Source organism: Prauserella muralis, from assembly GCF_003202285.1.
In the GTDB taxonomy this organism is placed as follows: domain Bacteria; phylum Actinomycetota; class Actinomycetes; order Mycobacteriales; family Pseudonocardiaceae; genus Prauserella_B; species Prauserella_B muralis.
Genome location: NZ_MASW01000002.1, coordinates 1,637,603 through 1,691,551, shown reverse-complemented (window position 1 = coordinate 1,691,551; position 53,949 = coordinate 1,637,603). Strand labels below are relative to the sequence as shown.

Annotated in this window: 64 protein-coding genes and 1 tRNA gene (2 of these 65 only partly in view); 36 read left to right on the top strand and 29 right to left on the bottom strand. The window is 69.2% G+C overall.

Annotation, left to right across the window (positions count from 1 at the left end):
- From BAY60_RS36790 to BAY60_RS19240, 4 genes are all read right to left on the bottom strand, one after another.
- On the bottom strand, positions 1 to 124 hold the 5' portion of the coding sequence (locus BAY60_RS36790; RefSeq protein WP_146771037.1) for a phosphoribosyltransferase. 638 nt of this gene lie to the left of the window's left edge; only the first 124 of its 762 coding nucleotides appear in the window; its start codon is at positions 122 to 124; its stop codon lies beyond the left edge, outside the window.
- Entirely contained in the window at positions 121 to 1,005 is an 885-nt protein-coding gene (locus BAY60_RS19250; RefSeq protein WP_112282270.1) for a DNA-processing protein DprA, read from the bottom strand. Before BAY60_RS19250 ends, BAY60_RS36790 begins: the two co-directional genes overlap by 4 nt.
- Positions 1,006 to 1,235: 230 nt before the next feature.
- The gene (locus BAY60_RS19245; RefSeq protein ID WP_211330360.1) at positions 1,236 to 1,568 is read right to left on the bottom strand and encodes a VanZ family protein; all 333 of its coding nucleotides are present in this window, start codon (positions 1,566 to 1,568) and stop codon (positions 1,236 to 1,238) included.
- Between the two features lie 355 nt (positions 1,569 to 1,923).
- A complete protein-coding gene (locus BAY60_RS19240) occupies positions 1,924 to 3,156 on the bottom strand; it encodes an MFS transporter (RefSeq protein WP_211330359.1) in 1,233 nt (410 codons plus the stop codon).
- A 442-nt stretch (positions 3,157 to 3,598) separates the two neighbouring features.
- On the opposite strand from BAY60_RS19240, the gene BAY60_RS19235 reads away from it, so the two are divergent.
- The gene (locus BAY60_RS19235; RefSeq protein ID WP_245992616.1) at positions 3,599 to 6,133 is read left to right on the top strand and encodes a heavy metal translocating P-type ATPase; all 2,535 of its coding nucleotides are present in this window, start codon (positions 3,599 to 3,601) and stop codon (positions 6,131 to 6,133) included.
- A gap of 337 nt (positions 6,134 to 6,470) precedes the next feature.
- On the opposite strand, the gene BAY60_RS19230 is transcribed toward BAY60_RS19235, so the two are convergent.
- The 7 genes from BAY60_RS19230 to BAY60_RS19200 form a co-directional block, all read right to left on the bottom strand.
- The gene (locus tag BAY60_RS19230) at positions 6,471 to 7,325 is read right to left on the bottom strand and encodes a class I SAM-dependent methyltransferase (protein ID WP_342769776.1); all 855 of its coding nucleotides are present in this window, start codon (positions 7,323 to 7,325) and stop codon (positions 6,471 to 6,473) included.
- 272 nt (positions 7,326 to 7,597) lie between these two features.
- On the bottom strand, positions 7,598 to 7,876 hold the full coding sequence (locus tag BAY60_RS19225) for a hypothetical protein (protein ID WP_112282268.1): 279 nt from the start codon (positions 7,874 to 7,876) through the stop codon (positions 7,598 to 7,600).
- A gap of 250 nt (positions 7,877 to 8,126) precedes the next feature.
- Positions 8,127 to 8,486 (bottom strand): hypothetical protein, encoded by a 360-nt coding sequence (locus BAY60_RS19220; RefSeq protein ID WP_112282267.1) that lies wholly within the window; start codon positions 8,484 to 8,486, stop codon positions 8,127 to 8,129.
- Positions 8,487 to 8,510: 24 nt separating this feature from the next.
- A complete protein-coding gene (gene pspAB, locus BAY60_RS19215; RefSeq protein WP_112282266.1) occupies positions 8,511 to 9,086 on the bottom strand; it encodes a PspA-associated protein PspAB in 576 nt (191 codons plus the stop codon).
- Positions 9,087 to 9,102: 16 nt separating this feature from the next.
- Positions 9,103 to 10,005, bottom strand: a complete 903-nt coding sequence (htpX, locus tag BAY60_RS19210) for a zinc metalloprotease HtpX (protein WP_112282265.1) — start codon at positions 10,003 to 10,005, stop codon at positions 9,103 to 9,105.
- A 5-nt stretch (positions 10,006 to 10,010) separates the two neighbouring features.
- Positions 10,011 to 10,295: a PspA-associated protein PspAA gene (pspAA, locus tag BAY60_RS19205; protein ID WP_245992615.1), complete on the bottom strand. Its 285-nt coding sequence runs from the start codon at positions 10,293 to 10,295 to the stop codon at positions 10,011 to 10,013.
- Positions 10,292 to 11,059 (bottom strand): PspA/IM30 family protein, encoded by a 768-nt coding sequence (locus tag BAY60_RS19200; RefSeq protein WP_112282487.1) that lies wholly within the window; start codon positions 11,057 to 11,059, stop codon positions 10,292 to 10,294. Before BAY60_RS19200 ends, pspAA begins: the two co-directional genes overlap by 4 nt.
- A 177-nt stretch (positions 11,060 to 11,236) precedes the next feature.
- Here BAY60_RS19200 and BAY60_RS19195 point away from each other — a divergent pair, with 177 nt between their 5' ends.
- From BAY60_RS19195 to BAY60_RS19180, 4 genes are all read left to right on the top strand, one after another.
- A complete protein-coding gene (locus BAY60_RS19195) occupies positions 11,237 to 11,788 on the top strand; it encodes a hypothetical protein (RefSeq protein WP_112282264.1) in 552 nt (183 codons plus the stop codon).
- Positions 11,789 to 11,795: 7 nt separating this feature from the next.
- Positions 11,796 to 12,872 carry a cytochrome b N-terminal domain-containing protein gene (locus BAY60_RS19190; RefSeq protein WP_112282263.1) on the top strand — a complete coding sequence of 359 codons (1,077 nt, stop codon included), beginning with the start codon at positions 11,796 to 11,798 and terminating at the stop codon, positions 12,870 to 12,872.
- A 13-nt stretch (positions 12,873 to 12,885) separates the two neighbouring features.
- Positions 12,886 to 13,086, top strand: coding sequence for a hypothetical protein (locus BAY60_RS19185; protein ID WP_112282262.1), 201 nt, complete (start codon positions 12,886 to 12,888; stop codon positions 13,084 to 13,086).
- 71 nt (positions 13,087 to 13,157) lie between these two features.
- Positions 13,158 to 13,430, top strand: a complete 273-nt coding sequence (locus BAY60_RS19180; protein ID WP_112282261.1) for an LPXTG cell wall anchor domain-containing protein — start codon at positions 13,158 to 13,160, stop codon at positions 13,428 to 13,430.
- Between the two features lie 49 nt (positions 13,431 to 13,479).
- On the opposite strand, the gene BAY60_RS19175 is transcribed toward BAY60_RS19180, so the two are convergent.
- From BAY60_RS19175 to BAY60_RS19155, 5 genes are all read right to left on the bottom strand, one after another.
- Complete coding sequence (locus tag BAY60_RS19175; RefSeq protein ID WP_112282486.1) at positions 13,480 to 13,680, bottom strand: hypothetical protein; 201 nt, start codon at positions 13,678 to 13,680, stop codon at positions 13,480 to 13,482.
- A gap of 341 nt (positions 13,681 to 14,021) precedes the next feature.
- Positions 14,022 to 16,349, bottom strand: a complete 2,328-nt coding sequence (locus BAY60_RS19170; RefSeq protein WP_112282260.1) for a heavy metal translocating P-type ATPase — start codon at positions 16,347 to 16,349, stop codon at positions 14,022 to 14,024.
- Between the two features lie 26 nt (positions 16,350 to 16,375).
- Complete coding sequence (locus BAY60_RS19165; protein ID WP_112282259.1) at positions 16,376 to 17,317, bottom strand: hypothetical protein; 942 nt, start codon at positions 17,315 to 17,317, stop codon at positions 16,376 to 16,378.
- Between the two features lie 29 nt (positions 17,318 to 17,346).
- Positions 17,347 to 17,553, bottom strand: coding sequence for a heavy-metal-associated domain-containing protein (locus tag BAY60_RS19160; protein ID WP_112282258.1), 207 nt, complete (start codon positions 17,551 to 17,553; stop codon positions 17,347 to 17,349).
- A gap of 18 nt (positions 17,554 to 17,571) precedes the next feature.
- On the bottom strand, positions 17,572 to 17,853 hold the full coding sequence (locus BAY60_RS19155) for a metal-sensitive transcriptional regulator (protein WP_112282257.1): 282 nt from the start codon (positions 17,851 to 17,853) through the stop codon (positions 17,572 to 17,574).
- Between the two features lie 22 nt (positions 17,854 to 17,875).
- On the opposite strand from BAY60_RS19155, the gene BAY60_RS19150 reads away from it, so the two are divergent.
- The 6 genes from BAY60_RS19150 (at position 17,876) to BAY60_RS19130 (ending at position 20,284) form a co-directional block, all read left to right on the top strand.
- The gene (locus BAY60_RS19150; RefSeq protein WP_342769775.1) at positions 17,876 to 18,184 is read left to right on the top strand and encodes a ferredoxin; all 309 of its coding nucleotides are present in this window, start codon (positions 17,876 to 17,878) and stop codon (positions 18,182 to 18,184) included.
- A complete protein-coding gene (locus BAY60_RS19145; RefSeq protein ID WP_245992613.1) occupies positions 18,171 to 18,605 on the top strand; it encodes an FAD-dependent oxidoreductase in 435 nt (144 codons plus the stop codon). Before BAY60_RS19150 ends, BAY60_RS19145 begins: the two co-directional genes overlap by 14 nt.
- On the top strand, positions 18,602 to 18,745 hold the full coding sequence (locus BAY60_RS37950; protein ID WP_245992612.1) for an NAD-binding protein: 144 nt from the start codon (positions 18,602 to 18,604) through the stop codon (positions 18,743 to 18,745). The genes BAY60_RS19145 and BAY60_RS37950 overlap by 4 nt, the downstream gene beginning before the upstream one ends.
- 103 nt (positions 18,746 to 18,848) lie before the next feature.
- Entirely contained in the window at positions 18,849 to 19,055 is a 207-nt protein-coding gene (locus BAY60_RS19140; protein ID WP_112282255.1) for a heavy-metal-associated domain-containing protein, read from the top strand.
- Positions 19,056 to 19,058: 3 nt separating this feature from the next.
- Positions 19,059 to 19,283, top strand: a complete 225-nt coding sequence (locus tag BAY60_RS19135) for a CDGSH iron-sulfur domain-containing protein (protein WP_112282254.1) — start codon at positions 19,059 to 19,061, stop codon at positions 19,281 to 19,283.
- Positions 19,284 to 19,423: 140 nt separating this feature from the next.
- Positions 19,424 to 20,284, top strand: a complete 861-nt coding sequence (locus BAY60_RS19130) for a F510_1955 family glycosylhydrolase (RefSeq protein ID WP_112282253.1) — start codon at positions 19,424 to 19,426, stop codon at positions 20,282 to 20,284.
- Between the two features lie 66 nt (positions 20,285 to 20,350).
- On the opposite strand, the gene BAY60_RS19125 is transcribed toward BAY60_RS19130, so the two are convergent.
- Together BAY60_RS19125 and merA are read right to left on the bottom strand one after the other, a co-directional pair.
- Entirely contained in the window at positions 20,351 to 20,680 is a 330-nt protein-coding gene (locus BAY60_RS19125) for an organomercurial lyase (protein WP_211330396.1), read from the bottom strand.
- A 71-nt stretch (positions 20,681 to 20,751) separates the two neighbouring features.
- Entirely contained in the window at positions 20,752 to 22,167 is a 1,416-nt protein-coding gene (merA, locus tag BAY60_RS19120; RefSeq protein WP_112282252.1) for a mercury(II) reductase, read from the bottom strand.
- Positions 22,168 to 22,293: 126 nt separating this feature from the next.
- On the opposite strand from merA, the gene BAY60_RS19115 reads away from it, so the two are divergent.
- On the top strand, positions 22,294 to 22,680 hold the full coding sequence (locus tag BAY60_RS19115; RefSeq protein WP_112282251.1) for an ArsR/SmtB family transcription factor: 387 nt from the start codon (positions 22,294 to 22,296) through the stop codon (positions 22,678 to 22,680).
- A 529-nt stretch (positions 22,681 to 23,209) separates the two neighbouring features.
- Here BAY60_RS19115 and BAY60_RS19110 read toward each other — a convergent pair.
- Positions 23,210 to 24,142: a DUF2637 domain-containing protein gene (locus BAY60_RS19110; protein ID WP_170160453.1), complete on the bottom strand. Its 933-nt coding sequence runs from the start codon at positions 24,140 to 24,142 to the stop codon at positions 23,210 to 23,212.
- Positions 24,143 to 25,182: 1,040 nt separating this feature from the next.
- Here BAY60_RS19110 and BAY60_RS19105 point away from each other — a divergent pair.
- Positions 25,183 to 25,773: a TetR/AcrR family transcriptional regulator gene (locus BAY60_RS19105; RefSeq protein WP_170160452.1), complete on the top strand. Its 591-nt coding sequence runs from the start codon at positions 25,183 to 25,185 to the stop codon at positions 25,771 to 25,773.
- A gap of 3 nt (positions 25,774 to 25,776) precedes the next feature.
- Here the strand turns inward: BAY60_RS19105 and BAY60_RS19100 are convergent, their stop codons facing one another.
- The gene (locus tag BAY60_RS19100) at positions 25,777 to 27,054 is read right to left on the bottom strand and encodes a cytochrome P450 (protein ID WP_112282248.1); all 1,278 of its coding nucleotides are present in this window, start codon (positions 27,052 to 27,054) and stop codon (positions 25,777 to 25,779) included.
- 68 nt (positions 27,055 to 27,122) lie between these two features.
- Between BAY60_RS19100 and BAY60_RS36785 the strand changes: the two genes are divergently transcribed.
- From BAY60_RS36785 to BAY60_RS19080, 4 genes are all read left to right on the top strand, one after another.
- Positions 27,123 to 27,515, top strand: coding sequence for a hypothetical protein (locus BAY60_RS36785; RefSeq protein WP_146771036.1), 393 nt, complete (start codon positions 27,123 to 27,125; stop codon positions 27,513 to 27,515).
- A 799-nt stretch (positions 27,516 to 28,314) separates the two neighbouring features.
- A complete protein-coding gene (locus tag BAY60_RS38340; protein WP_112282246.1) occupies positions 28,315 to 28,968 on the top strand; it encodes a TetR/AcrR family transcriptional regulator in 654 nt (217 codons plus the stop codon).
- Complete coding sequence (locus BAY60_RS19085) at positions 28,965 to 29,885, top strand: ABC transporter ATP-binding protein (RefSeq protein WP_112282245.1); 921 nt, start codon at positions 28,965 to 28,967, stop codon at positions 29,883 to 29,885. The genes BAY60_RS38340 and BAY60_RS19085 overlap by 4 nt, the downstream gene beginning before the upstream one ends.
- Entirely contained in the window at positions 29,882 to 31,492 is a 1,611-nt protein-coding gene (locus BAY60_RS19080) for an ABC transporter permease (protein WP_112282244.1), read from the top strand. Before BAY60_RS19085 ends, BAY60_RS19080 begins: the two co-directional genes overlap by 4 nt.
- A 522-nt stretch (positions 31,493 to 32,014) precedes the next feature.
- Here the strand turns inward: BAY60_RS19080 and BAY60_RS19075 are convergent.
- From BAY60_RS19075 to BAY60_RS19065, 3 genes are all read right to left on the bottom strand, one after another.
- Positions 32,015 to 33,019, bottom strand: coding sequence for a ParA family protein (locus tag BAY60_RS19075; RefSeq protein ID WP_112282243.1), 1,005 nt, complete (start codon positions 33,017 to 33,019; stop codon positions 32,015 to 32,017).
- Positions 33,020 to 33,613: 594 nt separating this feature from the next.
- Positions 33,614 to 34,291 carry a YdcF family protein gene (locus BAY60_RS19070; protein ID WP_112282242.1) on the bottom strand — a complete coding sequence of 226 codons (678 nt, stop codon included), beginning with the start codon at positions 34,289 to 34,291 and terminating at the stop codon, positions 33,614 to 33,616.
- A gap of 17 nt (positions 34,292 to 34,308) precedes the next feature.
- Positions 34,309 to 35,073 (bottom strand): GntR family transcriptional regulator, encoded by a 765-nt coding sequence (locus tag BAY60_RS19065; protein ID WP_112282241.1) that lies wholly within the window; start codon positions 35,071 to 35,073, stop codon positions 34,309 to 34,311.
- A 147-nt stretch (positions 35,074 to 35,220) separates the two neighbouring features.
- Between BAY60_RS19065 and BAY60_RS19060 the strand changes: the two genes are divergently transcribed.
- The 13 genes from BAY60_RS19060 (at position 35,221) to BAY60_RS19005 (ending at position 42,708) form a co-directional block, all read left to right on the top strand.
- Positions 35,221 to 35,601: a hypothetical protein gene (locus tag BAY60_RS19060; protein ID WP_112282240.1), complete on the top strand. Its 381-nt coding sequence runs from the start codon at positions 35,221 to 35,223 to the stop codon at positions 35,599 to 35,601.
- A gap of 680 nt (positions 35,602 to 36,281) precedes the next feature.
- Entirely contained in the window at positions 36,282 to 36,410 is a 129-nt protein-coding gene (locus BAY60_RS38335) for a hypothetical protein (RefSeq protein WP_281272728.1), read from the top strand.
- Positions 36,407 to 36,574: a hypothetical protein gene (locus BAY60_RS37185; RefSeq protein WP_170160450.1), complete on the top strand. Its 168-nt coding sequence runs from the start codon at positions 36,407 to 36,409 to the stop codon at positions 36,572 to 36,574. The genes BAY60_RS38335 and BAY60_RS37185 overlap by 4 nt, the downstream gene beginning before the upstream one ends.
- A gap of 3 nt (positions 36,575 to 36,577) precedes the next feature.
- Positions 36,578 to 36,754: a hypothetical protein gene (locus BAY60_RS37180; RefSeq protein ID WP_170160449.1), complete on the top strand. Its 177-nt coding sequence runs from the start codon at positions 36,578 to 36,580 to the stop codon at positions 36,752 to 36,754.
- A gap of 4 nt (positions 36,755 to 36,758) precedes the next feature.
- Positions 36,759 to 37,022, top strand: coding sequence for a hypothetical protein (locus tag BAY60_RS19045; RefSeq protein ID WP_112282237.1), 264 nt, complete (start codon positions 36,759 to 36,761; stop codon positions 37,020 to 37,022).
- Between the two features lie 2 nt (positions 37,023 to 37,024).
- Complete coding sequence (locus BAY60_RS19040) at positions 37,025 to 37,207, top strand: hypothetical protein (protein WP_146771035.1); 183 nt, start codon at positions 37,025 to 37,027, stop codon at positions 37,205 to 37,207.
- A gap of 118 nt (positions 37,208 to 37,325) precedes the next feature.
- Positions 37,326 to 38,693: an FtsK/SpoIIIE domain-containing protein gene (locus BAY60_RS19035; protein WP_112282235.1), complete on the top strand. Its 1,368-nt coding sequence runs from the start codon at positions 37,326 to 37,328 to the stop codon at positions 38,691 to 38,693.
- Positions 38,694 to 38,712: 19 nt separating this feature from the next.
- A complete protein-coding gene (locus tag BAY60_RS19030) occupies positions 38,713 to 38,940 on the top strand; it encodes a hypothetical protein (protein ID WP_112282234.1) in 228 nt (75 codons plus the stop codon).
- Positions 38,940 to 39,173, top strand: a complete 234-nt coding sequence (locus BAY60_RS19025; protein WP_112282233.1) for a hypothetical protein — start codon at positions 38,940 to 38,942, stop codon at positions 39,171 to 39,173. Before BAY60_RS19030 ends, BAY60_RS19025 begins: the two co-directional genes overlap by 1 nt.
- Positions 39,174 to 39,189: 16 nt before the next feature.
- Positions 39,190 to 39,888, top strand: a complete 699-nt coding sequence (locus BAY60_RS19020; RefSeq protein WP_112282232.1) for a DUF2637 domain-containing protein — start codon at positions 39,190 to 39,192, stop codon at positions 39,886 to 39,888.
- 96 nt (positions 39,889 to 39,984) lie between these two features.
- Entirely contained in the window at positions 39,985 to 41,352 is a 1,368-nt protein-coding gene (locus tag BAY60_RS19015) for a replication initiator (RefSeq protein ID WP_112282231.1), read from the top strand.
- A complete protein-coding gene (locus BAY60_RS19010; protein ID WP_112282230.1) occupies positions 41,327 to 41,500 on the top strand; it encodes a helix-turn-helix transcriptional regulator in 174 nt (57 codons plus the stop codon). Before BAY60_RS19015 ends, BAY60_RS19010 begins: the two co-directional genes overlap by 26 nt.
- Positions 41,500 to 42,708, top strand: a complete 1,209-nt coding sequence (locus BAY60_RS19005) for a tyrosine-type recombinase/integrase (protein ID WP_112282229.1) — start codon at positions 41,500 to 41,502, stop codon at positions 42,706 to 42,708. Before BAY60_RS19010 ends, BAY60_RS19005 begins: the two co-directional genes overlap by 1 nt.
- Positions 42,709 to 42,814: 106 nt before the next feature.
- On the opposite strand, the gene BAY60_RS19000 is transcribed toward BAY60_RS19005, so the two are convergent.
- The 3 genes from BAY60_RS19000 to BAY60_RS18990 all read right to left on the bottom strand — a co-directional run bounded on the left by BAY60_RS19000 (position 42,815) and on the right by BAY60_RS18990 (position 45,842).
- A tRNA-Pro gene (locus BAY60_RS19000) sits at positions 42,815 to 42,888 on the bottom strand.
- A 90-nt stretch (positions 42,889 to 42,978) separates the two neighbouring features.
- Complete coding sequence (locus BAY60_RS18995) at positions 42,979 to 43,677, bottom strand: DJ-1/PfpI family protein (RefSeq protein WP_112282228.1); 699 nt, start codon at positions 43,675 to 43,677, stop codon at positions 42,979 to 42,981.
- Between the two features lie 218 nt (positions 43,678 to 43,895).
- A complete protein-coding gene (locus BAY60_RS18990) occupies positions 43,896 to 45,842 on the bottom strand; it encodes an aconitate hydratase (RefSeq protein ID WP_112282227.1) in 1,947 nt (648 codons plus the stop codon).
- Positions 45,843 to 45,885: 43 nt separating this feature from the next.
- Here BAY60_RS18990 and BAY60_RS18985 point away from each other — a divergent pair, with 43 nt between their 5' ends.
- From BAY60_RS18985 to crcB, 3 genes are read left to right on the top strand one after another with little or no spacing between them, the layout of a single operon-like run.
- Positions 45,886 to 46,332, top strand: a complete 447-nt coding sequence (locus BAY60_RS18985; RefSeq protein WP_112282485.1) for a fluoride efflux transporter FluC — start codon at positions 45,886 to 45,888, stop codon at positions 46,330 to 46,332.
- A complete protein-coding gene (locus tag BAY60_RS18980) occupies positions 46,332 to 46,673 on the top strand; it encodes a DUF190 domain-containing protein (RefSeq protein ID WP_112282226.1) in 342 nt (113 codons plus the stop codon). Before BAY60_RS18985 ends, BAY60_RS18980 begins: the two co-directional genes overlap by 1 nt.
- Positions 46,670 to 47,044, top strand: coding sequence for a fluoride efflux transporter CrcB (crcB, locus tag BAY60_RS18975; protein ID WP_112282225.1), 375 nt, complete (start codon positions 46,670 to 46,672; stop codon positions 47,042 to 47,044). Before BAY60_RS18980 ends, crcB begins: the two co-directional genes overlap by 4 nt.
- A 1-nt stretch (position 47,045) precedes the next feature.
- Here the strand turns inward: crcB and BAY60_RS18970 are convergent, their stop codons facing one another.
- Both BAY60_RS18970 and BAY60_RS18965 read right to left on the bottom strand, forming a co-directional pair.
- The gene (locus BAY60_RS18970) at positions 47,046 to 47,996 is read right to left on the bottom strand and encodes an LLM class F420-dependent oxidoreductase (protein ID WP_112282224.1); all 951 of its coding nucleotides are present in this window, start codon (positions 47,994 to 47,996) and stop codon (positions 47,046 to 47,048) included.
- The gene (locus tag BAY60_RS18965) at positions 47,993 to 50,104 is read right to left on the bottom strand and encodes a S9 family peptidase (RefSeq protein WP_112282223.1); all 2,112 of its coding nucleotides are present in this window, start codon (positions 50,102 to 50,104) and stop codon (positions 47,993 to 47,995) included. Before BAY60_RS18965 ends, BAY60_RS18970 begins: the two co-directional genes overlap by 4 nt.
- Before the next feature lie 154 nt (positions 50,105 to 50,258).
- Here BAY60_RS18965 and rocD point away from each other — a divergent pair, with 154 nt between their 5' ends.
- From rocD to BAY60_RS18950, 3 genes are read left to right on the top strand one after another with little or no spacing between them, the layout of a single operon-like run.
- The gene (rocD, locus tag BAY60_RS18960) at positions 50,259 to 51,494 is read left to right on the top strand and encodes an ornithine--oxo-acid transaminase (RefSeq protein ID WP_112282222.1); all 1,236 of its coding nucleotides are present in this window, start codon (positions 50,259 to 50,261) and stop codon (positions 51,492 to 51,494) included.
- Between the two features lie 16 nt (positions 51,495 to 51,510).
- Entirely contained in the window at positions 51,511 to 52,890 is a 1,380-nt protein-coding gene (locus BAY60_RS18955; protein WP_112282221.1) for a DUF2252 domain-containing protein, read from the top strand.
- A 5-nt stretch (positions 52,891 to 52,895) separates the two neighbouring features.
- Positions 52,896 to 53,531: a phosphatase PAP2 family protein gene (locus BAY60_RS18950; RefSeq protein WP_112282220.1), complete on the top strand. Its 636-nt coding sequence runs from the start codon at positions 52,896 to 52,898 to the stop codon at positions 53,529 to 53,531.
- On the opposite strand, the gene zapE is transcribed toward BAY60_RS18950, so the two are convergent.
- Positions 53,482 to 53,949: the end of a cell division protein ZapE gene (gene zapE / locus BAY60_RS18945; RefSeq protein WP_112282219.1), read on the bottom strand. 585 nt of this gene lie beyond the right edge of the window; 468 of the gene's 1,053 nt are visible here — the last part of the coding sequence; its start codon lies off the right edge, out of view — the gene reads right to left on this strand; the stop codon is at positions 53,482 to 53,484. The genes BAY60_RS18950 and zapE overlap by 50 nt on opposite strands.

Genomic DNA, 53,949 nt, shown 5'->3' with positions numbered 1-53,949 from the left:
CGTCATAGACGGAACCGTGGCATACGGTGCAGACATCGGCGCCGCGTTGTGGCACTGGGATCAGGTAGTGTTCAAGCGGGGCCGAGGCCTCAGCGACCGTGCGGGCCCGCCGGGGAGACGTCATGTCCAGACAAGCTCCTGTGGCGGCGCGAGCACGTCGGCGAGCTGCTCCAGCACGTCCTCGGGCCCAGAGACGATCCGGGTGCCCGGCTGCTTGGCGTACTCGCGGGCCCAGTCGTGCTGCAGCAGGCTGTCGAGGAGGAAGACGGGCCGGCCGTGCTGTAGCGCGAGCCGAGCCTGCATCCGCGCGCCGCTGCGCCAGGCTGCTTCGATGACCACGGTCGCGGCCGCGTAGCCACTCATCACCGCATTGCGCATGGGGAAGCTGGTCTTCGATGGCGCGGAGTTCGGCCAAAACTGCGACAACACCAAGTGCGAGCGGCCCAGCTCGGCCTGCAGATCGGCATTCTCCGGTGGATATGTCCGGTGCAAGCCGGTCCCGATCACCGCGACCGTGCGGCCACCGACCTCGAGCGCCCCGCGGTGGGCCGCTGTATCGATCCCGGCCGCGAGGCCGCTGATGACCGGCACGCCGCGGCGGGCCAGCCCCCTGGCGATCTCGGCAGCCCTGCAGGCACCCTCCGCGGACGGCTGGCGGGTGCCCACCACGGCCACCCCGCCAACGTCCCTCTGATCCAGAGTTCCCCGGTAGAGAAGGAACGGGGGCCGCTGGTGGATAGTGAGCAGCTGCCCCGGGTAGTCCTCGTCGAGCAGCGTCACCAGACGTATTCCCTCGGCTGCCCACTCAGCGATCGCCAGCCGCGCGGCCTCCAGGGCCTCGGCAGGTTCCCGGCCGAACAACTCACCCTGCGTGCCCGGCTCACCGTTGGTGAGCACGTCATAGGCGCTCCCGCACGCCTCGACAGCATCCGCGGCCGCACTCCAACCGCTGCGGCGGTCCCATAGCAGCGCCAGCAGCGCTGCCTGCTCAGTCACGCGGTCCATGGTCCCTACCCTAAACTTGGCTAGCCCTTCGCGCGCGGGCCGCAGCCACGCGTCGCACGTCAGCTCCTGTGCGGGCCTGAGCCCACCTTCCCCTCACACCTCAACATCCGCCTGCCTTTCGAACGTATATTCGATCAGGGTTCGTGTCCAGCACCTAGGGCGCTTAACAGGCGCACAAAAGCCGCGGGATTTGCGCCGCCAGCCCTCACCGCCGCTGCCGATGCTGCGGATCATCGGCGAGTGAGCTGCTCCAGGGTGTTCGGCCCGCTGCCGGCTGGGACACGGTGTCCGAGGCGCCGGAGCCAGACATATCCGAGCAGGACGCCCAGCAGCGCGCCGCCGGTGTTGGCGGCCAGGTCGGACAGGCTGCAGTACCTGCCTGGGATCTGGGTCTGGACCGCCTCGATGGTCAGGGGCAGCAGGAATGCGAGGGCCACGGCGGGCAGGACGCGGCGGGTGGTCACCACGACGGCACCGGCCAGCGGAAGCAAGAGGAGGACGTTGAGCAGGTCACCGGCGACACCACCGCCGGAGTACAGGGTGTCGTGGACGAAGTCCGACACATCGTGGGGAAGGCAGGCTCGCAGACCGTTTCGGTGTGGCTCGTCGCCCGGTGTGAGAGTCACCGCCAGAGCTGCGGCCAAGAGCAGGAGCGTGACCAGGATGGCGCTCGCGCGCCAACTCGTGCGACGGGCCAGTGGTCGGGCAAGCAGCACGCCGAGTAGGGCCCCAGCCGTCAGGACGATCAAGGTCCAGCCGGAAACGGGCACGTGGGCTCCGAGAACCGTCACCGTTGCTCCATAAGGTCAGCCCCGCCGCCCGGATGTCGCCGCGAGATCGTGTCCGTGCACATCGATGCCACAGTCTACGATGACGCATAGTGGTTCATCGTCGGCGAGAGCGAGAAGACGGCCCGGCTCAGCTGGCGATCGGTCCAACCTCTGCTCGCGGTGCGTCCTCGACGGCACGCGTCCGGATCGTGGCGAAGGCCAGCCCGGCCGCGGCCACCGCGAGGCCAGCGTTGACGAGGAAGCCGATACTGATGCCCGTGGTGAACCCGCTGGGGTCGCCGTTGGCCTGCGCCAGGCCCCCGGGCCATTGGGTCGCGACGATCGCTCCCATGATCGCGACACCGAGCGAGAGCCCGACCATACGGAAAGCATTGTGCGCCGCGCCGGCCATACCGGCGCGCTCCTCCGGGACCTCGTCCATTGCGGCCGTGGTGATTGGCGTCGAGACCAGCCCGATGCCGGTGCCGGCCAGCAACAGGCCCGGCAGCAACTGCCACGGTCCCCATGCCGGGTCGATCCCGGCAAGCAGTACGAGACCCCCGGCAGTGAGCGTCATACCGGAGACGATCAGGAGCCGCGCGCCGACGCGGGGCACCAGCCATCCGGCCAACGGCGCCAAGACACCGCCGAGCAGCGTCAGCGGCAGCAACGCGATCCCGGCGGTCACGGGGGACGCCCCGGCGGCGACCTGCAGGTAAAGCGCCAGAAAGAAGAACAGGCTGCACATCACCGCGAGGTTCAGCAAGCCTACAACGTTACCGCCCAGGAAATTGGGCACGCGGAACAGCGCGGGATCCAGCAGCGGCGCCCGGGCACGCCGCTCCACCACGACGAAGCCGGTAAGGCCGACGGCCGCGAGGATGGTCCACAGCACCGGCGACGTCCACCCGAAGGTGCCGGCCTGGGTCAGGCCGAACACCAGCGCGGCCAGCCCGATCGCCGAGAAGACCATGCCCGCCGCGTCGACCCGGGCGTGGCGTCGCCGCGAGGCCGCGGCCCGGGGCAGGCCGATAAGCCCCACGACCAACATGAGCGCACCAAGCGGCACGTTGACCAGGAAGATCGCCTGCCAGCCGATGCCCCGGGTCAGGGCCGCACCCACCAGCGGACCTCCGGCCAGTGCCGTTGCCCCCACGCCCGACCAGACGCCCAGGGCCACACCGCGCGCCGACCCGGAGAACGCGGTCATCAGGATCGCCAGCGCGGACGGACCCATCAGCGCCGCACCGGCTCCCTGCGCCGCGCGCATCCCGATCAGCATCGCACCAGTGGCCGACAGCCCCGCCGCCAGAGACGACACGGTGAAGACCATCAGCCCGGCAAGGAACACCGGCCGCGCGCCGAAACGGTCGGTACACATGCCTCCCCCACAAGGTCAGCACGGCGAATGTGAGCGTGTAGACGTTGACCACCCACTCCAGCCCGGACAGGCCCAGCCCGAGATCACGCCCCAGCACCGGCAGCGCGATCGCCGCCGCGGTGTCATCGAGCAGCACCAGAAACCACGACAGCGCCACGATCCCCAGGGTCCACGACCGCGGGCCCGCTCGCCGCGGCGCTACGCCCGTTACTGGCATGCTCATCCACCCCCGGTTCAGTCCCACGTGGTGCCCATGCTTCTCGGCGCGGCTCCGACCAAGGAAGAGCACTACTATCCTGGATAGGAGGACTTTCGTCCCTGGCCGCACGCACACACGTGAACCTGGAATGGGAAGCGATGCGGCAAAGCCCGACAGGCCAAGTCATGCCCGCGCGGCGGGCGAGTAATCCCAGGGCGAGCACTAACGGAGGGAAAGCCAATAGTGGACACGGGCACGAACCGCAGCACCGCGGTGCTGGATGTCAGCGGGCTGCAGTGGGCTACGGAGCAGAACGTGGTCGCGGCCAGGCTCGGCCGCCGCCCGGGGGTGGTCGGTGTCGTGGTCAACCCGGTGTCGCAGACCGCGACGGTCGAATTCGACCCGGGTGAGACCTCCGTGGCCGAACTGCGCGGGTGGGTCGAAGACTGCGGCTACCACTGCGCCGGACAATCCGTGCCCTCGCATGTCTGTGACCCCATGGCTGAGTCTGATCCGCCCGAGCACCCCGCCGCGCACACCGTGGCCGCGGTCGTCGAGCACGATCACGAGCACGCGGTGGACGCGATGCCGGAAGCACCGGCCGGCGAGCCTGCCGCCCACGAACACCACGGCCAGCACGCCGAGGCGGAGGGGGCTCGGTCCCCGCATCAGGTGATGGGCCACGGCGGGCACGCGGGTATGTCGATGGAGGCGATGGTCGCCGACATGCGCAACCGCTTCCTGGTGGCGCTGCTGTTCTCGATTCCCATCGTCATCTGGTCGCCGATCGGCAGTGACGTGCTCGGGATCGACGCGCCGGTCCCGTTCGGGATGCGCCAGGACGTGTGGGCGCTGCTGCTGAGCCTCCCGGTGATCTTCTACTCGTCGTGGATCTTCTTCGACGGCGCCGTCCGCGCGCTACGCGCCCGCACGCTGGACATGATGGTGCTCGTCGCCGTCGCGGTGGGCTCGGGCTGGTTGTACTCCCTCGTCGTCACGCTGCGCGGAGGCGGCGAGGTCTTCTACGAAGCGGCCACCGTGCTCGCCGCGTTCGTGCTGCTCGGGCACTGGTTCGAGATGCGCGCCCGCGGCGGCGCCAACGACGCCATCCGCACCCTGCTTGACCTCGCCCCGCCCAAGGCGACGGTCATCCGGGATGGCGAAGCCGTCGATATCCCGACCGCTGAAGTGGTCGTCGGTGACCTGCTACTGGTGCGGCCCGGCGCCAAGATCGCCGTCGACGGCCTGGTTGAGGAGGGCGAGAGCGAGGTCGACGAATCGATGGTGACCGGCGAGAGCCTGCCGGTGCACAAACAACCGGGCTCGGCGGTCATCGGTGCGACCATCAACATCAATGGCACGCTGCGGGTGCGCGCGACCAAGGTCGGCGCCGACACCGCACTGGCGCAGATCGTCAAGCTGGTGCAGGAAGCACAGAACTCCAAGGCACCTGGACAGAAGCTCGCCGATCGGGCCGCGTTCTGGCTGGTGTTCGTCGCGCTGATCGGCGGCACCGCCACGCTGGCCACCTGGCTGCTGGCCACCGACCGCCCGTTCGCCGCCGCGATCCTGTTCGCCATCACCGTCGTCGTCATCACCTGCCCCGACGCGCTCGGGTTGGCCACCCCCACCGCGATCATGGTCGGCACCGGACTCGGCGCCAAACGCGGCGTCCTGTTCAAGAACGCCATCGCCCTGGAGACCTCCGCCCGCATCCAGGCCGTCGTCATGGACAAGACCGGCACCCTCACCAAGGGCGAACCCGAGGTCACCGACGTCATCACCCACGGCATCGGAGAGAACGACCTGCTGCGGCTCGTCGCCGCGGTCGAGCGGGAATCCGAACACCCCCTGGCCGAGGCCATCGTGCGGTATGCCGACGAGCATGGCGCCAGCATCGCCCACGCGGCGCGATTCGAGAACGTGCCCGGACACGGAGCCATCGCCGAGGTAGCCGGACGGCGCGTCCTCGTCGGCAACCGGCGCCTGGCCGAACGGGAGGGCATCGACCTCGGCGCGCTCGCCGAACGCCGTGACGAGCTGGCCGCCACAGGCCGCACCGCGGTGATCGCCGTCGTCGACGGACAGGTCGCGGGCATCATCGGGATCGCCGACGCACCGCGCGAGACCTCGGCCGCCGCGATCGCCGAACTACACGAGCTCGGGGTCGAGGTCGTCATGCTCACCGGTGACAACCACGCCACCGCACACCGGATCGCCGGTCAACTGGGCATCGACACCGTCATCGCCGAGGTGCTGCCCGGCGACAAAGCTGCCAAGATCGCCGAACTGCAACATGGAGGCCGCAAGGTGGCCATGGTCGGCGACGGCGTCAACGACGCCCCCGCCCTCGCCCAGGCCGACCTGGGCATCGCCATCGGCGCGGGCACCGACGTCGCCATCGAGACCGCCGATGTCGTGCTCATGCGCTCCGACCCGCTGGACGTGCCCACCGCGCTGCGCATCGGCCGCGGCACTCTGCGCAAGATGCGCCAGAACCTCGGTTGGGCCATCGGCTATAACGCCATCGCCCTGCCCATCGCCGCCGGTGTCTTCGAACCCTCGCTCGGGCTCATGCTGCGGCCCGAGATCGCCGCGCTCTCGATGTCCGGCTCCAGCGTGATCGTCGCGGTCAACGCCCTGGCACTCAAGCGGCTGCGACTGCCGGTGGCCGCCGCAACAACGCAAGACAGCGAGCGAACCGTGATCGGCACGCACCCCGGCGACCGACCGGCAACCCACCAAGGCTCGGCGACAGCTCACGCACGCCGAAGATAGACATGACCAGATACGACAGACCTACCTGCCAGCTCAGACTGGACCTCCGCGGAATCCCGTGGGCGGCCGATCGCGACACCGCCCTCGCCCGCCTGCGTGAGCTGCCCGGGCAAAACCCGTGCGGGATGTCGCCATCCCGCTGGCCGAGGTGCCGACCACGACACCGGACCAACCGCTCGCCGAACTGTTGGAACACCTGACCCGCGACACCGGCGGGGCGCGCCTTGGAGTTCGACGCCGGCCGACTCGTCGGCATCGTCACGCTCACCGACGTGGCCCGAACGCTCGAGATCAGGACGATCGAAGCTGAGCAGCGGCCCCGATGACGGGTCTCGGCTCACTGGCACAGGCGTCGAGCGGCCACCAGGTAGCCGGTTCCCATCCATCGGCGCGTCCCGCGGCTGACCGTCCGCTCGGGGTGGGCTCGCCAGTTTCGGGCCCACCGCCTCGCCACCCTGTCCAGTGGCGGCACGAGCGGCGTGAGGTCGTAGTGGACCATGTCCTCAGGCCGCAGTCCGACCTCGCGCAGCATCCGCCGCAGCCGTACCGGGGCCACGGCGCGGATGCCGGAGACCGCCGCTCCGTGGCGACGTCCTGTCCGGACATGCAGCAATCGTTCGAGACGGCCGAGCAGGCGAAGCGCCGGCCAGAAGACACCCCATTCGAACAGCCGGTAGGGGCCGTGCGGGTTGAGCATAGTGACCAGAACGAGGCCGCCGGGGCGGACGACACGGGCCAGCTCACGCAGCGCGCGGGCCGCGTCGGTGTATTCCAGGACGCCCATGGCGAGGACGACGTCGAAGCTTTCGTCGGGAAACGGCAGGTCCTCGATGCGCGCCACTGTCAGGTCGACGTCGTCCGCGCCCGCGACCCTGTCGGCGGCCGCCTTGATCATCGCCCGAGACTGATCACATGCGGTGATGTGGAAATCGCCCGGGCGCGTGTCGAGGAGCCGACGTACCAGCATGCCAGGTCCACATCCGACATCGAGAAGTTCCCCACCGGGGCAGGCTCGTAGCGAGTCCTGCACGACGTACAGCCGGGAGTAGAAGTATCGGGCGGATGGACCCCAACCATCGTGCGCGGCGGCATACCCGAGAGCCTCGGCCATATCCTGATACTGGACGGCAGCGGCGGCGGCGCGCGAGGAGTGTTCGGCCCGGCCACGGTGTTTTACGCCGACGAGTGACACAGCTACCTCCATCTGGGTCGAGTAGCACATCCGCTGGGATCATCGCGAACGCGGCGCGGCTTCCCGCGCCGCGCGTCCCGAGCCAACTTAACTACTACTACCTCACATAAGACTATTTGTGATAGTAGGTAGTCGGCTGACCGCATTGCCTTGTTACAGGAGTCCACGCCGATCGCCGGGCCGACCGGGCGACGATCAGGGTGTCCGGCTCGGGGCGCGGGATCCACTGGCGGCGGGTACCGCAGGGCTGGGGTCAGAGACGCCGAGCATGGTCATGGTGCCCTCGACGGCCGGGGTGATGACGTCGAGCAGCGGCTTGGGTAGACGCCGAAGGCGACGATCAGCATCAGCAGGGGCGCCACCGCCCACACCTCGCGGTGGTTGAGCTCGCGCATGCGCTGCACCGGACGGGGAGTCGGCCCGTGCATGGTGCGCTGGTACATCCACAGGATGTAGAACGCGGCGAGGATCGTGCCGAGCGTCGCGAGATCGCCACGGTTGCGGCGGAGGGCTTGTGCCGCCAGAAGCGAGCACCAACAGCAAGCCCACATCGACCCGGAGCCCGGCGACCGGAATCCACGAGAACAGCGGCACGCCCCGAGCTCGGTGGGTGGGTTCGTAGCCCAGCATCTGCACGAAGGCAAGCACGCCGAGGGCCAGGCTCGCCAGCGGTGCCGCGCAGCCGACCAGATGCGCCACACGGTCGGCGCGACGTCGCCCGCAGAGCAGGAAGGCCGCCCCAAGCAGTGGAAACACCAGCAGCAGCAAAGAGAAGGACCGCACCCTCCGCAGGCACGCCGATCACTGCTTCCGCCTGAGATGCCCGCGTCGTTGCGCCGGTTTCAGAGCGACCTCGCGCATCCGGGCGCGATACGCCGCGCGGTCGATCTCCCCGGCCAGCAGCTGGCGGACCGCGTCCGCCTCCGCGGACAGCGGGTCGACGTGCTCCCGTACGGGCGCGGTGGTATCCGCCGGTGCCGTGGCGTCAGCCGGTAAGAACCGGCGCAGCTCGGCACAGGAGGGGTCACTGTCTAGGCGCCGAGCGCGGCGCCGCATCGTCCAGACGATCGCCACGGCGACAAGCGCGATGACGAACATGCCACCGAGCAGGATCACGAGGGCCACGGAGGAACCGACCACCACTTGCCTGAGCTGTTCCATCACCGTCTCCTGCCGTGATCGCCGTCAGGGCACCGGCGCCGACCAGATCGGGAACCACCGTTCGAGCTCGGGCTCGACGGGCAATTCGCCCGCGATCTCCGCACGGGCACGCATCTCCAGCTCGGTGTCCCGCCGCTGCGCGCCGGTCGGGGCGAAGGGGTAGACGGTGCCGCGCTTGAACAGGTAGACGAGACCAAGCCGTCGTTCGTCACCGGTTGTACCTGCGAAGCCGACGATCGTGCACAGCAGCGAAGGCCCGAACCCGGCGTCGGCGAGGGTGGCGTTGACCGCATGCAGCTGCGTCATCAGCGCCGGAAGATCCACCGTGGACTGTTCGCAGGTGATCCAGGTGTAGCCGTACTCGTCCTCGCTGATGGTGACGCCCGTCGTGTGATCGAGGTCCAGCAGCGCCCGGATATCGGCCCGCGTTCGCGCGGCGGCCCCGCCTTCGGCCTCCTTGAAGCACACCGCGCCGGCGCCCGTCGGCGTCATTCCGAGCGCGGCTTCCAGCGTGTAGGCGGCACCCGGGATCGCGAACAGGACATCCAGGTTGGGTTTGACCGGTTTCGTCCGCCCGAGCAACGTGTCGAGGAATCCCATGGGTTCGCACCGCCTGTCACAGCTGGGCGGACAGGCTGGCGAGCTGGTCCAGCCGCTTCTGCAGGGTCGGGTGGGTGGACAGCAGACTGGACAGGCTCACACCCGATCCCAGAGCGGGCGCGAAGAAGAACGCGTTGAACGCCTCCGCCGCCCGCAGATCGCGGGTCGGAATAATCCGCATATCCCCACTGACCTTGGTCAGCGCCGAGGCCAGCGCGGAAGGCTGACCGGTGAGCATCGCGCCCGCACGGTCGGCGGCCAGCTCCCGGTAACGTGACAGCGCGCGGATGAGCAGGAAGCTGATCGCGTATACGGCCACGGAAACAGCCATCACGAGCAGGATCATCAGAAAGACCTGCCCGCTGTCGCGGCCACCCCGGCGGCCCCCGCCGACGAGGCTTGAGTAGAACGCGAACCGGGCGATGAGCCCGGCCAGGACACCGAGGAACGAGGCGACGGTCATCACGACGACGTCGCGGTGCGCGATGTGCGAGAGCTCGTGCGCGAGCACGCCCTCCAGTTCCTCGGTCTCCAGCCTCCGCGTCAACCCGGTAGTCACGCAGAGCACTGCCCGCGTGGTGCTGCGACCGGTGGCGAACGCGTTGGGCAGCTCGGTGTCGGCAACCGCCACCCTGGGCTTGGGCATGTTCGCGGTAGCGCACAACCGGTCGACGAGCGCGTGCAGCCGCGGCTCCTGCTCAGGGGTGACAATGCGGGCCCGCATGGCGAACAGGGCGATCCGGTCGGAGAACCACCACTGCGCGGCCAGCACCCCAGCCGCGATGAGCACCACCACGACCACCGAGTCGACAAGTACGACCAGCGCGGCGATGAACGCCACGTACACCAGCCCGAGCAGGAACATGGTCACCAGCATGCGTGCGGTGAGCTGGCGGTCGGGACGGAACCGGGTCCGCATCGTACTCACCCCGGGATCAGGCCGTCGTCGCTCAGCATCGCCCGGATCTCGGACAGGCTGGCGTCGGGGGCCGGAAGCACCAGCTCGGACGGGACGAGGACCTCGGCCGCAACCGGAGCACCGCGCTCGCGGACGGCGGTGAGCAGCGCGGCGAGCACCGGGCCCAGCAGATCGGCGTCGCCTTCCTCGACTGCCTCCTGAAGCTGGGTGTCCAGGACGTTGAGCTCGTCGACGCGGCTGTCGTCGACCTCGTATTGGCCCTCGCCGAGAATGCGGATGATCACGATCACGCCTCCTTCTCCTGCTGGGTGCCCTCGCCGGTTGCGAGCTGGGCCGGTGCCTGCGGGGCAGCGATCTGTGCCTTCAGCTGGGCGAGCTGGCCCTCGACAGTGGCTTCGCCGCCCTTGGCGGCCTCCAGCGCCGCCTGGATGTCGTCGCGCTGGCCGAGCGGCAGTGACGCGTCGTCCAAGGCACCAGATGCCATCAGCTCATCGAGCGCCTGGGCGCGCGACGCCATCTGGGCGGTCTTGTCCTCGGCGCGCTGCATCGCCAGGCCGACGTCGCCCATCTCCTCGGAGATCCCGGACACAGCCTCGCCGATCTTGCTCTGCGCCTCGGCGGCGGTGTAGGTGGCCTTGATGGTCTCCTTACGGGTGCGGAACGCCTCCACCTTCTCCTGCAGCCGCTGCGAGGCCACCGTGAGCTTGTCCTCTTCGGACTTTAGCGCGTCCGCCTGGGGTTGCAGCTGATCGATCTGCGCCAGCGCCGCCGAGCGCCGTGTCAACGCCTCGCGCGCCAGCTCGTCCTTGCCCAGCTCGACCGCGTGGCTCGCCTGCTGCTGGAGCCGGTCGGCGGCCTGCCGTGCCAGCCGAATCTGTAGCTCGACCCGTTTGCGGCTGGTGGCCACATCGGCCAGCCCCCGCCGTACCTTGGCCAGCATCTCCACCTGGCGCTCGTAGGAATAATCCAGCACCTCACGCGGATCCTCAGCGCGATCGAGTGCCTTGTTCGCCTTCACCCGGAACAGCAGGGCCAGCCGTCGAGCGATACCCATCGTCATCCACTTCCTTCCCAGGCGGGACTCTCGCGTTTCCTCGAGGTTCGTCCCGCGGACACTCACGGCACCAGGGAACAGTGTCCTACTAGGCAGGGTCGTAGGCCCCTAGTCGCAGGGCGCGCCGGTGAGCGAGGGTGCACGTCTGCAGAAGGTCGGACTCGACGGAGGAGCTGCATGACGTTCATTGACGTGCGCCGACTGCTGACGACGACCGGAGTGCTGGCGGCGTTGGCGCTGCTGCTGACCCCTCAAGTGGCCGCGGCGGACGGCGACGAGGGCACCGATCGCGCGTATGACTTCGTTCGCCAGGCGATCGCATTGATCGTCAACACTCCCGGAGACATGGAGGGCATCGAAGACAAGGTCGGCGACGCCCTCGAGGCTCCGGACGCCTCGCAGGTGCGGATGCCGCTGGTGGAGCGGGCCGAGCAGGCTCTGGAGGGCGGCGACCTGCACCAGGTGCGTGCCCTGCTCGAGCGCTCCCTCGGCGCGCGCGTGCACCTCGGCTCGGATGAGCCGGCGCCGATCGGCCAGCCCGCCCGGCCCACCGGAATGGACAGCGGCACCGTCGCCGCGCTCGACCCACGGCCTGGCCGGAACGGGTTCAACGGCGGCGACTGGATCATTCTGGCGCTCTCCGCGGCCGCCGGCCTTGGCGGCGTCGCGCTGTCGCTGCGACTGCGCCCCCGCCGCCTGCCCCACCCCGGCCCAGGCCCCGTGAGGTGATGCGACGATGAAGCCCAAGCTGAACACCCACGAGGCCCCGGCCGCGGTCGAGCGGCGCCGCTGGGGCCATCGCGCCCTGGACACCATCGACGACCGGCTCGGCATCAAAGCCGTCCAATACCCGGTGCCCGCCCACGCCAACACAATCAGCTACAGCCTCGGCGGCCTCACCGCCGTCGCGCTGCTGATCCTGACCGTCACCGGGATTGCGCTCGCCCAGTTCTACAACCCCGACCCCACAGCCGCCAACCAGTCCGTGCGCGACATCGTCGACAACATCTACTTGGGACGCTGGGTGCGTGGTCTGCACTTCTGGGCCGCCGAAGCCATGTACGTACTGGCGATCCTGCACCTGCTGCGGATCTACGTCACCGGCTCCTACAAACGACCCCGCGAGGCGAACTGGCTGGTCGGCGTGGCCATGTTCGCCCTGATCATCGGAGCACTGTTCACCGGAACCGTGCTCAAGTGGGATCAGGAAGGCTTCGAGGCACTCGCCCACAACCTGGAGCTGGGCCGGCTGCTCGGCGGGCTCGGATTCTGGTTCTCCGACTCCTTCTCCGAAGGGGTGCCGATCGTGGTGCGGCTCTACGTCGCGCACGTGGCCATCATCCCCGGCCTGATCCTCGCGTTGTTCGCCCTGCACGCCCTGCTGGTGAAATACCACAAGATCTCGCCACGCCCGGACAACCCGACCGAGAGCGGTGAACCGGCCGAGCCGTTCACCCACCACCTGCGCCACATCGGCGCGCTCGGCCTGGTCCTGCTCGGCGGCCTTGGCGTGCTCGCGGTCCTGTTCCCGCCAGGCATCGGCGCCACCCCTGTCGAGGGAATCGAGGTCACCCGCCCGCGGTGGATGTTCTGGTGGATGTTCACCTTGGAGAACTGGGTCGGTCTCTCCGGCATCCTCTGGGGCGCTGCCGCTCTGTTCGCGCTGCTGGTCGCGCTCCCCTTCCTCGACCACAACCGCCGCCGCTACTGGCGGCAACGACCGGTCGCCATGATCCTCGGAGCACTCGTCCTGGTGGCGATCATCGTGCTGACCGTCCTGGAAGCCGTCAGCACGCCAGCCCAGCACCTGTAGGCAGGTGAGTCGCATGGTGCGTGCACATCGCAGCCTGATCGGCCTGGCCGCAATCGCCGTCCTGGCGACGGGCATGGCCGCCCAAGCACTGGCAGCACCGGCCGGTGTCTGGGCCGACGTCCGCCTTGCCACGAGCCTGCTCCTGCTAACCGTGAGCCTGACGCTCGCCGGACGCGTCCTCCGCTACCTCGGCCGCCGCCCACCGCCCTCGTGAACTCCACCAGGTGGACTACTATGATGGATCGTACATAGAAGGCGTTGGCTACGGCGAGAGGAACCGGGAACGTGCCCAAGAAAGCCGCCAACCCCCGGCGTCGCCAGCCCCAGAAGGTGACCTACACCGCGGCATACCGGCGCCGGCTGGTCTGGCGGATTGCGGGTTTCATCATTATGGGAATCGGCGTGGTAATGACCCTGGTCCACATCGTCGTGCACCTTGGCCGTCTGCAATTCCTCCCCACCACAGGGCTGCAGGACCTGCTGACCGGCTATCCGATGGCTGGCTTGCTGTTCATCGCCGGTGTGCTTCTCGTCAGCCGCCGACATCGAACAAGCTGAGCTGCGGAGGCGCCTGTGCCAACCAAGAGCGGCTCGGCGAGGCGTGGGTTCAGGGGCAGGTATGGCCGTCCCATCCTGCGTAGCCGCTGTGCCTGCCTGGGTTGTGGTCGCCGTCGAGCCCCATCGTCCGCGCACAGGATGAGACATGGGCGCCGAAGTCACGACCGGTAGCCGCCTGCGTCGGCACCGCTGTCAGCAGCGCGACCGCGGCGGCGATGCTTGCGCCGAGAACCCCGATCCTTCGTGTCATGGTCAAACCCCTTCCGGGAGCAGTGTCAGCTGTTTGCGGGTACTGCCAGGAGACCGCACCATGCCTGGTTCAGCGCAGAGCCGAAGGACAGCGCGATTCGGGTCTTTCGGCCCGCGGACCCAGCCCCGGTACGCGGTCGATCACGTCGATGACGTGGGATGTTCGGTGCCCGGCTGCAAGCGCATCAGGTCGAAGAACGTCGACCACCCGGAGTGCGAGGTCCGGGGATGTGCTTGACAGCAGTTCGGACTCCTGCACGCGCAGCATGGCCGTCGGCGCTCACCGAGGACAGTGCGGTGAGCACCGACGGCACGGGTACCGTTTCTGTTGTGGTTCGTGCGTTACCGGGCGGCGACCGGCTCCTTGACCACCGCATCCGTCGCATCGGTCGCCGGCACGGTGGCGGTCGTCGCGCTGCGGAAGCTACGCAACCGCAAGCTGTTGCCGACCACGAACACCGAGCTGAACGCCATGGCGGCACCGGCGATGAGGGGGTTCAGCAGCCCGGCCGCGGCGAGAGGAAGCGCCGACACGTTGTAGGCGAAGGCCCAGAACAGGTTGCCCTTGATGGTGCGCAAGGTCTTGCGCGACAACCGGATCGCGTCAGCAGCTACCCGGAGATCGCCGCGCACCAGGGTGAGGTCGCTGGCCTCGATGGCGACGTCAGTGCCGGTCCCCATCGCCAGGCCGAGATCCGCCTGCGCGAGCGCGGCGGCGTCGTTGATGCCGTCGCCGACCATGGCCACGACCTTGCCCTCGGACTGCAGGCGCTTCACGACGTCCACTTTGTCCTTCGGCAGCACCTCGGCGATCACCTCGTCTATGCCGACATCGGCGGCCACTGTACGAGCCACTGCTTCGTTGTCACCGGTGAGCAGCACTGGCGTGAGCCCGAGCTCCCGCAGTTGCGTGATCGCCTCCGCCGAGGTGAGTTTGACGGTGTCGGCGACCACGAGCACGGCACGCGCCTGGCCGTCCCAGCCGACCGTCACCGCGGTCTTGCCCTGCTGCTCCGCCGAAGCCTTGGCCTCGGCCAACTCGGTTGTGAGACGCTGGCTCCACTCTTCGAGTAGCGCGGCGCGACCGACGAGCACAGCACGGCCCTCGACGATGCCCTGTACGCCGAGACCTTCGACGTTGGTGAACTCCGCCACGGCGGGCAGCTGCCCGACCCTGTCCGCTGCGCCGCGCGCAATGGCTTGCGCGATCGGGTGCTCTGAAGCGTTCTCCAACGCACCGGCCAGGCGCAGGACCTCGTCGGCGTCCACACCGTCGGCGACATGCACGTCGGCCAGCGCCATCTTGCCAGTGGTCACCGTGCCGGTCTTGTCCAGCACGATCGTGTCGATGCGCCGGGTGGACTCCAGCACCTCCGGCCCCTTGATCAGGATGCCCAGCTGGGCACCCCGGCCCGTGCCGACCAACAGCGCAGTGGGCGTGGCGAGGCCCAGCGCGCACGGGCAGGCGATGATCAGCACCGCGACCGCGGCGGTGAAAGCGGCGGCGACGGAGCCGCCGGTGCCGAGCCAGAAGGCCAGGGTGCCGACCGCAAGGGCGATGACGATGGGCACGAACACCGCGGAGATACGATCGGCCAGCCGCTGCACGGCTGCCTTGCCCGTCTGCGCTTCCTCGACGAGCTTGGCCATCTGCGCCAGCTGCGTGTCCGAACCGATTCGGGTCGCCCGGACCACCAGTCTTCCGCCCGAGTTCACGGTCGCGCCCACCACGGTGTCGCCAGGCCCGACCTCGACGGGCACCGACTCCCCGGTGAGCATGCTCGCGTCGACCGCGGAGTTACCTTCTTCGATGACGCCGTCGGTGGCGATCTTCTCGCCCGGCCGGACGACGAACTGATCGCCCACCGCCAGTTGATCGGTGGGGATGCGCTCTTCGCGACCGTTGCGGAGCACGGCCACGTCCTTCGCGCCGAGCTGGAGCAACGCCCGCAGGGCCGCGCCCGCACGTCGCTTGGACCGGGCCTCGAAATACCGGCCCGCCAGGATCGCCGTCGTCACCCCGGCGGCGACCTCGAGATAGATGTTGGCGTCGCCGCTGATGCGCTGGATGGTCAGCTCGAACGGGTGCGTCATGCCGGGCTCGCCGGCGCTGCCGAACAGCAGCGCGTACAGCGACCAGCCGAATGCGGCGAGCGTGCCCATCGAGATCAGCGTGTCCATCGTGGCCGCGCCGTGCCGCAGGTTCGCCCACGCCGCCTTGTGAAACGGCCACCCCGCCCACACGACCACGGGCGCGGCGAGGGTCAGCGAGATCCACTGCCAGTAGGTGAACTGCAGGGCAGGGATCATGGCCAATGCGATCACCGGCACCGAGAGCGCCAGCGATCCGAACAGCCGCTGCCGCAGCGACCGGGTGGGATCGTCCTCCTCGGCGCCCGACTCCATCTCTGGTTCGGTCTTCTTCGGTTGCGGCAGCGTGGCCGAGTAGCCGGCCGCCTCGACCTGTTCCACGAGCTGACTTGGGTCGAGGTCGCTGGGGAAGCTGACCTTGGCCTTCTCGGTGGCGTAGTTGACCGTGGCGGTGACGCCGTCGAGTTTGTTGAGCTTGCGTTCGATGCGCATCGCGCAGGAGGCGCAGGTCATGCCGCCGATCGCCAGTTCGATGTCGCGACCGGCGGCCTGCTGGGAATCGTGCAGGTCAGAAGTCATCGTGGTGCCCCTTCCTGGATCGCTGGTCAACCGTGGCCGCCATGGCCGTCACCGGTCACCGGTGCTTGCGCCTGCGTGGCCCCGGCAGCGGGCACGGTGAATGCGGCGGTGCGGACCTTGCCGTTGTGCTGGAAGTCCAGGAACAGCCGATATGTGCCGGCGGAGGGGACCTCCGCGTAGAAAGTGACGTCAGGTCCGGGCTTCGTGACTCCGTCACCGGGTTCGCCATCGGGGTGGACGTGCAGGTAGGCGAGGTCCCCGCCACGCAGCGCGACCAGGTGCCCGTAAGCACCGAGGTAGGGCTGCAGGTTGGTGACGTCCTTGCCGTCCTTGGTGACCGTCAGCGTCACCTTCGACGTGCGCCCCGGCACGAGCTCGCCGTCGAGGCGCACCCGGTACCCGTCGACCTCCGCCACCCGTGACGGCGCGTAGGTCTTGGGCTGGAAGTCGCCCGGCACGGCCAGGTCGACGCCGAGCGTGGTGGCCTCGCCTCCGGCCGGGGCGAAGTCGGCGAACACCCGGTAGCTGCCCGCCCGCGCGGCGTTCAGCGGCACCGTCCAGGTGCCATCGGCGCTCATCTCCGGGTGCACGTGCTGGAACCCGGCCGTGTCGCGGCGCACCACGATGAGGTGCATGCGCTTCTCGTGCTCGACGTCGAAGCGGGTGACCGGCTCGCCGTCGGGCCCGGTGATCTGGAAGGAGAACTGGTTGGTGGTCCCCGGGGTCAGCGTCGTACTGGTGGGCGCGAGGGTGTAACCGCCCCTGGACGACGCGAGCCCCGCAGGCTCATCGGGCTGCGTGGTCTCCGCGACGGTGTCGCTGTTGCTGTCCCTGTGCGCGGCGTCCTCGGTACCGTGCGTGCCAGCTTCGCTGGTGAGGGGACCGACAGCGGTGCCGACCGCCCACGCGCCACCGGCGACGAGGGCGAGGGCTACACCGTAGGCGGAGAGCTTCCCTGCAGTGTTCATGAGCTTCCTATCTGCCGTGCTGCGCCGCGTTATGCGGTCAGCTGGTATCCGGCCTCTTCCACGGCGGCGCGCATCTCGTCGGCGCCCAACTCCTGGTCGCTGGTCACGACGACCTCGCCCGTGGGCAGGTCCACGGCCACGTCGGTCACCCCGTCAATGGCGCCGACCTCCTCGGTCACCGAACGCACGCAGTGCTCGCACGTCATACCGGTCACGGTGTAGGTCTGCTGAGCCATCTGTCTTCCCTTTCTGCGTCAAGAACGGACGAGCCGGGCAATGGCATCGCTGGCCTCGCGCACCTTCGCGTCCGCGGTCTCGCCGCCCTCGGCGATCGCCTCTGCCACGCAGTGTTTGAGGTGCTCGTCCATCAGCCCGAGGGACACCGCCTGCAGCGCCTTGGTCGCGGCCGCGATCTGCGTGAGCACGTCGATGCAGTACTCGTCGTTCTCGACCATCCGCTGCAAGCCCCGGATCTGCCCCTCGATACGGCGCAGCCGCTTGAGGTAGGCGTCCTTGTCTCCGGTGTATCCCCGCATTGCCATCTCCTCGCCTGGGTCGATGAGCTCGACTTTACCCCTTACCCGTATTCAAGGAAGGAGCATCCGGACTCACCGACACGTCCATATATGCCATAGGGGGGTAAGGCAGTCAATGAGAGGACGAGCGGTGCGAGTCACCATCGACTTCGACAAGTGCGAGGGACACGGCCTGTGCGCGTTGACCGCTCCGGAGGTCTTCTGGATCGACGAGGACGGGTACACACAGTTCGTCTCCGAGCCTGGCGAATCTGAGCGGGACAACGTCATCCGCGCCGCTCAGGGGTGCCCAGCGCTAGCCATCCAGGTCCTCGAGGATGGCCAGGCATAAGTTGCGCGAGCCAGCGATCGTCATCGTCGGCGGCGGCGTCGCGGGCTTGCGGACCGCGGAGGCACTTCGCAGCCGTGGTTTCAGCGGCGAGCTGCTCGGTGTCAGTGCGGAACCGCACTATCCCTATGCCCGGCCGCCATTGTCGAAGGTCGCACTATACAGCATAGACGGGTCTGGAGTACCCCTGTCCACCACAGCAGACGTGCGCTGGCAACGCGGTGTCACGGCGACCAGCCTGGATGTGACGGGCGGGTACGTGGAGCTCGACGACGATCGACTGGTCGCCTTCGATGCTGCCGTCCTCGCCACAGGCGTCCGTGCCCGGCGCCTGCCGGGTCGGGTACCTGGCATGGAGCTGCGGACAGTTGAGGACGCCGAGCGGCTGCGCACCGTCCGCACGGCACGCCAGGTCACGTGGTGATCGTCGGAGCGGGCTTCATCGGATCAGAGGTCGCCGTCGCCGCCCGGTCGCGACAGTGGCACGCGACGGTCGTCGACGTCAGCCCGAGCCCGCTGGCTGCAGCGCTCGGGCAGCACGCCGCGCGGTGGCTGTGGGACTAGCACCGCGCGCACGGTATCGAGCTCCGCCCCGGCGAGCCTGCGACACTTGATACCCTACCCCCGTAGTGTTAAGTTCGGGATTGCCATCGCCGAAGGGAAATCAATGAGCGCGAGCACCTACACCGTCAAAGGCATGACCTGCTCGGGATGTATGAACAAGGTGACCACCGCGGTCACCGGCGTGGCCGGTGTCAACGACGTCGATGTCGACATCGCGACCGGTGAGGTCACGGTGATCAGCGACGCACCGATCGACAGCGAGCTCGTCCGGGCGGCGATCGCGGACGCCGGCTACGAAGTCGCCCAGTAAGCCATGAGCACCGAACCGAGCTCCGACCCCATCGTGGTTAAGACGGTGGACAACGGTCCCTATCAGATCAAAGGCCCGATCCGGCTCGTCGACCACGAGAACAACAGCTATGAATTGGGTCCCGGGCGCACGACGCTCCTGTGCCGCTGCGGAATGTCAGCAAAGAAGCCCTTCTGCGACGGGTCACACGCCAGAAACGGGTTCAGCGCCACCGAGCGATCGAAGTAGCAGAAGCGGTGGCGCCGGGCAGCTCCGGCGCCATCGCTTCGATACGCGCTGCTTTGCGTAGCCGCCACCGCTGCCGGGAACTACTAACCGATATAGTTCCACTGGCACGCGGAGGCAACGCACGAAGGAGCGACAGCACGGTGACGCAGCGCAACAGCATCAGTACCGGCGCAGTGGCCGTGATCGCCGCTGTCGCGCTTGCCGGGTGCGGTCAAACCGGCGAGCAGGCGGCGGACAATGAGGCCGACGCAGCACCCACGCTCGGACACGTGCACGGCCTCGGCGTCGACCCCGCCGACGGCACCCTCTACGCCGCGAGCCACTACGGCGTGTTCCGGCTTCCCGACCAGGGCGACCCCGAGCTGATCGCGGACCGGCAGCAGGACACGATGGGGTTCACCATCGTCGGCCCACGGCACTTCCTCGGCAGCGGCCACCCCGACCCGGACGAGGACCTCCCGCCACACCTCGGCCTGATCGAAAGCACCGACGCGGGCCAGACATGGAAGTCCCTGTCACTTTCCGGGGAAACCGACTTCCACGCTCTCGAAGCCAAGCACAAGCTGGTCTACGGCTACGACAGCCAGACCCAGCAACTCATGGTCACCGCCGACCGGCAGAACTGGGACCGGCGCGCACGCATCGCGCTCGCCGACTTCACCGTCCACCCGACAAACGCGGACACACTGCTGGCAACCACCGAGGAGGGCCCCGCACGCAGCACCGACGGCGGCCGCACCTTCGCCGCCATGGCAGAAGCCCCCGTCCTCCTGCTCCTCGGCTGGCCCGCAGAGGGCACGCTGATCGGTATCGATCCGGACGGCAGGGTCCATACCAGCAAGGACGGCGGCGCCTCGTGGTCTGCGGCGGGCCAGGTACCCGGCGCACCGCAAGCCCTGGCGACGAACGGAAACTCCGAGGTCTACGTCGCCACCGAGACGGGCATCCACGCATCCCGCGACGGCGGGCGCACCTTCACCCTGCGCCAGGCGCTCGGCTGAACACCCTGCCGGCTCCGCATGACGAGACGGTGAGGTTCCGCCGAGGTCACGTGCCTCAGCAAATCGCTAACCACGGCCGCGCGGCTGCTGGCTGGCGAAGAATTGCACGTGGTTGCAGAACGCCGTGCGTACCGATGTCAGATCGTCGGGAGTGACCAGCGAGACCACGGCTGTCGCTCGGACGATGCTGGGGACTCCGCTGGCGTCGATGGCGAGGCGTGGGCGTCCATGGCGCACCACGTGTTGAGCTGCCACCCGTCGATCGAAGCGATGCGGGGCGGGCCGCAGCGTCAGGCCGGCGCCGACGATCCGGCCCTGGTCGTCGTATTCGATGTCCGGCGAGGTCACCAGGGCGCGCCGAATCTCCTCCACCGGTTGGCCGTGAGCGGCGTCCACCGCGTCCTGTGTGGACCTTATCTGTTTCGCGTTCGGTCGCCACGATCGGCACCTTTCTGGTGCAGTGGCTTTCAGGCGGCGCAGCAGGAGAGCTTGGCCACGTCGCGGGTGAAGGTTTGGGCGGCGAGCTTCAATGCTTCGGCCATGGTCAGATAGGGGCACCACAGCTCGCCTATCTCGTCGACACTCATCTGGTTGTGCAGCGCGTACACGGCCGCGGCGATCACGTCACCGGCACCGTCGGCCAGCACGTGCGCGCCGAGCAGCCGCCCGGTGTCGCGTTCGGCGACCAGCTTGACCAGGCCGCGGGTGTCGCGGTCGACCAGGGCGCGGGGTACGTGTTCCAGCGGCAACACCCGGCATTCGACGTCGTAGCCCTGCGCCTGGGCCTCGGCGTCGGTGAGCCCGGCCGCGGCGATCTGGGGGTTGGTGAAGGTCACCCGCGGCAGGTGGTGGTAATCGGGTGTCCGGCCTGCCTGGTGGAAGGCGTTGTCGACTACGATCGCGCCGTGCGCGCCGGCGACGTAGACGAACTGGGGGTGCCCGGTCACATCGCCGGCGGCCCAGATGCTCGGGGTGTCGGTACGCAGCTGTTCGTCGGTGACGATCTGGCCGCGCTCGCCGATGGTCACCCCGACGGCGTCTAGACCGAGCCCGTCGGTGACGGGTTTGCGGCCGGTAGCCATGAGCAGCTCGTCGGCCCGCAGCTGGCGGGTGTGTCCGTGCGAGTCGCGCAGGTCGGCGACCACCTGCCCGTTCTCGAGGCGCACGCGGGTGAGGACCGTGCCGGCGTGCACGCAGATCCCGGTGCCGGCGAAGACGTGTACCAGAGCGTGAGAGATCTCGGGTTCCTCGGCCGGTGCGAGTCGATCTTCCATCTCCACGACGTCGATGCGCGCCCCCAGGCGGGAGAACAGTTGGGCTTGTTCCAGCCCAACGTAGTTCCCGCCGACCACGAGCATTGACTCGGGCAGGGTTTTGAGTTCCATGGCCGTGGTCGAGGTCAGGTAGCCCACCTCGGCTAGCCCGTCCACGGGTGGGGTCCACGGGGCCGAGCCGGTAGCGATGAGGTAGTGCTCGGCCTCGATGCGGCGCGTCCCGCCGTCAGCCACGCTGACTTCCAGCGCGGGGCCATCGATGAACCGGGCTTGGCCGGTGATGATCTCCCAGCCGTACTCGGCGGCCAGGCCGATATATTTGTCCTGCTGCATTCCGGCCACCAAGTCGGCTTTACCCTCGATCAGCTCGGCGAGGGCGACCTCATCGGCGCTGGCCCGCAACCCCGGGAATCGCTCGGCCGAGAGCGCCACGTGCCGGGCCTCCGCCGCGGCCAGCAGCGCCTTCGACGGTACGCAGCCGGTGTTCACACACGTGCCCCCGACGGTGCCGCGCTCGATCATCACGACCGCGCGGTCCTCCCGCCGGGCGGCGATTGCCGCCGCGAAGGCACCACCCCCGGAACCGATGATCGCCAGATCGAAGGCCATGTCGACCCTCCCTTCCTCGCGGCCATGCGTGGCCCCACCTGTTCGTATTCGTCATGCCGGATATATTCTCGCCTAATGGTATCCGCCTTGGCGAATATGTACAGGATGGTTGGGAGGAATCCCCTTATGAGTGAGGCCGCGAACCCCGCCCTGGTCTCCGGGTTGCTCGGTGAGGGAGCCGACGTGGGCACGGTGGCGAAGTTCTTCCGTGCCCTCGGTGATCCGAGTCGGCTGCGGCTCCTAGCGTTCCTGCTCGACGGCGAGCACTCGGTCAGCGATTGCGTGGCCCACATCGGCTTGTCGCAGGGCCGCGTCTCCAGCCATCTGGCGTGTTTGGCCGACTGTGGCTATGTGCAGGCCCGCCGGGAGGGCCGCTGGTGCTACTACCGGGTGGCCGATCCGCGGGTGGTCGAGCTGGTTGTGCTGGCTCGCGCGCTGGCCGCCGACAACCGTGCGGCCCTGGCCGCCTGCGAGCGCATCGACGGTCCCGAGGCCGCGCCGAGGCGGACCTGAGCGACGGAGGACCGACGACCGCCACGGACAAGCGGGTGTGCTGGCAACGCTCGGCGTCGGCGTGGTACTGGTGCCGCTCCCGTCCTGATCGCCACGGGCGCGCTGGGCGTGTTCGGTGCGTGGCTGCGCGATCCCTGGGTGATCGGTGCTGCCCTCGCTGCGGTGCTCCTCGTCGTGTCGCAGGTCTGGACGCGGCTCCGGCGCGGAGACACGAGCACCTGTGATCAATCCGGTCGGTCTCGCCCCGGCGATGACTGGCCTTCCTCGCGGCAACACCCGCTCCGTGACCGGTTATGCTCAGCAGGTAGACCGGGTCAGTGCGTGGCGGGGGCGGCTAGATCCAGCAGTTCGCGGGCGATGTCGCGCTGGTGGTGGTAAGCGTCGCGGATGCTCAACGCGTGAAGAACCCCGGGATGGTTGGTGGCCCAGCGGTGGGCGGCCTCGGCGGCGGGGGGCGGGGGGTGGCGACATCGCCAATATCTGGCGCGAGCAGCGGAGCAAGCCGCGTGCGGCCTGCCAAAAATGCCACTCACGTCGGCGTGATCGGCGCAGCCGCCCGAATGGCCGCAGCATCGGCTGCCCGTGCAGCTCGGGCCAACGCGCGAGCCTTCGAAGCCCCAATCCGCAGCTCCTTCCGTAACGACTCAGCTGAGATTGGCCGTCCCCACCGCGCCCAATGGTCGGCATTGAGCCGCACGGCGTCCTGGAATCGCTCGTCACGCATCGAGCCATCCCCACGGTGACCCATCGCCATAGGATCGGACACCTCGATCGCAGGGTGGTGATTCAAACCGCTGTTCTCGGCGTCGCCACCACCCAAGCCCTGGTCACATCCTGTGACGAGCTCCCGGACGCGACCACAAGCCTCGAAAGCCGAGACGCCCGTCTGCAGCATCCACACGAGGTCCGTCGGCGCCGCCCTCCTCCACCGGCGCCCGAACCTGTCCCGCAGCAGCGTCGTCGCACGGCGAAGCTCCAACTCAGCTTCGACTGCCTGGCGATAGCTGGCTACCTGCCAGAGCACCATGCGCCGCCAAAGCAGGCACGTCCGCCACGGCGCGAGCACCCACCGCAGGAGCGGGATCGAGTCGCGCGCAGTGCCGTTAGCCCGGCCCATCCGTCGGAGAAGCACAGCACGTGCTGCCTCAACCATGACCAGCAGCATCGCCGGCGCGGCTGTGTGCAAACCCACCGCGACTGGATCCGGCCAGCCTGCAGCAGCATTGGCGGCAACGGTGCCGACGGTAAGCGCACGGGCAACCTGGCGAAGCCAGCCGATAGGTTGCCCAGCCCATGTCAGCACGAGGTCCAGTGCCACGACACCAACGAAGCCACCGTCAATGCCGAGAGGCACGAGACCAGGCAACGGCAGGCCCTTACGAGCTGCCAGCTCAGAGAGCGTTTCGTACGACCCTGCGATCCCATAGCCTGCTACAGCAAGGCCAAGCATCACCGACACCACCGCCGCTGCGAGCTGGCCGCGGCCAGCCTGGGACGGCGCTCGGCTGGTACGACTCCCAGCATCGGTCGGGGCCATCAGATACGCCCGCCGAGCCGATCGACCGAGAAACTGCCCTCGATCACCAAACGGCAAGTCAGAACTCCCTGGTCAAACCGCCATCCATCTGGGTGGCGCACCTCCAGGCACTCGAACATGCGGACATCATTCATCGTCCGCTCCCCTCCGCACGGCGCTCCAAGTCGAGCGGAAGACGGACACGAAAGACCAGGTCACCGGCGCCTTGGAGGGAACCGGAATCCGGTGTGAATGCAGTACGAGCCGGTCCGGGGGCACGAACGCACACACGTACACGGGACTCAAATGCGAGGCCCGATATGACCAAACTGACCGGCCCCGATCGGCCAAGATCAAATGGCGATATTCCGGCGACCGGAATCCGGCGGAACGCGTCCCAACCCGCCAGATTGAGGAGGAACAAGAGCCGCTGACCTGCACGGACACTCGAAGTGCCTAGTCGAAGTAGGAGTCAACCAACCTTGACACGGTAGAGGTCACTGGTGGTTGTGAAGTGGAGCTGCCGAGGAACCGCTTCACCTGCGACAACGCACCAGCAGATGATCATGCACTGTCCAGCTCTGTCCGGTCAGGACCAGCCAAACCCGGGTGATCGCCCCCATACGCCCCCCGGTTCTTGCCCGGCGCGCGCTCAGCGTGACGCCGGGTCCCTGGGATGGCAGGGCCGCGGCGAGCGAGCCGAGGACGTTGACGCAGAGAAGACCGGCCAGGCCTCTCTGGCGGCGGCGCCGCGATGGTAAGAGCATTCTTCCTCCTCGAAGATCCACCCGAGCCGGACCCCGGTCGTGCCCATCGAGGACCTTTCCGCCAAAACGGCAAAAGCGCCTGGGCCTTCACTGGTCTTACTTTCTTTTGGCTGACGTCTTCAAAAGAAGTACGAAGAGTGGTCGATGTGTGACAACACTGCACGACCTTGGCGAACCGCTATTCTAGAACGGGTTCCCGGAAACGATGAGGGGGTCGAGGTGGGTCGTCCACCCAGGTTCAGTGCGGAAGCGATCCTGGACGCGGCGCTCGACGTGCTGCCGGACGGGGGACTCGACGCGCTGACCATCGGGCGCATCGCGGGGCGGCTCGGTGCGCCGACCGGGTCGATCTACCACCGGTTCCCGTCCAAGTCGGTGCTCATCGCTCACCTGTGGCTGCGCACGGTGCTCCGCTTCCAGGAAGGTTTCCTCGACGCGCTGGACCACCCGGACGTCGACGAGGCGGTCGGCCGGGTCGTGCGGCACATGCTGACCTGGTCACGGGAGTGCCCCGGCGAGGGGCGGCTGGTCGCCGAGCACTGGAACCGGCAGGGCGATGAGGACTGGCCGGAGGAGCTGGCGGTGCGGATGTCCACGGTCGACGGCCGGGTCGCCGCGGCGCTGGCCGACCACTGCGAGCGCCGGTACGGCGCGGCCACCCCGGACCGGCTCTACGCGGCCCGGTTCGCCCTGATGCACCTGCCCTACGCTGCGGTCCACGTGCATCTGCTGGAGGGCACACCGCAACCGCCGGTGCTCGAACACATCACGACCGAGGCCAGCCTGCACGCACTCGCCGCCGCGGGGTGAGGCTCAGCGCGTGGCCACCACCGTCGTCCGCAGGCCGCCGCGCGGGCGCATGGCCGCGAACCCGGTGGCGCGCACCGAACGGCTGACCGGCCGCAGCCGCGCCCGCACCAGCAACCGCGCGAGCATGACGGTCAGCTCGGTGGTGGCCATGGTCGAGCCGATGCACCGGTGCGGGCCGCCGCCGAACGGGGCGAACTCGTGCGGTCCCCTGCGCCGGTAGCCGGGGTCGTCGGGCAGCCAGCGTTCCGGGCGGAACTCCAGCGCCTGCTCGTAGACCTCGGGACTGCGGTGCGTGACGTACGGGCTGTAGAGCAGCATCGCCCCCGCGGCCACCCGCTTGCCCGCGAACTCGAAACCCCGCACCGCCTTCCGCGCCGACACCACCGCGGGCGGGCAGAGCCGCAGTGTCTCCGAGACCACCGCACGCAGGTACGGCAGCCGCTCCAGGTCGTCGGCGGCGGGTGGCTTGTCCCCCAGCACGTCGCGCACCTCCTCGGCGGCCCGCGTCGCGCAGTCCGGGTGCGTGAGCAGCGCATGGACCGCCCATGCCATCGCGGCGCTCGTGGTCTCGTACCCGGCGGCGATCAGCGTGACCGCCTGGTCGCGCACCTCCTGGTCGGTCAGCCCGCCACCGTCGTCGCGGCCGCGGACGAGCATGGCGAGCACCTGGTCGTCGGTGTCCGCGCCGTGGGTGCGCACCCGGTCGATCTCAGCGTGGATCCGGGCATCGACCCGCTCCCTGGCCCGCATCGCCCGCCGCCACAGCGGTGTGCGCAGCGCGCGGTGCCACCGGATGGCCTCGGGCAGCCGGTCCACCAGGTCGAGCAGGTCCTGCAGTTCCGCGCCGAAGAACTCCGCGTCGGCGGCCATCCGGGCGCCGAACAACGAGCGCAGCGTGCTCTGCCGGATCGCGCCGCGGAACGCCTGGTAGACGTCGACCACCTGCCCCGGCGCCCAGCTGTCGATCACCTCGTCGGCACACGCCGCCATGGTCTCCAGGTAGTGCTCGATCTGGCGGTGGTGCAGGGCGGGCTGGACCAGCCGCCGACGGCGCCGGTGGTCCTCCCCGTCGGAGACGATCAGCGAGGTCTCGCCGTCGACCGGAACCAGCCCGGCGAACGCCGCCCCCACCTCGAACAACTCGTTGTTGGCGAACACGAAACGGTTCGCGTCCGGCCCCAGCAGGTAGACGTACCGGAACGCGCCGAACCCGAACCGGACCACCGGACCACGCCTGCGGTACAGCCACCGCAACACCTCACCCGGACCATAGCTGATCATCCACGGCTCCTAGTCTCATGTTCTAGAATCCAGATTCTATTACGCGTTCACGAGAAGGGAGCAGAGGCATGCCGGAGATGTCCGAGCGTGAGGTCAAGGTGAGGATCACCGACTACCGGCTCCTCCTCGGGGTCGCGATCACCGCGGGCTGCCTGACGCTGACCGGATGGATCTGGGCGATCGTGCTCACGTTCGTCCCGGTCGACGAACCGGCGCCGCGTGAGGGATCCTGCGGCTCCCCAGCGCTGTTCGACGCGGTCCCCTACGGCGAGCAGCTCGGCGTCGACAAGTACCCCGCCCAGCAGGAGTGGGTCGACCACTGCGTCGAGGAGGTATCCCGGCACATCCGGCAGGCCGTCGGCATCTCCGTCGTGACCGCGCCGCTCGCCGGTCTGTGGATCTGGAGCGGCTGCACCCTGCCCCGCAAACGAGCCGAGCTCGCCGCGGCGACCGAAGGCTAGCGGTGACCACACACCTTGGCCGGGCCGGCCGCGCGGCCGGGGGCGCGAGCCCACCACCGGTGGGCCCCCTGCCATCCCGTCGACCTGCCCGTCCGGCGAGGACACAACCCACCGTGAGAACCAGATCCCAACCAACGCAACACCGGCCGCCAGGGACGCAAAACCCCTGACACGGGAGTGTGCTGAAACCACCAGACCCGCTTCGACGCCCTGGCTTGTGGTGGGCCGGGCGGCGTTACCGTCGTCGGGTGCGGGAGTGGCCCGTGGCCACGGCGCTCGCGCCGGAGTCCGCCGGGCCGGTCGGCGAAGCCGCCGTGGCGCTCGTGCGCCACTCGCGATCATGCGGCTGGCCGCCGAGATCGACGGGTTCGGGTAGCGGCGCCGCAGCTCGCCGACGTCGAGGACGACCTCCCCTTGTGCACTCCTGCGTCCCTCCCGCCTCTGGAGCAGCTCGTTCTGACGGGAACGGGCGAGGCTGTCTCGCAGCAACGCGTGCCGGAACTGGTAGACGCTGCCGACGCGACGCAGTATGCCGAGCCGATGTGCGTCCTCGAGGAATGCCATCAGCGAACACGGCACAGGCCCGTGAGGCGTAACGCCAGCACGCTAAGCGATGTCTCGTAACCCCGGTGGCCGTGTGCTCTGCCGGTAGTTGTCGGCCGAGCAGGTCGACGAGGCGACGCAGCGAAGCGGCGTCCAGCGCGGGGCGGAACCCGACTCTTCTCGGCTACTACACGCATGTGTAGTATACCTCTCAGGTGGATAGTATGGTGTACATGCGGGTAGGAGGAGGGCGGTCATGCAGCCGGATCCGGAGGATCTCACCGCTCGTGCCCGGATCCGGGACGCCGCGCTTCGCTTGTTCGGTGAGCAAGGGTTCGACCGGGCGACGATCCGTGGGATCGCCGATCTCGCAGGTGTGTCGTCGGGGTTGGTGCGTCACCACTTCGGCTCCAAGGAGGCGTTGCGTGACGAGTGCGACGCGTATCTGGCCAGAGCGCTGGCACGCCTCAACGACCAGGTCCGGGCCGGCATGGCCACGAGCGAGACGAACTACCTGACCGTCGCGGTGTCGATTTTCGCGCCATACCGGAGCTACCTCTCGCGAGCACTGGTTGAAGGCCGTGTGGCACCGCTTTTCGACACGCTCGCCGACCTGAGCGCGGAGTGGGTCGCGGAGCTCGACGAGCGGCGCGCCGATCCGCCGGAGGTTCCGCGGGAGGCGCGGGCCACGGTGGGTGCAGCGATGGCGCTCGCGGTCATTGTGCTCTACGAGCACGTCTCCCGACGTCTCGGCGTCGACGTGTTCAGCACGGAGGGGCAGGGGTTGCTCGCCCGCATCCTGCTCGACCTCTACTCGCATCCCTGGCTCAGCCCGGAGGAGGCCGCCGCGCTCCGGGCTCGCCTACCCGAGGGCAGCGGCTCCGACAAAGGGAAGGAGGGCTCGCGGTGACTGATCCAGTCTCGGTGAGCGGACTGGTCAAGACGTTCGGCACCACCCGGGCGCTGGACGGGCTGGACCTCAGTGTGAAGCCGGGCGAGGTGCACGGCTTCCTGGGCCCGAACGGCGCGGGGAAGAGCACCACGATCCGGATCCTGCTGGGCCTGCTGCACGCGGACGCGGGCACGGTCCGGCTGCTCGGCGGCGACCCGTGGCGCGACGCGACCGAGCTGCATCGACGCATGGCGTACGTGCCAGGCGACGTGACGCTCTGGCCCGGACTGTCCGGGGGCGAGGTCATCGACCTCCTCCTGCAGGTACGCGGCGGACGGGTGAACACGTCGAGGCGGGATGAGCTCATCGAGCGCTTCGACCTCGACCCGCGGACCAAGGGCCGGGCCTATTCGAAAGGCAACCGGCAGAAAGTCGCGCTGATCGCCGCGCTGGCCTCCGACGTCGAGCTGTTGATCCTCGACGAGCCGACGTCGGGGCTGGATCCGCTGATGGAAATCGTGTTCCGCGAGGTCGTACGCGAGGAACAGGAGCACAACGGCCGCACGGTCCTGCTGTCCAGCCACATCCTCGCCGAGGTCGAGGCGCTGTGTGAACGCGTCACGATCATCCGGGACGGCCGGACCGTCGACACCGGCAGCCTCGCGGAGATGCGGTATCTCACCCGGACCTCGATCCGGGCCGAGCTCTCCGGACCCGTAGCTGGCCTCGCCGATCTGGAAGGCGTCCACGACCTGCGGATCGACGGCGGGACAGGCGACGACACCGTCGTGAACTTCGACGTGGACGCCGCGGCGCTGGGGTCGGCACTGCGCTTCCTCGACTCGCAGGGTGTGCGGGCACTGACCAGCAGTCCGCCGACACTCGAGGAACTGTTCCTGCGGCACTACGGCGGCACGACCGAGGCGGCGCGATGAACGTACTGGCGGGGACACGGCGCCTGGCGCGGCTGGCTTTCCGCCGCGAGCGGACCATCGCGCCGTGGTGGTTGCTGGCGGTGGTGGGCCTGGGCCTGGCGATGGTCTCCTACATCGACCGGAACATGCCGACGCCGAGTGTGCTGGCAACCTACGCCGAGACGATCAACGACAACGCCTTCTTCCGCGCGCTCGGCGGCGGGGACTCGGTGATCGCAGACCGCGGGTTCATGACCGCGTGGCGCAGTGGTGGTTTCCTCTACCTCCTCACCGCAATCGCCGCGCTGCTCGCGGTCGTGCGGTATACCCGGGCCGACGAGGACATGGGCCGGACCGAGCTGCTCCGGTCGGGTCTGGTGAGCCGGTTCGCCGCGCTGACCTCAGCCCTGCTGGTGGCCGCGACGGTCTCACTGGTCGCCGGTGCGCTGACCGCGGTCGCACAGATCGGGGTCGGTTTGGCACCGGTCGGCTCGGTGGCCTACGGCGCCGCCATCACCGCGGCCGGCTTGGTGTTCGGTTCGATCGCCGCCGTGGCCGCCCAGATCGGGCGGAACGCCCGCACGGCCAGGGCCATCACGTTGTTCGCCCTCGCCATCGCCTACCTCCTGCGCTACGCAGGCGACGCGAGCGGCCAGGCGTGGATGACGTACATCTCACCGATGGGATGGATCCACGCCGTCCAGCCATACCGGTACGACAGGTGGTGGATGCTGGCCGTCATCGCCGGGATCGTGGCGGTACTGCTGGCCATCGCCTACCTGCTCAGCAACCGCCGTGACCTCGGGGAGGGTCTGCTCCCCGAACGCCGTGGACGCGCCACCGCCCCGCATCTGCGCGGTCCGGCCGGGCTGTCCTGGCGGCTGCACCGCGGCCTGTTCACGAAGTGGGCGATCGGGACCGGAGTGTTCGCGATCGGCGCAGCCGGGGTCGGCACGATCGTTCCGGACATCGACGCGCTGCCCCCGGACAGCTTCGGGCTGCTCCAGCAGGGCTTCGGCGGTGACGGAAGCGCCGGCGACTACGTCAACTTCTTTCTGTGGGCCGGCATCCTGCTCTTCGCCCACGTCATCAGCATCTACCCGGTACTGATGATCGCGCGGCTGCGGGCCGAGGAACGTTCGGGCCGAGCCGAGCTGGCCGCGGGCACCCCCATGACCCGGGTCCGGTGGGCGGCCGGCCAGCTGTACGTGACCGCACTCGGCACAGCCGCGCTGTTCGCGCTGACCGGGCTGGTCCTCGGTTTCTGCTACGGCCTGTTCACGGCCGAACTCCCGGGCCCGCTGGGGCGGGTCATCGTGGCCGCATTGAGCTGTGTCCCGGCCGCGTGGCTGATCGCGGCGGTCGGCTTCCTGGCATACGCGCTGACGCCACGGTACGCCGTGCCGATCTCGTGGGCAGTCTGGGCCTGGACCGCCGTACTCGGCAAGATCGCCGGACCGCTCTACAACGTGTGGGGCGGAACCCCGCTGGAGCCATTCCACTACCTGCCCAACACCCTGGCAGGCGAGCCATTCAGCCCCTCCACAATCCTGACGACAGTGGTGCTGGCGGCCGTCCTCGTCTGCGCCGGACTCACCGCCCTGCGACACCGCGACTTCGGTCGATGATCGTGGCGACCGCCATCAGCCACGCCCTCGTCATAGGACAACCCGGTCAGGCTCGTGTCCTGCTCGGCCAGCAGGACGTCGACGATCACCCGGTACGGCGCCGCGAACCGCGAGGCCAGGTACACCGGGACGAGCTCCTGCTCCGAAAGCAGAGCCGACCACGGATCAGCAGGTTCCTCGGTCTCCGGCATCTCGTCGCGATTCAAGCGCGCACGAAAAAGCCCGCCGTCCTGGGCTCACACCCAGAGCCAGCGGGCTCATCACGACCGTCGGGCTGACAGGATTTGAACCTGCGACCCCTTGACCTTATTCGGCGAGTCAGCGACCTGCCGAACCATGGCATGACAACCGGCTGAGCTGCGAAATCGTCCCCGTCGTTGCTCGACGTTGATGGTCCTTTGGCGGTGCGATATTGGGCGAATGTTGGTCATGCCGCCGACCGCCGACCTGCGACCGGCAACGCTGATCGACGGTCAACGGTTGACATGCCTCGGAGGTGCCGGGGCAACTGCCGAGGCGTACTCAAACGGCCCTGGCGATCACGTTCTCGCATAGCGCCTTGAACTGCTCTTCACTTGCCTTCGCCCTCGTCACCTGGCCGCCCCGAACGACCTCGTCGGCAGCCAGCTCGAAGATCGCCTTCCGCAAGGTCTGAGCATGGGGAACTAGGCTGTGGAAGTTCTTCAAATCCCCGACCTTAGCGCCAGAGCTGGCCGCCGGGTCCGCGAGCGAGCCTCCACGCCCATCGTCGTGAACTGAAAGCGGTTCAAGTAATCCTTGCGCGATCCTCTCGGGCATTTGATCTATCCAGCGAGAGAACGCCTGCGTTGCCTCGCCGCGATATACGTTGAACTGCTGGGAAACATAACCCAGCACTTTTGGCAAACCTTTTGGCAACTCAAAGGAAAGCTCCGGGGCGACGGATCGCGCGGTCTTCCACTGCCCAATCCAGGTCGTCAAACTCTTGCCGACACTCGGCAGAGCTCTCAACGAGAACAAGTCAGAAGCCATTGGAACAATTAAGTAGTCACTGGCGAGCAAAGCTGCCCTATTGAGGGCACCCACATTGGGGCCAAGATCCACAAAAGTGAAGTCGGCGTTCACCGTTTCGGCAATGTTCTGGATCAGCCGGTAAGGCGCGCTCGTTACACGAAACCCGCGCTCCTGGCCCGCCAACGCTTCGGTCCACGCCCCAGGCATGATGCTTTCATAGTCAGAGAGCCTTATGTCGCCAGGTAATATCCATACGGCATCGGGCCTGACTTCGACCGATGGCGGCGGCGTAACATCCCCAGAACCGCCCACGAGTGGAGCGAAGGCGTGTGCCACTGTCAAATTGTCACTGTCCGGATCAAAAATATTTTCTAATTCTGCATCCTGCAGAGAAATCGCAGTAAGATTGGCCTGTGCATCGAGGTCGACCATTAGAACACGCTTACCTAGCACACCCATTTCAACGGCCAGATTGAAAAGCATGGTCGTTTTACCCACGCCACCTTTGTGGTTGAAGAAAGATATTGTTTTCACGCTAGTCCAATTCTTGAAGAAACCGGGTTAGATCTATCCCACAGTGGCGCGAGCTTCCGAAATGAGAACCCGGAAACGATACGGGCACCAAGTACCGCCATCCCCCACGTGGGCAACTCATGCACACTGAGTCGCAGACTGCGGACTGGACGTTACATCGGTTCGCACACCGTGAGCTTGGTGGCCATCCCGTCGCCTGATGGCGTCTCGATCACGCCGTGCTGGGGCCGCGACCTCTGCTCGCCAACCGCCGGCCGAACCTGCCAGGCTCGCGGTTCCGGCGCGGTGTGATAGCCATCAGTCAGGCGACGGGATGACCACCAAGCGCCCACCCCGCCAACCGCACCGCGCCGACGTTCCCCGGCCATCCCGGAGCCTGCCCGTCCGGCGAGGACATGTTCTCTTCTTCTTGGCAATGCGGCCTCGGCTGTCTCGGCCTGCCTCGGCCCCGGCCGATGCGCGGGGACCGGCGCCAGCCGCACGCCCCGCGCAGGCTCGGCCGGGGCAAGAGAGGCTGCGGCCGAGCGGCGCCGCAGGCGCCGCCTTGAACAAGAAAAGAAACTCTGAACACACCTGTCACGGCGACCGGTCCGGCTACCGGCGCGCGGGGATGAGGCGGCTGGTGTATCCGGCGGCGATGAGGCGTTGGTAGGCGGCCCGGACGTTGGCGGGGATCTCCTGGGGGTGGATCTCGCCGGACTGGCCTTGGAGTTCGAGTCGCTGGGTGTCGCCGACGAGCATGTTCACCACGCGGTCGGGGTCCCCGATGCAGTCGACATAGGTGGCGAGGTCCTGCTGTGCCCCGGAGCACAGGATCTCCACGTCGGGCCAAAGCTTCGCGGCGATTGCCTGCGCCCGGCGCTGCTGGTACGGCCGGGAGATCAGCAAGACCGAACGCGGCGAGATGCCCTCGGCGGCCAGGAGTTCGCGGGTGAAGTTGATGTTCTCGACGGTCGTCCTGGCCCTGGTCTCGATGCGGATCGCCGCGCCCGGGACGCCGTGTTCCCTGGCGATGTCGCGAAAGTGGACGGCCTCACCTCGCGGGAACCGCTCGACGGTGGTCGGCGCGTTGGCTCCGGTGAAAACCACGAGAGGGAAAAGGCCACGGTGATACAGCTCGGCGGCATATACCGCCACTCCCCCGTCATGACTGCCGAGCCCGACGGCCACGTCCACCGGTCGTAGCTCGTCGTCGACCCGGTGGAAACGCCACAACGTCTCGACGTCGGCACGCACGGCGGGTGTCCACACGTCGGTCTGGTTCGTCGTCACGGCTCTGCCCTTTGCTCTCAGTCCGGGATCTTGAAACTGTAGGTCCAGGCGAAGCGTGACGCGGCATGCACGCCGACCGCAAACTCGACGGGCACATTCTGGGCCGTGAACGTGGTCCGGTGGAGCACGACGACCGGCTCCCCCGCCGGGAGTTCGAGCTCGTCGACCTCGTCGGGCGTCGGCATCCGGGCGTGGAAGGTCTCCGTCATGTGGTCGGGCTCCAGACCCTGCAAAGTCAGCACGGCGAAGCCTCCACCTGGGGTCGCGGTTCCCGGCTTGGGATCAACGATGGGCGTGCCCTCGACATCCTCGGGCCGGTAGTAGCTCGTCAGCATGTGCGTCGGCTTGCCGTCCTGCTTGACCAGGCGTGCACGCTCGTAGACCTCGGTGCCGGGATCGATACGTAGCGCTGCGGCGATGTCGTTGTCGGCGACGGCCTTGCGCACCGTGTTGGTTTGGTCGTCTCGCTTCCATGCCTGCCCGGATGCCTCGCGGTCGGCTGCGAATGCGACAAGACCGAACTTCCACTTGCTCTTGGCATACCGGTCGGTGCCGAGCCGCTTCATCGGTGGACGCGGGCGGACGACGGTCCCCTTGCGGCGGACCGCCGTCACCAGGCCCTCGGCCTCCAGAACACCCACCGCCTTGCGGACTGTGTTCACGTTGATGTCGTACTGGGCGGCAAGCTCGTCCTGCTTAGGCAGCGTGTCGCCCGGCTGGTACTTCCCCGCGTGGATCTCGTCCCGCAGTACGGCGGCAAGCTCGCGGTAGCCGGTGGCCATGGTCCACCTCCTCTCGTGGTCAATAAGTCTATCTCTACCAGGCCAAACGCGTTACTTAGACCCTTAGAACTTTCTCTATTGACAGACGATGCGCAGGAGTGTTCAATAGAGATAGTTCTAATTCAAGCGCGACCTTTGGAGGGCGACATGAGGAACATCCCGGTGAACCTGAGCGGCTACAAGCTGATGGTGTCGGAGGCGCCGGTGTTGAAGATGCGCAAGGACGACGACGGGGAGCTGGTCCCGGCCACGGACTTCCACGGGGTGCAGCAGTTCGTGGTGGCCTTGTTCGCGAAGCGCCGCCCGCGCCCGGATGGCGGGCCGGTGGGCAAGGGCGAGGAAATCAAAGTAACGCTCTCGGCTGACCCGGGGGACGGCTTCGAAGAGGGCACGTATGTGGAGCTGATCGACGCGACGGCCTCGCCGTGGGCGATGAAGGACAGCCAGGGCAACGTGACCTCGGGCATGTCTTTCCGGGCTGCTGGTCTCAAGCCTGCCGGGCAGGGCGGTTTGTCGTCCGCCGCCTGAGCCCGGTGGCGGTGGCCGGTGGGTGACCGGTCGCGGTCTGCCCCGGTCCCGCACAGGAAGCACCCTGGAGCGCTGCCCTAGTGAGGTAGGCGGCCCGGTTCGAGTCGGGCCAGCGCGCTTTTTCGGTGATTGACAATTCCAGAGTGGGCCGATCCATGCCAAAAACACGCGCCTTATTGTGGTGGCGCGCCTTGATTCCCGGGTTGTTTTTTTGTCCGGGGGTCTTGGTGTTTCACCACGATCACAAGCTTCAACAGACACGTGTCTGGAAGGGAGTGAGGGAAATGGATCGTGAATTGTGGATCGATATCAAGGATGACGGAGGTGATCGGCGATGACCAGCACGAAGGTGCGGGGCGGGTTGTGCACCTACAACCCCACTGGCCCGAAGCGGGGTGCGTGATGGACGAGAGTGTCATTCACCTGTTGGCGTATCACTCCTGGTGGGACGGGCACGTCGTGGGGTTGTGCGGCGCGGCCGCCCAGGCGGGCCAGTGGGAGTGGGTGTGGATCTCGTGGGGCGAGAAACGCTGCCAGGAATGCGAACGTGTTCGGGATCGGGGTGCGTGACGGTGGGCGGTCATGTGTGTTCGGCGAATTTTTGGCTGTCCCCGGCGGGAATAGCGACGTGCACGGTGTGCGGCGCTCAATGGCCGATGTAGCGGAAAGGGGAGGAAAACATGATGTCGTATGTGTTTTTGCTGGTGTTGGTGGGGTGTTTGACGGTGGCGATGCCCTGGGCCGGTGTGCTGGCGCTGGCGCTCGGGTTGGGCGGCATCACCTGGACGAATAGGAGGGCGGCGGCGTGAGCGGGCGAGCGGTGCAGGTGGCCCGGCTGGCCCGCCGCTGGGCGTCGCGACTGGAACGCGACCGGCAACAGGCTCTCGCGGAGCCGACGAGTGATCTGGCGTGGCAGGCGGGGTTCTGTGAGGGCCTGGCCCACGCCCAGCAGGTGATCCGGAACGGAGGCTGAGTGATGCGGGAGATCGAGGCGATCATCACGGCCGCGCAGGCGGAGTATCGGCGGTTCGTGGCGAGTGGCCCGGATCGCGAGACCCGCACGGCGGTCGGCAATGCGGTCCGTTTCCTCACCGCCGATTTGACCTCGGTGCTGGACCTGCTGACCGCGACACAGACACGAGCAAGGAGCTAACGGGATGCAGATTCCGGCGCTGAATCGGCGGGCGCAGCAGAACTACGCCACGTTTGTGGCGGCGATGGATCTGGTGGCCCAGCAGTTCGACGAGATCGACACGCTCATCGACGCCCTGGATGAGGACGCGATGCCGGGCGGGTTCACCGTGGCCACCCCGGACGAGCTGCGCGGCTTTCGCGCCAAGGCGTTCGATGAGCTGGACCGGATGCGGGCGGTGGCCCGCAAGTACGAGGGAGAGCTCATCTCCCGGGATTGGAGGTTGTGATCGTGGCGCATCAGGTGGACCGGGTGCTCGACGACCTGGGTGCGGCGATGACCCAGCTCAAACGTGCCATGCACGGCATCCCGGTGCGGCGGGAGGGCTTCAAGGGCCACCACGATCGGGCCGCCCGCGCCGTGGGCCGCCTGTCGGCCGAGCTGCAGGACGCCAGTGCCGCCATCCAGGACTAGACCCGCACCACCGAGCACAACTTCATCACCATCACCAACGGCTGCGAGACCGGCCCCGACCACCCGCTGATCTGGGTGTGGGGCCGGTCTCGCGTGTGTCTGGAAGGAACCCACACCGATGAACACCCCACAGTCGAAACGCCGCATGGGCCGCGAGGTCAAGGCCGCCCTGTGGACCGCCCGCCACCCCGGCTCCGTGCTCACTCCGGCCGTCACCGTGGCGTCGGGGCTGGAGTGGGGCTGGACGACCACCGGCGGGATCGTCGGGGGCACGGCGGCCGGGCTGTGCGCCTGGTACCGCGCCCACCCCGCCACCTTCGACCACTACGCGGCACCGAGGTTGCGGGCCTGGCGGCGCCGCTGGTCGGCCTATGTCGGCCCCCGCTGGCATGCCGCGCTGCGGGCCTGCGACCTCTACACCATCCACCGCAAAACCGGCGAGGAACGCTTCCCCCGCATCATCCGCGTCCGCTCCTACTCCCCCACCGTGGACAGCCTGTGGCTGCGGATCCCGGCCGGGCAGCATGCCCGCCAGTTCGAGGCCCGCCTACCGGAGCTGACGGAGGCGCTGCGGGTGGAGCGCATCGCCGTGGAACGCATCAAACCCGGCGTCGTCGGCCTGGTGATCGAACGCGCCGAGCCCTTCACCGAGGTCATCGAGGCCCCCGACATGCCCGAAGACCCCAGCGCGGTGGACCTCAAAAACCTGTATGTCGGGGAGACCGAGTTCGGCGCGGACTGGCGGCTGCCGGTGCTGGGCCAGCACACCTTCGTCGCCGGGACCACCGGCTCGGGCAAGAACTCCATCCCCATGTCCCAGCTCCGTGCGCTGGCGCCGCTGATCCGCGACGGGCTGGTCCGGTTGTGGCTGTGCGACCCCAAACAGCTCGAGTTCACCAAGCTCGCGCCGATCGCGCACCGCTACGCCGACACCGAACAAGCCTGCTCGGACCTGGTCGACGAGTACGTGGAAGACCTGCGCGCCACGCAACGCCGGTTCGCCGACACCGGCACCCGCAAGATCAGCGTGTCCCGGGAGACGCCGTTGAACCTGCTGATCGTGGACGAGATCGGGGCGCTGCTGGCCTACGGCGACGGCGCCCTCGGCCGCAACCTGCGCCGCCAGCTCGCCATCGTCGGCTCGCAGGGCCGCGCCACCGGGCACGCCATGACCGCGATGGTGCAGGAACCCACCAAGGACACCGTCCCGATCCGGGAACTGTTCACCATCCGCATCTGCCTGCGCGTCACCGCCGCCGCGCACGTCGACATGGTGTTGGGCGAAAACGCCCGCCTGCGCGGCGCGATCGCCGACGAGATCCCCAACAGCGAGGACACCGCCGGGATCGGGTTCGTCCTGCGGCAACGCTCCCGCGTGCCGCTGCGGGTGCGGGCGGCCTACGTCAACGACACCGAGATCGACCAGCTCGTCACCTTCGTCCGCACCGGTGCCGCTGGCGGTGGGCACCTGAGCGTCGTGGCCTGAGCCGGAAAGGAACCCAACGATGCTGACCCTGGCCTTCCTGTGGACCTGGACCAAACTCACCCTGGTCACGGTGCTCGCCGTGGTGATCGAACACGCCACCCTCACCACCTTCTGGGCCTTCACCCCCGTCGCCACGGTAACGGCGCTGGTCTATCTGGTGGTGAGTGTGGGGCTGTTCCGGGAGTGGCGCACCCAGGCCACCGGGCACCACCACCAGATCACCGACATCCGCCGGGAACGGGTGTGATGGCAGACATCGACGCGGATGTGCTGCCGCTGGAGCAGATCACCGCCCTGCACACCGAGTACGGCAAACATCTCCTGCGCTACACCAGCGAAATGGCTGACCTCGACCCGGCCACCCAACGGTGGCACCGGCAGCGGCTGGCCGAGTACTGCGACCAGCTCGCCCGCCTGCACGAGGACGAAGCCGACGAACGGCGCCGCCACGCCGCCCGCTGGCGCACCGAACCCCACTAAGAAAGGAGAGACCGTCATGTCCACCACGGACAGTCCCCGGCGACCGTCACGCCTGGTGGACACCATCCGCATCCTCGTCGCCGTGATCCTGGGCGGCATCGGCGCCGCTGCCGGGTTCACCCACACCCACGAGTGGGCCAGCCACCACGGCCAAACCGGCTGGCTGGCCTGGGCCACCGCCGTGGTGATCGAGGGCATGGTCGTCGTCGCCGGGTTCGAGGTCCAACGCGACCACCGCACCGGCACCACCCGCAAACTCACCTTTCCGATGGCCGTGCTCGTCGCCGGGTTCGGCGTCCAAATGGCCGCGCAAGTCGCGCTGGCCGAACCCAGCCCCGCCGGATGGCTCGTCGCGGCGATGCCCGCCCTCGGGTTCCTCGTCGTGGTCAAACTGCTCATGCGCCGCACCCCCACACCAACACCGGTAGCCACCGGCGAGCCTGCCCCGGCACCAGCGCCGGCCGAACCCCCACCGGTCGCCACCGAGCCGATACCCACACCGGCCCCGGCTGCGCCGACACCGGCAGCGGCTCCGCGGTTGAAGCTTCCGGCCGCGCTGACCGCCCGTATCGACACCCTCATCGCCGACGCCCACCAGCAGGGGCGGCAGGTGACCACGGAGGAGATTCGGCGGGCGGTGCGGGTCTCCGAGGACGTGGCGCGCCGGATTCTCGACGACTACGCCCCGCGCAACGGGCACCCGGTCACCACCTAACCCCATCCTGCATCACCCCTGCTGCCGAGCGGGACACGGCCACACGCCTGGTCGTGTCCCGCTCCTGCGTGTGCTGACCAACCGAAAGGCTTCTGCATGCTGACGTGGGAACAACGCCTCGCCCACCGCGTCCGCGCCGCTGGCTACGCCGACTGGCGCGCCAAGGTCCACGCCGTCAACGGCTGCGCCCGCCCGATCCGGCTGTCCGGGGCGCACCAGCTCCAGGACGCCGACACCGGCCGGGTGCTGCACCACCACGGCGGCGACATCTTCGCCCCCTGCGGCAACCGCCGCGCCACCGTGTGTCCCGCCTGCTCCGACCGCTACGCCGCCGACGCCTTCCACCTCGTCCGGGCCGGACTCGTCGGCGGCACCAAAGGCATCCCCGACACGGTCACCCAGCGGCCCCGCGCGTTCGTCACCCTGACCGCCCCGTCCTTCGGCCCCGTCCACCAGGCCAGGACCAGTGCACGCGGGAAGCGGATCCCCTGCGGCTGCGGCGAGACTCACCATGAGGCCGACACCCGCCTCGGCACCCCGCTCCACCCCGAGTCCTACGACTATGTGGGCGCGGTGCTGTGGCAGGCGCACGCCGGGGTGCTCTGGCAGCGCTTCACCATGCGGCTCCGCCGGGAGATCGCCAAACGCGGCGGCCTGCGGGTCCGCGAGTTCGCCGACCACGCCCGCCTGTCCTACGGCAAGGTCGCCGAATACCAGCGGCGCGGCCTGGTCCACTTCCACGCCGTCATCCGCCTCGACGGCCCCGACGGCGCCACCGACCCCGCACCGGCCTGGGCCACCCCCGAACTCCTCGCCGACGCCGTCCACGCCGCCGCCGCACACGTCCTCGTGGAGGTGCCCCGGCCGGACGGGGTAGTGCTCGGACTGCGGTGGGGTGAGCAGGTCGATGTGCGCACCATCGCCCCCGCCACCACCGCCGAACTCGAAGACGACCACGGCCAGATCAGCGAAGCCCGCCTGGCGGCCTACATCGCCAAATACGCCACCAAAGGCACCGGCACAACCCAGGGCGCCGACCGGCCGATCCGCTCCCAACGCGACATCGACCACCTCACCGTCTCGCCGCATCACCGGCGCATGATCCAAACCGCCTGGGACCTCGGCAACCTCCCCGCCTACGAAGACCTGAACCTGCGACGGTGGGCACACATGCTCGCCTTCCGGGGCCACTTCCTCACCAAGTCCCAGCGCTACTCCACCACCTTCAAAACCATCCGGGGCGACCGCCGCACCTACCGCCTCACCGAAACCCTCGACCGCCTCGGCCTCACCGAGCAAGCCGACAGCGTGCTCGTCGTCAACGACTGGCGCTTCGACGGCGCCGGATACCGCGACGACGCCGAACGCGAACTCGCCGCAGGCATCGCCGCCCGCATCCGCGACGACCGCAAAGCCAAATACGACAAGGAATACCGCCATGAACAAGCTGCTCAGCATCGATGACCTCGCCGACTACCTCGGCATCCCCAAAAACACCCTCTACCAATGGCGCACCAAGGGCTACGGGCCACAGGGACGCCGCATCGGCAAGCACGTCCGCTACCGCATGGAAGACGTCGACACCTGGATCGAACAGCAGGGGGCAGTCTGATGGCACGCGTGTGGATCTACGACCGCACGAAGAAGGCGAAGTACCGCGAGGCAGTCGCCAAGGCCAAGAGCAAGGGGCGGAAGCCTCCGGCGCGCTGGGAGGTCATGTACTACGACCACACCGGCAAGCTCCGGTCAGAAGCCGTCACGAACAAGGCCCGGGCCGAGGACCGCCGTACCGAGCTGGAAGCGTCACTCGCGTCAGGAACCTACGTCGATCCGGCCCGCGCCAAGGCGACCTTCGCCGACATGGCGGAGAAGTGGCTGGAGACCCGACACGATCTGAAAAAGTCGACATGGTGGAAGTACCGGGGCCTCCTCGACAACCACGTCAACGTCCGCTGGGGTGACCTTGCGCTGAACAAGATCACCCGCGAGGACATAGACCTGTGGGTCGCGAAGCTGCTCAAGCCCAAAAAGGACGGCGGTAGTGAGCTGGGGCCGTCGCAGGCACGGCACGCGTACCGGGTGCTCGCGATGGTGCTGGAGTGGTGTACACCCTCCCGCATCCCGACCAACCCGGCACGAGGCGTCAAGCTCCCCGTACGAGCGGATGCCGAGCACGTCTACCTGACCTATGAGCAGGTCGAACGGCTGGCTAATGCGGCGGCCGGGCTGCGCACCAAGTACGACCGGCCCACAGCAGGCGCGGCCATCAACAAGGCACTGATCCTCGTCCTGGCCTACACAGGCCTCAGATGGGGCGAGGCTGCCGCCCTGCGGGTCGGCCGGGTGGACCTCCGCAAGCGGCGCATCCGGGTCGCCTCGACCTTCTACGAGATCAACGGCGTGCAGCATGAGGGCCTGCCCAAGACCGGCAAGCGACGCACCGTCTCGTTCCCGGCCTCTCTCGTTCCGGTACTACGGCCGCTCGTCGACGGCCGGGGCGAGGACGAGCTGCTGTTCACCACGGCACGGGGCCAGTCGCTACGGAGCCACAACTGGCGTACCCGCGAGTTCGCCCCCGCCGTCGCGGCAGCCAACCTCAAGGTGGAGGGGCTGACTCCCCACAAGCTGAGGCACACGGCGGCCTCGCTGGCGATCTCGGCCGGGGCCGACGTGAAGGTCGTTCAGCAGATGCTCGGCCACGCCGACGCGGCGATGACCCTGAACATCTACGGTCACCTGTTCCCCGACCGCCTCGACGAGGTGGCCGACGTGCTCGACCTCCGCAGGACAAAAGCTCTGCGGGACCTCAAGGCAGCGTGATGATCTCGGCCCCGGGTGTGTTGGACGAATGTTGGACGCCCCGGGGCCGCTGCCGTGTCCGGGCAAGAGAAAAGGCCGCCTACCTGCGTAGACGGCCTCTTGCCGGTCGGGCTGACAGGATTTGAACCTGCGACCCCTTGACCCCCAGTCAAGTGCGCTACCAAACTGCGCCACAGCCCGGCCATCGCCCTCGTTCGAAGGTGATGGCTGACAGCCTACCGTGTCCGATTCGTGGCCGTGCAGCCAGGTCCGGATCAACGAACGCGCAGGTCAGCGGCCCGCCAGGCGCTCGTACAGGTCCGGGTGGCCGGCGAGGCCCTCCCGCAGCGCGTAGTCCCGCAGCGGTGCCCACTCCGCCCGCGGCGCCTGGTCCCAGTTCAGCGCGCCCAGCGGCGGCTGCGGGTCGTACTCGATCACGAACTGGACGGTCCGCGCCACCTCGGCGCCCGCGAAGCGGTCGACCAGGTGCAGCGCCAGGTCGATGCCGGCCGACACGCCCGCGGCCGTCACCACCCTGCCGTCCTCCACCCAGCGGCGCGTCTGCGGTGTGGCTCCGAAGCCCGCCAGCACCTCCAGAAACGTCCAGTGCGTGGTGGCCTTGCGGCCGTCGAGCAGCCCGGCCGCGCCGAGCAGCAGCGAACCGGTGCAGACGGAACCGACGATCTGCGCCCCGTCGGCAGCGCTGCGCAGGTAGCCGAGCAGCGTCTCGTCGGTCATCGCCCGGATCGTCGGCAGCTGGCCACCCGGCACCAGCAGCGCGAACGGCTCCGGCACGTCCTCGAACCGGTGGCTCGCGGCGAGGCGCACGGGGGTGTCGGTCTGCATCGGGCCGGTGTGCTCGGCCACGACGGCCACCTCGTACTCCGGCTTCATCGCCGCCAGCGCCGACAGCACCTGCAGCGGACCCACGAGATCCAGCGGCGTCAGACCCGGATACAGGACCAGCGCGAACATCTTCGTCTCCGTCATGCGTCCAGCTTCCGCGCAGCCGGCGCCACACCGGGGCCCGATGGCCGAAAGTCTGCGAAGCCTGTCCGACGGCCAGTGGCCTTGCCGCCGGCGGAGCCTGCGGCACGTGGTGACCGCCGGCTACGGCGCTGCGGCTCCGGCTCCACCGAGACGCCTGCGACCGGCGTTTCCCGACCAGTGCGACACCGCGCCTCGGCCTACCGCCGCGCGCACCGGCGTCAGGAACGCGCGAGCAGCGGAATCCGCCCACCGGCGAGCACGGCCTCCACCTGGCGCTCCGACAGCCGGTGACATACCGGGAAACTCTCGTTTTTCGTGGCATTGTGGACGGTCAGCTCCGTGCCGCCGGGCAGCTGCTCGCGCAGCTCGTCCAGCACGAGGCTGTCACCGTCGTCGACCCGGTCGTAGTCGGCCGGGTCGACGAACTCCAGCGGCAGGATTCCGAAGTTCGCCAGGTTCTGCCAGTGGATCCGGGCGAACGACTTCGCCAGCACCGCCTTCAGGCCCAGGTGCCGCGGCGTGATGGCGGCGTGCTCCCGCGAGGAGCCCTGGCCGTAGTTGTCGCCGCCCACCACGACGTGCCCGGTCTCCCCCGCGCCGCGCGCCCGCTCCGGGTAGGTCTCGTCGATCTGGGTGAACGTGAACTCGGCGAGCTTGGGCACGTTCGACCGGAACGGCAACGCCCGCGCGCCGGCCGGGGAGATCTCGTCGGTGGAGATGTTGTCGCCGACCTTGAGCAGCACCGGCCCCTCGATGCGGTCGGGCAGCGGCGGGAAGTCCGGCAGCGACGAGATGTTCGGGCCCTTGACCAGCTCCTCCTGCCGCGCCTGCTCGGGCGGCAACGGCGGCACGAGCATGTCCGTGTTCACCGACGCCTTCTCCGGCAGCCGCACGTCCGGCGACACGCCCAGCCGTTCGGCCAGCTCCCGCGGGTCGGTGATGACGCCCGCGAGCGCCGAGGCCGCCGCCGTCTCCGGCGAGCACAGCCACACCGAGTCCTCCCTGGTGCCGGACCGGCCGGGGAAGTTCCTCGGGAACGTGCGCAGCGAGTTGTGCCCCACCGCGGGCGCCTGCCCCATGCCGATGCAGCCCATGCACCCCGCCTGGTGAATGCGCGCGCCCGCCGAGATGAGGTCGAACGTGTCGCCCATCTTGGTGAGATCGGCGAAGATCTCTCGCGACGACGGGTTGACGTCGAAGCTCACCGCGTCGCTGACCTGCCTGCCGCGCACCAGCTGCGCGGCCACCGCGAAGTCGCGCAGCCCCGGGTTGGCCGACGAACCGATCACCACCTGGCTCACGTCGGTGCCCGCCACCTCACGCACCGGCACCACGTTGTCCGGTGAGGACGGTCGCGCGATCAGCGGCTCCAGCGTCGAAAGGTCGATCTCGTCGGTGACGTCGTAGCGCGCGTCGGGCTCGGCGACGAGTTCGGTGAAGTCGTCCTCCCTGTCCTCGGCGCGCAGGAACTCCCGCACCGCGTCGTCGGAGGGAAAGACCGTGGTCGTGGCCCCCAGCTCGGCGCCCATGTTGGCGATGACGTGCCGGTCCATCGCCGACAGCGTCTCCACGCCCGGCCCGTGGTACTCGATGATCCGGTTGAGCCCGCCCTTGACGCCGTGCCTGCGCAGCATCTCCAGCACCACGTCCTTGGCCGACACCCACGGCGGCAGCTCACCGGTCAACCGGATGCCCCAGATCTGCGGCATCCGCAGGTACACGGGCTCGCCCGCGATGGCCATGGCCGCCTCCAGCCCGCCGACACCCATCGCCAGCATGCCCAGCGAGCCCGCGGCGCAGGTGTGCGAGTCGGAGCCGACCATGCTTTTGCCCGGAATGCCGAACCGCTGCATGTGCGTCGGGTGCGACACCCCGTTGCCCGGTTTGGAGAACCACAGCCCGTAGCGGCGGCACGCCGAGCGCAGGAACGCGTGGTCCTCGGCGTTCTTCTCGTCGGCCTGCAGCAGGTTGTGATCGACGTACTGGACGCTGACCTCGGTGCGGGCACGGTCGAGCCCGATCGCCTCCAGCTCCTGCATCACGAGCGTGCCCGTCGCGTCCTGGGTCAGGGTCTGGTCGATCCGCAGGCCGATCTCCTCGCCGGGGGTCAGCTCCCCGCTCACCAGATGATCGGCGATGAGCCGTTGCGCGACGGTCGGTCCCATGGGCCCGGACTACCCGGCACAGGCGGTGAGCAATCATGGTCCCATGCCGCGCACCCGCCAGTGGGACGTGCTGCTCGCGATCGCCGCGGGCGGCGCGCTCGGCAGCCTCGCCCGCTACGGGCTCGCCGTGGGCCTGCCCCACCCGCCCGGTGGCTTCGCCGTGTCCACCCTGCTGGCGAACGTGCTCGGGTGCGTGCTCATCGGCGTCCTCATGGTGGTCGTCACCGAGGTGGCGCGGCCCCGCCGCCTGCTGCGCCCGTTCGCGGGCGTCGGGTTCTGCGGCGGGTTCACCACCTTCTCCACCTACGTCGTCGACGCGATGGACTCGGCGCTGCAGGGCCGCCCCGGCGTGGCCCTGCTGTATGCGCTGGGCTCGGTGCTCGCCTCGCTCACGGCGGTCCTCGCGGGCATCGTGGCCGCCCGGCTGCTGCTGCGGCCCCGCCGGGCCGGGCACGCCCGCGCCCGGCAACGACAGCCAGGAGGGGTCTGATGCGACTGTCCGGCCGCGCACTGCGGCTCACCGTCTACCTCGGCGAGGACGACCTCTGGCAGCACCGCCCGCTGTATCACGAGGTGGTGCGCCGGGCCCGTCAGGCCGGGCTGGCGGGAGCCTCGGTGCTGCGCGGCATCGAGGGCTACGGCGCCAGCTCGCTGATCCACACCAGCCGCCTGCTCTCCCTGTCGCAGGACCTGCCGGTGGCCGTCGTCATCATCGACGAGGAGCAGCGGATCCGGGACTTCCTGCCGCACCTCGACGAGCTCATCGACGAGGGTCTGGTGACGCTCGACGAGGTGGAGGTCATCCGCTACGTGGGCAGGCGAGCACCATGACCGTGCTCCTGGTGCTCACGGGCGGAGCGGGCGGTGCCGTGCTGCGCTACCTGGTGGACCGGCGCGTGCAGCGCGCCCACGACTCGGTGTTCCCGTGGGGCACGCTGACGGTCAACGTCACCGGCTCGGCGCTGCTGGGACTGCTCACGGCCTGGGCGCTGGCCGGCGGGGAGCCCGACGCCGTGCGCGCGCTCGTCGGCGTCGGACTCTGCGGCTCGCTCACCACGTTCTCCACGTTCGGCTACGAGACGGTGCGGCTGCTCACCGAGCGAGCCCGCCTCTACGCCGTGGCGAACGTGCTGGTCACGGTGTTCGCCGGGTTCGGCGCCGCCGGGGCCGGCCTGGTCGCCGGCACCGTGTTGTGGGGCTGACTCAGCGCGGCGCCAGCGCCCTGACCTGCTCCAGCGGGTCCCCGCCGGTGGGCAGCAGCGCGATCACCGGCGTGGTCAGCCCGTTGTCGACGTAGGACTGGATGCGCTCGCGGCACCGCTGCGGGCTGCCGTGCACGACGAGGTCGTCCACCACCTCGTCCGGGATCACCGCATTGGCCTTCTTGCGCTCGCCCGCGGCCCACGCCTCGTGCATCGGGGCGAGCGCCTCGCCCCGGCCGAGCCAGTCGTGGAACGCCCGGTACACGGGCACGGTCAGGTAGCTGCTGATGAGCATGCGGCCGAGGTTGCGCGCCGCCTCGGCGTCCTCGGTGGGGCACACGAAGATCCGCGCCACGAGCTCCAGGTCGGGCCCGACGACCTCCCGGATCCTCGGCACGTCGGTGGGCGCGAGCCAGTTGGTGATGGCGCCGTCGGCCTCGCGGGCCGCGAGCCGCAGCATGCCGGGCCGCAGGGCGGCGAGCATAACGGGCGGCGCCGGGTCGGCGGGCCGCTCCAGCCGGAACCGGTTCACCGAGAACGTCGGGTAGCTCTCGGTCACCTTCTCCCCCGCCAGCGCCGACCGCAGGAACCGTAGCGTGTCGCGGCTGCGCGCGAACGGCTCGGTGAACTCGCCCGCGTTCCAGCCTTCCACGATCACCGGCGAGGACGTGCCGATGCCGAGCACGAACCGGCCGGGCGCGCACTCGGCGAGTGTGGCCGCGCTCATCGCCAGCAGCCCGGGCCCGCGCGTGTAAACGGGCACGATCGCGGTGCCCAGCCGCAGCGACGGTGCCCACTGCGAGGCCAGCAGCAGCGGGGAGAAGGCGTCGGCGCCCGCCGTCTCGGCCGACCAGGCGTCGGTGTAGCCCAGGTCGGGCAGCTGCTCCACCAGCTCGCGGTGCGCGGGCAACGGCACCCCGGTCAGCGGGATCGTGATGCCCCAACGGCTCATCGGGCGGCCTCCTCGTCGTTCGTCGCGGCGTCCAGCTCCCGCTTGATCCAGTCCACCTGCACCAGCATCAGGTTCTCGGCGACCTCCTCGGCCTGCGGCGTCATGTGCGTCGCGCCGGCCAGCGGCAGGAACACGTGCGGCCTGCCCGCACCGAGCAGCGCCGCCGAGAGCCGCAGCGCGTGGGCGACGAACACGTTGTCGTCGGCCAGGCCGTGCACGATCAGCAGCGCGCGGCGCAGGTTCGGCGCGTCGGCGAGCAGCGAGTTGCGCTCGTAGCATCCCGGATCCCGCTCCGGATGGCCGAGGTAGCGCTCGGTGTAGTGCGTGTCGTACAGCGACCAGTCGGTGACGGGCGCCCCGGCGACGGCGGCGTGGAACACGTCGGGCCTGCGCAGCACCGCCAGCGCGGAGAGGTAACCGCCGTAGGACCAGCCGCGGATCGCCACGCGGCGCACATCCAGGTCGGGGTGCTCGGCGGCGACGGCGTGCAGGGCGTCCACCTGGTCGGCGAGGGTGACCTCGGCGAGCGCGCCCCTGATCTCCCTCTCCCACGCGGGCCCGCGGCCCGGGGTTCCCCGGCCGTCGGCGACGAGCACGGCGAAGCCCTGGTCGGCCAGCCACTGCGAGGTGAGGAACGCGTTGCGGCTCTGCAGGACCCGCTGGGCGTGCGGCCCCCCGTACGGGTCGAGCAGCACGGGAAGCTTCGCGGTGCCGGGCCGGTGCCCGGCAGGCAACAGCAGGGCCGCGCGCAGTCCCCGCTCCCCCACGGTGAGCCACGTGAGGTTCGGTTCGATGCCGGGGTCCACTGTGTACGAATCGACGTGCCGCACGGGCTCGCCGTCGCGCAGCACGGAGACCCTCGGTCCGCTGTGCTCGAGGCTCCACGACGACAGCACGGTGACCCCGGCCGTTCCCGCGCCGATGTGCACACCGTCCGTGGTGGACAGTCGCCGCACGGACCCGTTCTCCGTGCGGTACACGTGGATCTGCGTCGGGTCGGCATCGGAGGCGCTGAACAGCACCTCGTCGGCGACGTGCAGCACGGAGCGCACCTGCAGGTCCGGCCCGGTCACCGGCTTGCCGTCGACGAACAGCCGGTAGGCGCCGTCGGCGGCGCCGACGTGCACGAGCCTGCCGTCGCCGGTCCACGCGGGCACGCCGGCCACGATCTCGACCCAGTCGGGGTCGGTTTCGGCGTGCAGCAGCGTGGTGGAGCCGTCCGCGGGGTTGACGGCGTGGATCTCGAGGCGGCGCTGGTCGCGCGGCTGGACGGCGATCAGCGGGGCGCCGCCCGCCGACCAGTGCACGGCCACCAGGTACTCCCAGTCGCCGCGCCGCACGTCGACCCGGCTGCCGTCGAGGCCGAGGAACGCCAGGGACACGTCGACGTTGGTCGTGCCCGCGGCCGGGTAGGCCACGGTGTTGACCGGGGCGCCCGGGTTGACGGGGTCGGCGATGCTCCAGCGCGGCACGGCGGAGCGGTCGCTGCGCTCGACGAGCAGGCTCTGCCCGTCGGGCGCCCACCAGTAGCCGCGCACGCGGCCCATCTCCTCGGCGGCGATGAACTCGGCAAGGCCCCACGCGATGTCGTCACCGTCGTCGCCGTCCTCGTCCACCAGCGCGCGATCGGCGCCGGAGTCCAGGTCGACCACGCGCAGGCGCCGCTCGCTGACGTAGGCGACGTGGGTGCCCGGCGGGCTGGGGCGGGGGTCGACGACCGCGCCGTCGACGCGCCGCGTGATCGTCCCGCTCGCGAGGTCGGCCGTGTAGAGCTTGCCGGACAGCGAGAACGCCGCGACGGTGAACGCGTCGTCCACGGCGTAACCGACGACACCGCCCGCGCTCTCCCTGGCCCGTTCCCGGCGGGCCCGCTCCTCGGGCGGCAGCTCCTCCTCGCCCGGCAGCAGCTCGGTGGCGTCGACCACCTTCCACTCCGCACCCGAGGCCAGGTCCAGCGACCACAGGCTGTTGCGCCGGTCGGTGCCCGACTCGGCGCGCAGGAACAGCAGCCGCGAGCCGTCCGGGGACACCCGGAACTCCTTGGGCGCGCCGAGGGTGAACCGTTGCGTGCGGGCCTGCCTGCGCAGGAAGGAGAGATCGTCGGTCACAAGGCCCCACTCTGGCAGACCCGCCGGGGCCCGCGCCAACACGGCACGCCGCGCAACGATCGTTCACCGACAGCGGCCGGAAACGCAACGAACAGCGGTTGAGGGCAATGGATTCCGGATGAAGTCTTCGCCAGCTTGGCCTTAGGCTGAACGCATGACGACGCTAGCCGACGGGCCTGCCACGAGCACAGCCACCGCCGACGCCATCGCTGCCGACGAGCGCTGGAGCACGCACAACTACCACCCGCTGCCGGTGGTCATCGCCGAGGGCGAGGACGCCTGGGTCACCGACGTCGACGGCAGGCGCTACCTCGACTTCCTCTCCGGCTACTCGGCGCTGAACTTCGGCCACCGGCACCCCGGCCTGGTGGCCGCCGCCGTCGAGCAGCTGAACAGGGTGACGCTGACGTCGCGTGCTTTCCACCACGACCAGCTGGGCCCGTTCTGCCAGGAGCTGGCCGAACTGACCGGCACCGAGATGGTGCTGCCGATGAACTCCGGCGCCGAGGCCGTCGAGTCGGCCATCAAGGTGGCCCGCAAGTGGGCCTACCGGGTGAAGGGCATCCCGGACGGGCAGGGTGAGATCGTCGTCGCGGGATCGAACTTCCACGGGCGCACCACCACCATCGTGTCGTTCTCCACCGACGAGACCGCCCGCGCCGACTTCGGCCCGTTCACCCCCGGCTTCGTGGTGGTGCCCTACGGCGACGCCGATGCGCTGGCCGCCGCCGTCACCGAGCGCACCGCGGCCGTGCTGCTGGAGCCGATCCAGGGCGAGGCGGGCGTGATCGTGCCCCCGGACGGCTACCTGGCGCGGGCCCGCCGGCTGTGTGACGAGGCCGGCGCGCTGCTCATCGCCGACGAGATCCAGTCCGGGCTGGCCCGCACCGGCACCGTGCTGGCGCTCGACCACGAGGGCGTCACCGCCGACCTCTACACGCTGGGCAAGGCGCTGGGCGGCGGCATCCTGCCCGTGTCGGCGGTGGTGGGCCGCGCCGACGTGCTCGGGGTGCTGCGGCCCGGCGAGCACGGCTCCACCTTCGGCGGCAACCCGCTGGCCTGCGCGGTCGGCAGGGCCGTCATCCGGCTGTTGTCCACCGGCGAGTTCCAGCAGCGCTCCACCGCGCTCGGCGCCCACCTGCACGCGCGCCTGTCCGAGCTCGTCGGCGACGGCGTCACCGAGGTGCGCGGGCGGGGCCTGTGGGCAGGCGTGGACATCGCGCCCGGCGGGCCCACCGGACGGCAGGCGTCGGAGGCGCTCATGGAGCGCGGCGTGCTGTGCAAGGAGACCCACGGCAGCACGCTGCGGATCGCGCCGCCGCTGGTGATCGGCGAGGACGACCTGGACCGGGGCATCGACGCGATCGCCGAGGTGGTCCGCGCCCGGTAACGGGCACCATGGGGGGATGGACGACCCGATCGATCTGAGGACACCGGTCAGCCCGGACGAGGTGCACGCGCGGGGCGCGGCGTTGCGGGACGCCACGCCGCCGTCCTCGCACGACCACGACCCGGTCAGCGACAGCAGGCCCGCGGTGCTGGACTACGTCGAGGCCAGCAACGCGGGCCGGCTGCCCCACCTGGTTCCGCTGCGCATCGGCAAGATGATGGCCTCGCCGTTCTCGTTCTTCCGTGGCGCGGCGGGCCTGATGGCCGCCGACCTGGCAGGGACCCCGGCGAGCGGGCTGAGCGCCCAGCTGTGCGGCGACGCGCACGCCGCCAACTTCGGGTTGTTCGGCACGCCCGACGGCCAGATCGTCATGGACATCAACGACTTCGACGAGACCGTGCCGGGTCCGTGGGAGTGGGACCTCAAACGGCTCGCCGCGAGCCTGGTGCTCGCGGGCCGCGAGGGCGGGGTGCCGGAGAAGCAGTGTCTCGAGTCCGCCGAGGATGCCGTGAAGTCGTACCGGCGCACGGTGCGCGCGCTGGCCGAGCTGCCGTTCATGCGGTCGTGGAACGCGCTGCCCGACGCCTCCGTGGTGGCCAAGGCGAAGGCCGACGAGCTGATCGACGACTTCGAGAAGGCCGCGGCCAAGGCGCGCAAGAACACCAGCGCCAAGATCGCGGCCAAGCGCACGGAGGAGTACGAGGACGACGCGACCGGGCGGCGGTGGCGGCGTTTCTCCGAAGACCCGCCGACCCGCACGCGCGTGGACGAGGCCACCGCCGAGGCGGTCATCGGCGGCCTGGAGTCGTATGTGGACACGCTGCGGGAGTCGCGGCGCAACCTGATCGCCCGTTACAGTGTCAGCGACGTGGCGTTCCGCGTGGTGGGCACCGGCAGCGTCGGCAGGCGCTGCTACATCGCCCTGTTGCACGGCAACGGCGACGAGGCGCTGGTGCTGCAGCTCAAGGAGGCCTGCCCGTCGGCGCTGGAACCCTTCGTCGAGACGCGACCCGCCGAGCACGAGGGCAGGCGCATCGTGCACGGCACCCGGCTCGTGCAGGCCGAGACCGACATCCTGCTCGGCTGGACCACCATCGAGGGCAGGCCATTCATCGTGCGGCAGTTCCGCAACATGAAGGGCGACATCGACCCGACCGGCCTCGAGGGCGACCACCTCGACGACTACGGCAGGCTCGCCGGGGCGCTGCTGGCGCGGGCACACACACGCTCGATCGACCCGAGGCTGCTGGCCGGATACTTCGCCGGCGACGAGGACATGGACGAGGCGGTGGGCCGGTACGCGGCGCGCTACGCCGACCAGACCGAGGCCGACCACGCCGAACTCGTGGCCGCCGTCAAGGCGGGCACGGTGCGCGCCGAGGAACCGCCGGACTGATCGGCATGACCTCCACACCCGGCCCGCAGCAGGCGACCACGCCAGCGCGGGCGGCCAGCACGGCGGTGCGGCTCGCGGTCGCCGCCGCGCTGCTGGCCGGCACGCTGGCGCTCGGCGTGGTGTTCGCCGGGCAGCGCACCGCGAGCGGGTTCGACGCGGCCGCCGCCGGCGTGGTCGAGAACTGGCCCGCCCTGCTGCTGCGGGTGCTGGTGCTGCCGACCGAGCCGCCCGTGGTGCTGGCCGCCATGACACTGACGGCACTGGTGTGCGCGCTGCGGCGGCGCTGGGCCGCGGCCGCGTTCGTCCTGGCCGCGCCCGCACTGGCCGTGGCCGTGAACACGTGGCTGCTCAAACCCGCGTTCGGCCGGGTCTACGACGACCACCTCGCCTACCCGAGCGGGCACACGGTGAGCCTCGTGTCGGTGCTGACGGTGCTGGCCGTGCTCGCCCGTGGCGCCACCAGGGCCGCCGTGGCCGCCACGGGCGCGGCGCTGACCGTCCTCGCCGGAGCCGGGATGGTCGGCCTCGGCTACCACTACCTCACCGACGTGGCCGGTGGCGCGGCGTTCGCCACGGCCACCGCTCTCGCGCTCAGCGCGGCGCCGACGGTGCGGCGGCGGCGTCGCGGGCCAGCGCCGTGAGCCTGCTCACCGCGCGCAGGTACTTCTTGCGGTAGCCGCCCGCGAGCATCTCCTCGGTGAACAGGTGTCCCAGCGACGCGCCGGACACGAGCACCGGGATGGCGCGGTCGTAGAGCCGGTCGGCGAGGGCGACCAGCCGCAGCGCGATCGCCTGGTCCTCGGCGGGCCGCACACCGCGCAGGTGCACGGCGGACACGCCGTCGACGAGCCGCCCGTAGCGCGACGGGTGCAACGTCGCCAGGTGCTCGCACAGCCGCCCGAAGTCGTCGAGGGTCGAGCCGGGACGGGCCCGCGCCGACGCGACCAGCGCGTCGTCGCTCACCGGCTCCGGCGGCTCGGGCAGGCCGCGGTGCCGGTAGTCGGGGCCGTCCACCCGCACGACGCCGAACCGCGCCGACAGCGACTGGATCTCGCGCAG

Excerpts from the sequence above, each read along its gene's own strand:
- BAY60_RS18955 (WP_112282221.1), top strand. The coding sequence starts at position 51,511 with ATGGACGACCCGATCGATCTGAGGACACCGGTCAGCCCGGACGAGGTG.
- BAY60_RS19025 (WP_112282233.1), top strand. The coding sequence starts at position 38,940 with ATGGCAGACATCGACGCGGATGTGCTGCCGCTGGAGCAGATCACCGCC.
- BAY60_RS19225 (WP_112282268.1), bottom strand. The coding sequence starts at position 7,876 with ATGTGGGCTTGCTGTTGGTGCTCGCTTCTGGCGGCACAAGCCCTCCGC.
- BAY60_RS19030 (WP_112282234.1), top strand. The coding sequence starts at position 38,713 with ATGCTGACCCTGGCCTTCCTGTGGACCTGGACCAAACTCACCCTGGTC.
- BAY60_RS38340 (WP_112282246.1), top strand. The coding sequence starts at position 28,315 with ATGCAGCCGGATCCGGAGGATCTCACCGCTCGTGCCCGGATCCGGGAC.
- BAY60_RS18970 (WP_112282224.1), bottom strand. The coding sequence starts at position 47,996 with ATGAGCCGTTGGGGCATCACGATCCCGCTGACCGGGGTGCCGTTGCCC.
- BAY60_RS18950 (WP_112282220.1), top strand. The coding sequence starts at position 52,896 with ATGACCTCCACACCCGGCCCGCAGCAGGCGACCACGCCAGCGCGGGCG.
- htpX (WP_112282265.1), bottom strand. The coding sequence starts at position 10,005 with ATGCGGACCCGGTTCCGTCCCGACCGCCAGCTCACCGCACGCATGCTG.
- BAY60_RS18985 (WP_112282485.1), top strand. The coding sequence starts at position 45,886 with ATGCCGCGCACCCGCCAGTGGGACGTGCTGCTCGCGATCGCCGCGGGC.
- BAY60_RS19015 (WP_112282231.1), top strand. The coding sequence starts at position 39,985 with ATGCTGACGTGGGAACAACGCCTCGCCCACCGCGTCCGCGCCGCTGGC.
- pspAB (WP_112282266.1), bottom strand. The coding sequence starts at position 9,086 with ATGGGATTCCTCGACACGTTGCTCGGGCGGACGAAACCGGTCAAACCC.
- BAY60_RS19140 (WP_112282255.1), top strand. The coding sequence starts at position 18,849 with ATGAGCGCGAGCACCTACACCGTCAAAGGCATGACCTGCTCGGGATGT.
- BAY60_RS38335 (WP_281272728.1), top strand. The coding sequence starts at position 36,282 with ATGATGTCGTATGTGTTTTTGCTGGTGTTGGTGGGGTGTTTGACGGTG.
- BAY60_RS19135 (WP_112282254.1), top strand. The coding sequence starts at position 19,059 with ATGAGCACCGAACCGAGCTCCGACCCCATCGTGGTTAAGACGGTGGAC.
- BAY60_RS19155 (WP_112282257.1), bottom strand. The coding sequence starts at position 17,853 with ATGCGGGGATACACCGGAGACAAGGACGCCTACCTCAAGCGGCTGCGC.
- BAY60_RS37180 (WP_170160449.1), top strand. The coding sequence starts at position 36,578 with ATGCGGGAGATCGAGGCGATCATCACGGCCGCGCAGGCGGAGTATCGG.
- BAY60_RS19005 (WP_112282229.1), top strand. The coding sequence starts at position 41,500 with ATGGCACGCGTGTGGATCTACGACCGCACGAAGAAGGCGAAGTACCGC.
- BAY60_RS19190 (WP_112282263.1), top strand. The coding sequence starts at position 11,796 with ATGAAGCCCAAGCTGAACACCCACGAGGCCCCGGCCGCGGTCGAGCGG.
- BAY60_RS19185 (WP_112282262.1), top strand. The coding sequence starts at position 12,886 with ATGGTGCGTGCACATCGCAGCCTGATCGGCCTGGCCGCAATCGCCGTC.
- BAY60_RS18995 (WP_112282228.1), bottom strand. The coding sequence starts at position 43,677 with ATGACGGAGACGAAGATGTTCGCGCTGGTCCTGTATCCGGGTCTGACG.
- BAY60_RS19045 (WP_112282237.1), top strand. The coding sequence starts at position 36,759 with ATGCAGATTCCGGCGCTGAATCGGCGGGCGCAGCAGAACTACGCCACG.
- BAY60_RS18990 (WP_112282227.1), bottom strand. The coding sequence starts at position 45,842 with ATGGGACCGACCGTCGCGCAACGGCTCATCGCCGATCATCTGGTGAGC.
- BAY60_RS19240 (WP_211330359.1), bottom strand. The coding sequence starts at position 3,156 with ATGTGTACCGACCGTTTCGGCGCGCGGCCGGTGTTCCTTGCCGGGCTG.
- BAY60_RS19115 (WP_112282251.1), top strand. The coding sequence starts at position 22,294 with ATGAGTGAGGCCGCGAACCCCGCCCTGGTCTCCGGGTTGCTCGGTGAG.
- BAY60_RS19160 (WP_112282258.1), bottom strand. The coding sequence starts at position 17,553 with ATGGCTCAGCAGACCTACACCGTGACCGGTATGACGTGCGAGCACTGC.
- BAY60_RS19145 (WP_245992613.1), top strand. The coding sequence starts at position 18,171 with ATGGCCAGGCATAAGTTGCGCGAGCCAGCGATCGTCATCGTCGGCGGC.
- BAY60_RS19035 (WP_112282235.1), top strand. The coding sequence starts at position 37,326 with ATGAACACCCCACAGTCGAAACGCCGCATGGGCCGCGAGGTCAAGGCC.
- BAY60_RS19195 (WP_112282264.1), top strand. The coding sequence starts at position 11,237 with ATGACGTTCATTGACGTGCGCCGACTGCTGACGACGACCGGAGTGCTG.
- BAY60_RS19250 (WP_112282270.1), bottom strand. The coding sequence starts at position 1,005 with ATGGACCGCGTGACTGAGCAGGCAGCGCTGCTGGCGCTGCTATGGGAC.
- BAY60_RS19080 (WP_112282244.1), top strand. The coding sequence starts at position 29,882 with ATGAACGTACTGGCGGGGACACGGCGCCTGGCGCGGCTGGCTTTCCGC.
- BAY60_RS36785 (WP_146771036.1), top strand. The coding sequence starts at position 27,123 with ATGCCGGAGATGTCCGAGCGTGAGGTCAAGGTGAGGATCACCGACTAC.
- BAY60_RS19020 (WP_112282232.1), top strand. The coding sequence starts at position 39,190 with ATGTCCACCACGGACAGTCCCCGGCGACCGTCACGCCTGGTGGACACC.
- BAY60_RS19010 (WP_112282230.1), top strand. The coding sequence starts at position 41,327 with ATGAACAAGCTGCTCAGCATCGATGACCTCGCCGACTACCTCGGCATC.
- BAY60_RS19175 (WP_112282486.1), bottom strand. The coding sequence starts at position 13,680 with ATGACACGAAGGATCGGGGTTCTCGGCGCAAGCATCGCCGCCGCGGTC.
- BAY60_RS19100 (WP_112282248.1), bottom strand. The coding sequence starts at position 27,054 with ATGATCAGCTATGGTCCGGGTGAGGTGTTGCGGTGGCTGTACCGCAGG.
- BAY60_RS19150 (WP_342769775.1), top strand. The coding sequence starts at position 17,876 with ATGAGCTCGACTTTACCCCTTACCCGTATTCAAGGAAGGAGCATCCGG.
- BAY60_RS19060 (WP_112282240.1), top strand. The coding sequence starts at position 35,221 with ATGAGGAACATCCCGGTGAACCTGAGCGGCTACAAGCTGATGGTGTCG.
- BAY60_RS18980 (WP_112282226.1), top strand. The coding sequence starts at position 46,332 with ATGCGACTGTCCGGCCGCGCACTGCGGCTCACCGTCTACCTCGGCGAG.
- BAY60_RS19065 (WP_112282241.1), bottom strand. The coding sequence starts at position 35,073 with ATGGCCACCGGCTACCGCGAGCTTGCCGCCGTACTGCGGGACGAGATC.
- rocD (WP_112282222.1), top strand. The coding sequence starts at position 50,259 with ATGACGACGCTAGCCGACGGGCCTGCCACGAGCACAGCCACCGCCGAC.
- BAY60_RS19170 (WP_112282260.1), bottom strand. The coding sequence starts at position 16,349 with ATGACTTCTGACCTGCACGATTCCCAGCAGGCCGCCGGTCGCGACATC.
- BAY60_RS19220 (WP_112282267.1), bottom strand. The coding sequence starts at position 8,486 with ATGGAACAGCTCAGGCAAGTGGTGGTCGGTTCCTCCGTGGCCCTCGTG.
- BAY60_RS19165 (WP_112282259.1), bottom strand. The coding sequence starts at position 17,317 with ATGAACACTGCAGGGAAGCTCTCCGCCTACGGTGTAGCCCTCGCCCTC.
- BAY60_RS19200 (WP_112282487.1), bottom strand. The coding sequence starts at position 11,059 with ATGGGTATCGCTCGACGGCTGGCCCTGCTGTTCCGGGTGAAGGCGAAC.
- crcB (WP_112282225.1), top strand. The coding sequence starts at position 46,670 with ATGACCGTGCTCCTGGTGCTCACGGGCGGAGCGGGCGGTGCCGTGCTG.
- merA (WP_112282252.1), bottom strand. The coding sequence starts at position 22,167 with ATGGCCTTCGATCTGGCGATCATCGGTTCCGGGGGTGGTGCCTTCGCG.